Below are 57,671 nucleotides of genomic sequence, written 5' to 3' on the forward strand. Positions count from 1 at the left end.
CAGCTATGCTAATCAACTGAGGGTTAGTCGGGGGCTAAGGGTCTAGCGAAGGCGACAACCTAATGCACAACAGGTTAATATTCCTGTACTTACTTATTGGGCAAATAGATGACGGAGATTACAGGTTACCAGATACTGACGGAATAGTGTCTTTGAGAGGCGGCAGCAATGCCAAAACGAGTGTAGTGAGTAAACTTCCAAGAAAAGTCTAGGCGTGTATAACTAATAAGTAACCCGTACCGTAAACCGACACAGGTGGTCGAGAAGAATATTCTAAGGCGCTCGAGTGAATCACGGCTAAGGAACTCGGCAAATTAACCCTGTAACTTCGGGATAAAGGGAGCCACGAGCAATCGTGGCCGCAGAGAAATGGCCCAGGCGACTGTTTAACAAAAACACATGGCTTTGCTAAATCGAAAGATGACGTATAAGGCCTGACACCTGCCCGGTGCTGGAAGGTTAAGGGGGGATGTTAGTGGCAACACGAAGCATTGAACTGAAGCCCCAGTAAACGGCGGCCGTAACTATAACGGTCCTAAGGTAGCGAAATTCCTTGTCGGGTAAGTTCCGACCTGCACGAATGGTGTAACGATCTGGGCACTGTCTCAGCCGTGAGCTCGGTGAAATTGTAGTAACGGTGAAGATGCCGTTTACCCGCAACGGGACGGAAAGACCCCATGAACCTTTACTATAGCTTAGCATTGAGTTTTGGTACTGGATGTGTAGGATAGGTGGGAGGCTGTGAGCCGGTGTCGCTAGGCATCGGGGAGCCAACGTTGAAATACCACCCTTCTTGTACTGGAATTCTAATCCCCAAAGGGGAGACATTGCTTGGTGGGTAGTTTGACTGGGGTGGTCGCCTCCAAAAGAGTAACGGAGGCTTTCAAAGGTTCCCTCAGCACGCTTGGTAACCGTGCGTAGAGTGCAATAGCAAAAGGGAGCTTGACTGTGAGACCGACAAGTCGATCAGGTACGAAAGTAGGATATAGTGATCCGGTGGTTTAGTATGGAACAGCCATCGCTCAAAGGATAAAAGGTACTCTGGGGATAACAGGCTGATCTCCCCCAAGAGCTCACATCGACGGGGAGGTTTGGCACCTCGATGTCGGCTCGTCACATCCTGGGGCTGGAGAAGGTCCCAAGGGTTCGGCTGTTCGCCGATTAAAGTGGCACGCGAGCTGGGTTCAGAACGTCGTGAGACAGTTCGGTCCCTATCTGTTGTGGGCGTAGGAATATTGACAGGTTCTGACTTTAGTACGAGAGGACCGAGTTGGACTGACCGCTGGTATATCAGTTGTTCTGCCAAGGGCATAGCTGAGTAGCCACGTCGGGACCAGATAAGCGCTGAAAGCATCTAAGTGCGAAACTGACCTGAAGATGAGTATTCCATGAAGGGTCCGTGTAGACGACACGGTCGATAGGCTACAGATGTAAAGACAGTAATGTCAAAGTCGAGTAGTACTAATTACCCGAAAGCTTACCTTTTATTAATTTATACACTGCTGTTTATTTTATCTCACAATATGGCTAAAGGCTAAAACCTTGCAAAAAGTATGGAGCCGATAGGACGGGTGTTCACCTCTTCCCATCTCGAACAGAGAAGTTAAGCCCCGCACCGCTGATGATACTGGGATCAAACCCGGGAAAGTAAGTAAGCTCCAAGTTATTTAAAAAGACCTGCACCGAAAGTGTGGGTCTTTTTTTATGCCTAACAGTGGGCAGTAGACAGTAGTCAGTGGACACTAGTCAGGAAACAGAGTAGAGAGTATAGAGCAAAGAGTAGAGATACGGCATAAAAAAGAGGCTGCCGCCTCGTTTTTTATCCATTCATGTATGAAATATTTCCTTCGGACTACCTTCCTTCGGACTCCTGATGACTGCATTTACCATTCACCACTCACCACTCACCATCTCTTCTCTCTTCTCTATAATCTATACTCTTATTTCCTTTTGCGAATTGCTCGCTCTTGAGTATCTTTGCAACACTATTGCAAACACGCAAAAGAATAAACATTTAGTTAAATGTCTAATAAAAAGTATAAGCACTTATTGCCAGTTGAAAAAGTGGGAGTTTTTCTCTCGCTTCTTTGTGCTATACATTGCCTTGCTTTGCCACTTATTCTATTTGCAGCACCTTATTTAGCTAGTTCTATTGCTTTTAGTCCTATGGCTGAATGGGTTTTGGTTATTGGTAGTTTTGGAATGGCATTGCTTCTATTATGGCAAGATTTCCGTAAACATAGAAAACCGATGCCTTTGTATTTTTTGGGATTAGCGGTATTGATTAAATTAGTGGATACGTTGGTTGGGATGAAGTCGATTGAATGGATTTTTGGCCTATCATTAGGTGTCTTTATTACCTTAGCCTATTGGTTTAATTACAAGCATAAAACGGCTTGTACCTGCAAAATCAAGTAGTTGATATCTTTAAACGCGGGATTTTTGTATCTTTATATCCTATCCCGGTTATAAATACTATTCAGTGAGCATTTCCTATCAACCCGTTATTGGCCTTGAAATTCATGCACAGTTACAGACGAACTCGAAGATTTTCGCGAGTGACCCTGTGCTTTTTGGTCAAGAAGCAAACACCTTAATTTCCCCTATTTCGTTAGGTCATCCAGGGACACTCCCTTATTTGAACAAAAAGGTGGTGGAGTTTGCTATAAAGATGGGTTTAGCGATTGGTTCTAAAATTGCCCCCCAGCAGTATTTTGATCGTAAGAATTATTTTTATCCAGACCTTCCTAAGGGATATCAAATTACACAGGATAAAACGCCTATTTGCGTAGGTGGTTCGGTTTTGGTTCATCTGAAAGAAGGGGATAAGAGAATGGAGTTTCACCACATTCACCTAGAAGAGGATGCAGGTAAATCGGTTCATGAGGGAGATAACCCCTTTAGTTTTTTGGACTATAATAGAGCTGGAACGCCCTTAATAGAGATGGTGACAGAACCGACTATCCATTCCTCCGAAGAAGCTTTTGCCTTAGTCTCTGAGGTACGTAAATTAGTGCGCTACCTTGGGGTTTGTGATGGAAATATGGAAGAAGGCTCTTTGCGAGCGGATGTTAACGTTTCGATTCGCCCAGCAGGGACGACTACCTTAGGTACGAAAGTGGAGATTAAGAATATGAACTCTCTTCGCAATATTCAACGGGCGATTGAGCACGAAATCGTTCGTCAAACGAAGGTGTTAAACGAAGGTGGAACGTTAATTCAAGAAACGAGGACTTTTGATGCTCATACGGGAACCACGCATTCTATGCGGGTGAAAGAGACGATGAATGATTACCGGTATTTCCCTGAGCCTGATTTGGCACCTTTGGAGATATCAGAAACTTGGTTGCAAGAAATAAAAGCGGCTATGCCTTTATTGCCTTGGGAACAAGAGCAAAAGTTAGTGAAAGAATTTGGCTTACCTGCTTATGATGCACACTTCTTAGCGGATACGCGTGAAATGGCGATCTATTTTGAAGAGGCTGCGTCCTATTCTAAAGCGTATAAATCGATTTCGAACTGGCTAATGGGGCCTGTGAAGTCCCATTTGAACGAAAAAAATCAAACGATTACAGATTTTGAGTTAAGCCCGAAGACTTTGGCTGAATTAGTGGATTTAGTTGAGTCGGGGAAGTTGACACATAATTTGGCGGCGCATCAATTATTTCCTTTGGCCATTGAAAATCCTAGTAAATCGCCTTTACAGATTGTTGAGGAGCAGGGTTGGTTGAACGCACAATTGGGTGATGAATTAAATACTTGGGTGCAGGAAGCAATCGCGGCCTACCCAGATAAAGTGAAGGAATACCAAAAAGGAAAGAAAGGATTGATCGCCTTGTTCATCGGAGAAGTGATGAAGAAATCGAAGGGAACCGCCGATCCTAAGCGTGTGAATCAATTAATGTCAGAAGAACTAGCGAAAGCATAAATGAGATTAATCGGAATCATATTGTTATTTGCGACCGCCATTCAGGCTCAAAATTTTGAGTTACGCGTCGAAGCAAAGACGGTAGTTCCGGGTAAAAAAATCTATTTAGAATACATTAATGAGTTGGGCAAGATGGTTAAGATCGACTCAGCAAGTCCATCTGCTCAACGTAAAGTGATTTTTAAAGGGAAGGTAAAAGACCAAGGGGCTTTCTACTTGTTGAATTTTTTTGATACGCCTAAGCCACAAAAAGTATTGGTCATTTTAGAGGGAGGGGAAACGATTGATATCGTCGCAGATGGAATCAATGATGAGGAGGGCAAGAGTTCCTTTACGATGAAAGGGGATTACCCTAATGTAAAATTTATGCTTGAATTGATGGCTATTTCGAAGGAAATGGAGGTCAAAGTCCGCAAGTGGAACCAAGAGATTCAATTGGATCAAAAGCAAGAGAAACGTATTCAAGCGGAGTTTACTCAAGCTCAAACCGCTAGCACGAATAGGATCAAAGCGCTGATTCCGCAGATGGGGAGTCATTTAGTCGCGCTTTGGGCAACGAATTTTTTGCCTGCGGAGAAAGAGATGGCTTCGCTGATGGAAATTGCGGATAGGTTAGGGAAGGCTAGACCGAATCATCCACAGGTGCAGCAATTTGTTACGAATTTACAGCGATTACAGGGAGTGAATGAAGGGGCAATGGCTCCGGAGATTAATTTAGCGACGCCTGAAGGGCCTAATTTGGCCTTAAGCTCTCTACGTGGGAAATATGTGTTGATTGATTTTTGGGCAAGTTGGTGCGGTCCTTGCCGCCGGGAGAATCCGAATGTAGTGAAGACGTATGCTGCCTATAAAGATCGAGGGTTTGAGATTTTTGGGGTGAGTTTAGATCAAAACAGGGAGGCCTGGCTGAAGGCAATCGAAACAGATAAATTAGTCTGGAAACACGTATCTGATTTACAATATTGGAACTCTGCAGGTGCGCAAGCGTACCAGGTAAACTCCATTCCACAGACTTTCTTAGTCGATCCTGTAGGTCGAATTATAGCTAAAGGATTGAGAGGGGCGGCTTTGGACCAGTATTTAGCCAAACTATTTGAAACAAAGTAATATGAAAATAGCGATCATTGGTTGTGGAAATATGGGTATGGCATTCGCCAATTCCTTCATTCAATATAATTTGGTTTCCAAAGAGGAACTCATTCTGATCGAAAAGAATAAAGAGCGCGGCGATATTCTGCAAGAGCAAAAAGCGGGGATCGTAGTTGATACGATTTCGGAGAAAGTGGCCGTGGCTGATTTGATTATCTTATCGGTGAAGCCTCAAGATTATCCATCTGTCTCCGCAGAATTAGCTCGATTTATCCAGCCTAATCAGATCATATTGTCTATTATGGCGGGTATTCCGATTGCGAATATCCAGGCTAGTTTATCACATGATTTAGTGGTTAGGGCTATGCCGAATACGCCTGCACTGTTAGGCATGGGGATGACGGCTTTTGCGGCTGCTTCCGCTGTAGGGATGTCGGATATTCGGAAGGTGGAAAACCTAATCAATTCAACGGGTCGTGCGGTATTCCTAGAGGAAGAAGGCTTATTGGATGCAGTGACTGGTTTGAGCGGTAGTGGTCCAGCGTATTTCTTCTATTTGATTAAAGCAATGATTGATGCCGGTGTTCAGATGGGCTTTGAACCAGCGATGGCGTCTCTTTTAGTTAAGCAGACGATGCTAGGTTCCTATCATTTAATGCAAACCAGCGATAAGACTTTGGATGAATTAATTCAAGCGGTTGCCTCGAAAGGGGGAACGACTGAAGCTGCGTTGAAGACTTTCCAAGAAAATTTAGTGGCAGAAGGATTGCAAAAAGGAATTATTGCGGCAAAGGATCGTGCCAAAGAATTAGCCAATTAATTGACCGATTTCAGCCTCATTTAATTGACGGCTGATAATCTCGCCATTCGGAGAATAAGAGGGGTTTGTGCTCGCAAACAATTGCTCCACTAAGGCAGACATTTCTTCTGCTAACAGTTTCTTCGACTGATATCGAATCGCCGCACGGTTTGCCAGAATGCGTGCGATTTTTTCGGAGTGGTTTTGGCCTAAATCTGACGCCTCATTCTTCACTTGTTCTAAAATTCCCTCTAATAAATTCTGACCATCTTCCTCACCTATTCCGGCCGGCACCCCCTGAATCCAGTAATTTTCTTCTGCATCCTTTGTAAGCCCAAAACCTAAATCGGTAATATCGCCTAGGATTTCCTCCACTAAGACAGCATCTGTCGGATTAATCCGGAGAATCTGCGGGAATAATAATTGTTGAGAAACGCCATTCTTCTTCACCAAATTCTCGGAGAACTGATCAAACAAGATTCGCTGGTAGGCCTTCTTCTGGTCAATGAGCAACATTCCGCCAGACAGGGTCACCACCAAAAACTTATTCAATATCTGAATGACTTGGAAATTGGTGTGCGTAGAACTGTCCGAAGTCCACGTGTTGGCCTTGCTTTGAATTGTTGTGGCCGGCTCACTGAATAAATTCGTTGTCGGCTCAGCTACATCACCTCGTTCAAAAGCTTCAATATTGTCATTTAAGCCCTCGTAAAGCTTCTTCCAAGCATCTTGAACAGGACGAGGGGAATTCGAGCCTGAAAACGAAGGAATCGAGCCCGTAGGTGCCGGAGCCCCACCAGGATTACGGAAGTTTACGTTCGCATCGAAATCGAGCGATGGAATTAGATGATTTAAACTAAGTGTCTTCCGAATGGCTGCTTGCAAAATGGCATAGATCGATCGTTCATCATCAAACTTGATCTCCGTTTTTGTAGGGTGCACATTGATATCAATGTGCGCAGGATCTAGCGTTAAAAACAAGACATAGAAAGGGAAGGTGCCTTCGGGAACTAAACGTTCATATGCGCTCATCACTGCGTGGTGCAAATACGAACTCTTGATGAATCGATTGTTCACAAAGAAGAATTGCTCACCGCGTGTTTTCTTAGCGTATTCTGGACGGCCCACGTAGCCTTTGATGCTGACGTAGTTGGTGTTTTCCTCGCAAGCGGCTAATTGTTCTCGGTAGGTTTTGCCAAACAAGTCCACGATTCTCTTGCCCAGTTTTTCAACAGGAAGGGAATAGGTTTCTTGTTCGTTTTGGATTAAGGAGAATTTGATTTCTGGGTTGGCTAACGCGATACGTTGGAACTCGTCCAAAATATGGCGCATTTCCACGGGGTTAGATTTTAAGAAATTACGACGCGCTGGGATGTTGTAGAACAGGTTTTTGACAAGAATTGACGTGCCTTTAGGGGCGGCCACTTGTTCATTCGCCTTTAATACGGAGGCTTCCATGCGCAACAAACTGCCGAGCTCGTCTTCTTCCCGGCGTGTTTTCAATTCCACCTGGGCTACTGAGGCGATAGAGGCCAAAGCCTCCCCTCTGAATCCCATCGTGCGAATCGCAAACAGGTCTTCAGCCTTGCTAATCTTGGAAGTGGCATGTCGTTCAAAAGACATAATTGCATCTTGTGGCGACATTCCCTTGCCATCATCGATGACCTGAATACTGACTTTTCCCGCTTCCTTCACGATTAATTGCACGAAGCTTGCGCCTGCGTCAATCGAGTTTTCCATCAGTTCCTTTACCACAGAGGCTGGTCGCTGTACCACCTCACCTGCCGCAATTTGATTTGCGATAGCATCAGGAAGCATTTTGATCAGATTGTGCATAAATGAATAGGGAAACGAGTGGACAAAGATAAGGGATTAAACAAAAAAAAGGGAATGTTGCCATTCCCTTTTTTCGTAAGATAGGTTGGGTTGAATTACTTCAATTCAACTTCAGCACCAGCTTCTTCTAAAGATTTTTTCAAACCTTCAGCTTCGTCTTTAGATACACCTTCTTTAACAGCTTTCGGTGCAGCATCAACTACATCTTTCGCTTCTTTCAAACCTAAACCAGTTAAGTCTTTTACTAATTTTACGATCGCTAATTTGTTAGGACCAGCAGCTTTTAAGATTACATCAAAAGATGATTTCTCAGCAGCAGCATCACCACCTTCAGCGCCACCAGCTGCAGGACCTGCAACCATAACAGCACCAGCAGCAGCTGGTTCGATACCATACTCATCCTTAAGGATAGTAGCTAATTCGTTTACTTCTTTTACAGTTAAGTTCACTAATTGTTCAGCGAACGCTTTTAAATCTGCCATTTTTTGAAAATTTAATTGTTAAGAATTAATAATTTATTGGAGTTTTCACTCCGGTAAAACTTGGTAATAATTACTCAGGGCGCTCAGACAAAGTCTTCACGATACCAGCTAATTTCTTCTCACCGCTTAATAATGCTGAAACAACATTTTTAGCAGGCGATTGTAATAAGCCAATAACTTCGCCAATCATCTCGTTTTTCGACTTGATGTTCTCTAGTGCTGTCAATTGACCTTCGCCAATATAGATACCACCTTCGATAGACGCAGCCTTGAATGCAATTTTGTCTTTTCCAGCTTCTTTACGGAAGTCTTTGATCAATTTTGCAGGTACTTTAGCATTTTCAGTTGCGAAAATGATACCTGACATTCCTGTCAAAACTTCTGCATCTAAAGAGGAATAATCTGTTCCCGTTTTAGCTAATGCTTTAGAGATTAATGTGTTTTTGAATACTTTGTACTCAACACCTCTCTGAAAACAAAGGCTACGGAATTGATTAGCTTCGGCTACAGTTAAACCGGCTGTACTTGCAATGTAGAAGTACGGAGTCGCAGCGAACTTTTCGCTCAACTCATCAATAATCTGATTTTTTTCTTCTCTTGTCATGATTACAATCCAGCTACAGTTCCCTTATCGATGATAATGCCCGGAGACATTGTCGATGACAAGTTGATCGATTTAACATAAGTTCCCTTTGCAGAAGACGGCTTTAATTTAATCAACGTGTTGATTACTTCTAAAGCGTTATCTACAATTTTATCAGCTCCGAAGGACACCTTACCGATAGAGGTATGGATGATACCAGTTTTATCAACTTTAAAGTCGATTTTACCAGCTTTTACTTCGTTTACTGCTTTTCCTACTTCCAAAGTTACAGTACCTGACTTTGGATTAGGCATCAGACCGCGAGGTCCTAAAACACGTCCCAAACGGCCTAATTTTGCCATCACAGTCGGCATAGTAATGATTACGTCGATATCGGTCCAGCCGCTCTCGATTTTTGCAATGTAATCATCTAATCCTACGTGATCAGCACCGGCTGCTTTTGCCTCCTCTGCTTTATCGGGCGTACATAGTACAAGTACACGTACGTCTTTCCCGGTTCCGTGAGGTAGGGCAACCACGCCACGAACCATTTGGTCCGCTTTGCGGGGATCTACTCCTAAGCGGACATCAATATCCACTGAGGCATCGAATTTTGTATAAGAAATTTCTTTCAAAATCTCCGCTGCTTTCTCAAGCGAATACGCTTGCGTTGCATCGTATTTTGAAAGGGCTTCCTTTATTTTCTTCGTAAGTTTTGCCATTACCTTTTAATTAAAATGTTTATTTCTGATGGTTAAATCAGAACGGTTTATCACCAGAAACAGTAATTCCCATTGATCGAGCCGTTCCAGCAATCATACTCATTGCTGCTTCAACTGTAAAACAGTTTAAATCTGGCATCTTAGTTTCCGCGATAACGCGTACTTGATCCCAAGTTACAGAACCTACCTTTTTCAAGTTAGGTTGAGCTGAACCAGATTTAACCTTCGCTGCTTCCAATAACAAGATTGGTGCAGGAGGAGTTTTTACAACGAAATCAAACGATTTGTCTGCGTAATAAGTAATTAGGACCGGCAATACTACGCCGTTCTTATCTTGAGTTCTCGCATTGAATTGCTTACAGAACTCCATGATATTTAATCCTTTCGAACCTAAAGCAGGACCGATGGGTGGTGAAGGATTGGCTTGGCCACCTTTGCATTGAAGCTTTACGTAGCCAGCTATTTCTTTTGCCATGTTAAAACATCGTTTATTTAGTGAATTTAGAGGTTTATCTGCCAATAAGGGTGGAAGCTTCCTTATCTGATTCCCCTCCGGGTGACCTTTCCGCGTAACAATGACGTTCCGGCCCAATCCCCTCTTGAAATTTTCAAAACAGAGATTGCCGCTTTTTAAACGGACTGCAAAATTAGAGCTTTTATTCTATAATACAAATACTTAGGCAAAAAAAAGTCCTGAATTTTCGTTCAGGACTTTTCAAGCTTCTCTAAATGGAGAAATATTATTTTTCTACTTGAGCGTAGTTCAATTCAAGTGGTGTGTTACGTCCAAAGATCTTAACCATAACGGATAATTTCTTCGTGTTTTCGTGAATCTCTTCTACCGTTCCTTCGAAAGTGGCGAATGGACCGTCAATTACGCGAACCGTTTCACCTTTAATGAAGGTAACTGAAGCAAATTCTTCTACCGCAGCTGATTCATCGACTTTACCTAAGATGCGATTTACTTCAGCTTGGTTAATAGGTACAGGCTTCTTAACGATTACTTTCGTTTTCTTTACTTTTCCGCCTTCAACCTTAGTTACTTCTACTTCTTCATTATTTGCTTGCAAGAAACCAATAACGCCAGGTGTCGAAGTTAAGATATGGCTAACCTCTCCAGCTAAATCTGCTTCTACTAAGATATATCCAGGGAACAAGTTCTTCTCGCGAATCACTTTTTTTCCTTTACGGATTTCGTAAATCTTTTCTGTAGGAATAAGAATTTGAGGAACTGAATCTGACACGCCTTGACGTGCTAATTCGTTCTCCATATAGGTCTTTACCTTCTTCTCTTGTCCTGAGATTGCTCTCAACACATACCATTTAGTCTCTGCCATGGTTGTAACCTATTTATTAAAATGAAGTATAAAATAAATCCAAACCAGATTTGAAGACTAAATCAACCGCACCTACTAAAAGGGCGAAGATTAAAGAAGCCACCAAAACTAACACAGAACTCGACTGTAAGTCAGAGAATGCGGGCCAAGTAACGTTTTCTGTTACTTCTGTCCATGATTCTTTGATCAATGATGTTGATTTGCTCATAAGTTAACCGATACCGGTATTTAATTTACTTAGCACGGGCACAAGGATTCGAACCCTGACCAAAGGTTTTGGAGACCTGCATACTACCATTATACTATGCCCGTAGAAAGGATTGCAAATTTAGCCAAATTTTGACAATTTACAAATCCCCTTCACATTATTGTTTGATTACCACTGAGAATAGCTCGTAGGTTCTAAGAATTTTCGCACCGTTCTAGAATGGCTATTCGCGTATTTGGCATCAGCAGAAATACGTTTCCAATCTGGATTTGCTTGAAATTTTGCCCAATTGGCATCGCGTTCTGCCATATTTTCAAAGGAAACCATGTAGCTTAAGCAAGGGGTGTTTTCACCAGCAAGTACCTCTCCAAAGAATACATTATGTAAACCTACCGTGTCAAAGATCTTCAATTCTTCGTCATTAAACATCGCAATTTTACGCTTCAAAGCATCTTCGTTGTATGCCTCATAGGTTCTCCATTCGTAGATACGACCTGGATTAGTGATAGGCAATTTCAAGGAAGGGTGCCCTGCAAAGCCTTTGGCAAGATACGTCGAGATCTTCTCGAACATCGGTTTGTCTAGTCCTACATTCTCAAAATAAGCTTTCGCTGCCTCTTGATAGGTGGCATTTTTCTCTAGCGCATCTTTGTATCCCGCATAAGAGGCAAGAGAAGAGAAAGGGATAGCTACTACCACAATACCTGGTTCTGGCTTTCCATAATCTTTGAATACGCCCACCTTGGAAACCCCATAAGAGTTAAGTGCAGGAATTAAGGCTTTGGAAAGATAGGATTCTAAAAGAGCCGTATTTCCTTTGAACTTCATTTGATAGGTTCTGATTTCATAATATTCTTGTGCGGAAACGGCAAAGCTGCACAAAAGGAGTAAAAAGAGTAATTTTTTCATAGAATGGATTGTTTTATACTAGCAAGGTACAAAAAAAAAGAGCGGTCACTGACCGCTCTTTTCCGTATAGGCTAATAAAAATTAGTCTAAGATTTCAGTTACCTGACCTGCACCTACAGTACGGCCACCTTCACGAATCGCGAAACGTAAACCTTTGTCCATAGCTACTGCGTTCAATAACGTAACATCAATTGTTAAGTTATCACCAGGCATACACATTTCAACTCCTGCAGGTAAAGTGATTTCACCTGTTACGTCTGTCGTACGGAAGTAGAATTGTGGACGGTATTTGTTAAAGAATGGAGTGTGACGTCCACCTTCTTCTTTTGACAAGATATAAACCTCTGCTTTGAATTTAGTGTGAGGCTTCACTGAACCTGGCTTACAGATTACCATACCACGACGGATATCAGTTTTCTCAATACCACGTAACAATAAACCTACGTTATCACCAGCTTCACCGCGATCTAAGATCTTACGGAACATCTCAACACCAGTTACAACTGATTTCAAGTTTTCAGCTCCCATACCTAAGATATCAACTGCTTCACCTGAGTTAATAACACCAGTCTCAATTTTACCTGTTGCTACAGTACCACGACCTGTGATCGAGAATACGTCTTCAACTGGCATCAAGAATGCTTTATCAACATCACGCTTAGGAAGTGGAATCCAAGAATCTACTGCCTCCATTAACGCTTCGATTGTAGCTACCCACTTACCATCTCCGTTCAATCCACCTAAAGCAGATCCTTGGATTACTGGAATGTTATCGCCATCGAATTCGTAGAATGAAAGAAGCTCACGGATCTCCATTTCAACTAATTCTAATAATTCTGGATCGTCTACCATGTCCACTTTGTTCATGAAAACTACCAATTGAGGTACACCTACTTGGCGAGCCAAAAGGATGTGCTCACGAGTTTGTGGCATCGGACCATCTGTAGCAGCAACTACTAAGATAGCACCGTCCATTTGTGCAGCACCAGTTACCATGTTCTTCACGTAATCCGCGTGACCTGGGCAGTCAACGTGTGCGTAGTGACGGTTAGCAGTAGAGTATTCTACGTGCGCTGTGTTGATCGTGATACCACGTTCTTTTTCTTCTGGAGCAGAGTCAATGGAAGAGAAATCTTTTTTCTCAGCAAGACCTTTTTCAGAAAGAACTTTAGTGATAGCAGCTGTCAAGGTTGTTTTACCGTGGTCAACGTGGCCAATCGTACCAATGTTAACGTGGGGTTTACTTCGGTCAAAATTCTCTTTTGCCATGATTATTTAGTTCTTAATTTAGTTATAAAAAGTTTCAAATGTACTCGTTCAATGGGCCTTGCTTAATCGTAGAGCCTTTGAGCAGGATTGAACTGCCGACCTCTTCCTTACCAAGGAAGTGCTCTACCACTGAGCTACAAAGGCATAACCTTGCGGCCTCTTGTTAATCTCTTTCGACTAACCAAAACAAAAATATCGCTAAGAGGGATTTCTCCCTTAGCAACATTTTTTCGTTTCGAGCGGGAGACGGGGCTCGAACCCGCCACCTATAGCTTGGAAGGCTATCGCTCTACCAAATGAGCTACTCCCGCTTGCTGAATCCTCCTGTAAAAAGGATTCAAGGTAATAAAAAAATGGTGGGGACAGATGGATTCGAACCACCGTAGGCATTCACCAGCAGATTTACAGTCTGCCCCATTTGGCCGCTCTGGTATATCCCCTTCATTTGTGCTTTCAGTGTAACGTTCCACTGAAATAGTTCGCAAAAGTAGCTCATTTTTTCATTTCCGCAAACACATCCGTGAAAAATTTCTAATAAATTTTTACAATAATCGGATTCCAAAGGCTAATCCACGCATTTCTGGACCCTTACCTGGTTCAAAAAGAGGACTCAAATCATAACTAAAGAACAAATCAGGAAAATGACGAAGCGCAAATTCTGCTCGTACGCCATATCGGAAAGGATTAACATACAAATTGCTCGTCTCTTTACGCAAGTTTCCACTCTCCTCTTCGATCGCTTTGGTCCAGGTATCTAATCGATAGGACATATATCCACCGATGGCAATCATTTGAACCGCTGATTTCTTATCAAAAACGAAATGAGGCATAATAGGCAAGGTTAGGTACGAAACGCTCATCTTGTTCTTGCTCATAGCCACTTCTTTTCCGGTAGAGGAAGTAATGGTTGTGAATTGCACGCTATTAGGCCCTTTGGTAGCGATACGGTTATGATCAAAACGGAAGTTATACCAATCGATTTCCAGACCATAGCCTAAACGGAAGGCGGATTTCTTGCCCTCTGAAAGTGTCACGAAACGAGAAATTTCGATGCTTGCATACCGTGATCCCATGGGATCTAGCGTGAAGTTAGGAACGTAGGCAGGCGCTCCTGGATACGGAATAGCCAGTTCAGGCTCCACACCTGTTAAGGCATTTAAACCTAAATAGAAGTTTAAGCCCCTTCTGCTATATAGATTAGGGCGCTTGATTTTAGTCGAATCTTTCCCCCAAATCACCTTTGTTACCTCATTCCCTTCTCGGTGGTAAACCCCATCCCATGTCACGTGCGTCTCCTCATTACCGTCTTTTACGTGCACGCCGTCTAATCCCACCCGCACTTCTTCTTTTTTACCTGACCACTGACCACTGTTCACTGTCGACTGGCTACTGGCTACTGACTGCTGATTGCCCACTCCAGACTTAAATATCCCAATCTTCACTTGGCTATTCCCAATTCGGACAGAAAGGCTGCTGTCTCCATCCGAATCTGTTTTAATAGCTTTTCTAATATCTTGCCAAAGGCTATCACTTAATACCAACCCTTTTTTAGAGAAGGCGATTTCTAGTTCTTCTCTTAGCGTACGTTTTGAACTTCCCGCATCTAAGAGAGTTTGGTTGCGTTTGTCAATTTTTAACAGGAGCGAATCTTGTGCTTCTTTGGCATATAGACTTATAGTGCTCAATACTAGGCAGATGATGGCGATGATCTTTTTCATATTTATTGTAATTGTAAGGTGCGTTTAAAATTCTCTTCTGTTTTTACGTAGGTATTGGCTACGGTGTGTATGCTGTTTTCAAAGGCGGCGTTGCCCTCTTTTAGTTTTTGCCAATTCACCGGTTCTCCATCCAACGCTTGTCTGATTTCACCAACGATTTTCCCGAAAAGGGATTTTCTACGTTTTTGCTGTGTAAAAGCAGGCTTCACTTCTTCTTCTACGATGGGATTAATGTCAAGGCGCACGGTGACAATCTCTGGTGATTGCTCCTCCTTCTTCTCTATGGCTGGAACCATGGTGATGACATCTTCTTTCACAGATTCCTCGATTACCGACGTAATGGGCGCTGCTCCATCCGATGCTGGTTGTAAACTAGCTTTCTGAAAAGTAGGTTCTGTTGCCTTAATCGGAACTATCAAAGTCTCAGATTCAGATGTTGCGACTTTTTCCACTGGAATGTCTGTTTTTTCGATGACACGCGTCACCTCTGCGGAACCCTCTTCTGGTGCCGTCTTCCAATTCCAGCTCAGACCCAGCGCAATCAATAGCATGGCTGCTGCCGCCCAATAGATAGGGAATCGGCGAGTAGGCTTTTCTTCTAGCCTTTCTTCTATTCGCGACCACAATCCCTCGGGGATGTCTTCGGATTTGTTTTGGAGTTGTTCTCTCCATTTTTCCTCTACAGAATTCCAATTCTTCATAGCTGTAAGGTGATTAGTTGATTTTGTAATAAGGCTCGTGCACGGGATAACTGAGACTTAGAAGTTCCTTCTGAAATCGCTAATAAGTCCGCAATTTCCGCGTGGGAGTAGCCCTCTATGGCATATAAATTAAATATAGTCCGGTAACCGGTAGGTAAGGTGGCGATTAAGTTTTCAATTTCTTGCACTCCTAATTGCATTAGTGTCTCATCTGGATGAGCCAAGTCAAAGGCCACATCGATGTCCACCGGATAGCGATCTTTGTTTTTGCGAATCGACATTAAGGCCTCATTTACCATAATCTTGCGAATCCAGCCCTCAAAACTCCCGCCTCCTTGGTACTGGTCAAGTTTAGAGAATACCTTCACAAAACCTTCCATCAAGGTATCCTCTGCTTCTGAGGTGTTCGTGATATACCGTTTCACCACGGCGAGCATCTTTCCTGCCATTTTTTGAAACAAGAACTGTTGCGCTTGTCGATTGTTTTGTCGGCAGGCGGCGATGAGCTCGGTTTCAGAAGTAAAGGATGGTAAACGTGTACTCAAGTGTTCAATTTCTTATTCGACTGCAAAGATGGCATAAAGCGCTAAATGGTTGCGTCAGTTTGAAAAGAATTTCAAAATTCCGTTCTTTGTTGAAATTAGCATTATGCCAAACTCAGCGCCCATCGGGATTTTTGATAGTGGAATTGGAGGATTAACTCTGGCGCACGCCATTACCGAGTTGATGCCGCAGGAGAATATCATCTATTTTGGGGATACGGCGCACTTGCCTTATGGTGATAAATCGGCGACTGCGATTCAGGCGTATTCGGTGAAGATTTGTAATTTGTTGTTAGAAAAGAATTGCAAGCTGATTTTGATTGCGTGTAATTCAGCTTCGGCGGCGGCCTATGATTTAGTGAAGGCTTATGTAGGGACGAAGGCCAAAGTCGTGAACGTGATTGACCCGGTGATTGCGTATTTGGACCAAAACTGGGAAAACAGAACCCTCGGTTTAATTGGAACGAAACAAACCGTCAATTCGGGGATCTATGCGAACAAGGCAGAAGCGCTGGGAAAGCATATACAGGTGAAATCTTTGGCAACCCCTTTATTAGCCCCGATGATCGAAGAGGGTTTCTTCTCTAATTCAATCTCTGAACACATCATCAAAGAATACTTGGCACAACCTACCTTGCAAGGTATCGAAGGTTTAATCCTAGGATGTACTCATTATCCGCTGATTAAAGCGCAGATCGATGCCTATTACAAAGGAAGCATTTCGGTAATTGACACGTCCATCATTGTGGCGGAGGAAATCAAACGGATATTAACGTCTGAAGATATGTTGCACAATGGCAAAGAGTCGAGCCGCCAGTTCTATGTCTCGGATTATACAGATTCATTCGAAAAGTCTACCCAAATCTTCTTTGGGGAGGCTATCAAATTAACACAATACCCGATCTGGGATTAATTAAGCGTTGTTGCTGAAAAGTTGAGAAACTTTTTGACGAAGGCGGAGCTTTGCTAAGCGAGCTTGCTGTTCTTGCTTGCTTTGGCGAAACCATAAAAAAGCAATCGCTGCCACGATTAAATAGGGCGCGGCTAATAAATATAAAATACCCGTATTCAAGCCTGTCGCAATATTCGACCGACCATTCGAAATACTACTCTCGACAGTCGTCCGGCACATCGCACACTGCGCTACCGCATCGATTTGTGTTAACAGCAACAAAGCTACCAAGATGAATACTTTCTTATACATAATAAGGAGAAATCAATAAATACACGATAACGCCAGAAACCGAAACGTATAACCAAATAGGGTAGGCCCATTTCACAATGGCTTTATGTGCCACAATGTTATTCGTTAAGGCATAATAAATCGCTTTTAATACTAAGCGAACCACACCTATCGAAAGCACGATGTGCGAAATCAATAAGAAATAATACACGGGACGAATCCAACCTTCACCACCAAAAGGAGTCGATGGATTTGAAATATGGTACAGAATATACAGTACTAAGAAAAGAGAACCTTGTATAAAGGCTGCTCCCATCGCCTTACGGTGTAAGCCAATGTTTCCGCTTTTTACGCCAATTAAACCAATGACTAAACTTAAGGCTGTCGTCGAATTCAATAGGCCTATGACGTGCGGCAATACTTTAGTCCATTGACCTAAATTGATTTTTGTTTGAATCCCAATCAAAATTGCCACCGCCACCGGGATTGCTACCGATAACACATTAATTAACTGGTCGTTTTTTTTATTTGCTTCCATCGTGTTTACTCGTTGGTATAGATACTTTTCAATACTTTGATTTCAACTAATAGGCGATCCACCTCTTTTTTATCGGTTCCGTCATAAAATCCACGGATGACACCTGCTTTGTCTACTAATACTAACCGCTCAGAGTGGATAAATGTTTCATCCGGATTCTTGATAGCTGCATCATATTCGGAAGCATCCGCTAGAGGAACGTGAAATCCTTTTAAGACTAATGGATAAATAACCTTCTTTTCGCCGGTCAAAAAATACCATTGTCCCTTATTTGCATCAAAGCGTTTTGCATAGGCTGCTAGCTTTTCCGGCTGATCAAATTTAGGGTCAACAGAAATCGATAGCAATTGCACTTCAGGATCTTGGTGAAAAGTATCTTGAACACGGCTTACTTGCGAAGTTATTTTAGGGCAAATGGTAGTGCAACGAGTAAAGAAGAAACTAGCAACGTAGATTTTGCCCTTCAGGCTGTTCGAGTTAAATGTCTTACCCGTTTCGTCTGTGAGTGAGAAGGGAGGAATGGTTTGGAAGACCGTATCCATCTCCGCCTCGTTCCAGCGTGGATTCAGGCGTTTCGCCATTTTGATTTCTCCCGTCGTCGAATCGATGGCCGGAATGTAGCGCGGAAGGCTAAAATGATTCGTGCCAAAAGTCTTCAGTCCTAAATAAACAAAGACAGGCAATATTAATACGAGAAATAATATGCCTGTCTTTTTATTCATTACCTGAAAAGGAAATTAAAATCAATATCAATATAAGTGACCACCTTCGTAGATCAAGGCCACTAAAAGCCATACTACGAAAACAGTAGGAATTAAAACCGCCCAAATCAAGGATTTTACTTCATGCTTTAAGTGCATAAACTCACCTACGATATAGAACGCTTTCACAATGGTCATTCCACAGAAGATCGCTACACGTAAAGTGCTAGCTGCCATCGTGAAGGCAATAACGAATTCGATTGCTGTTAAAATCAAAAGAATCCAAAATGTTTTCCAAATCGCGCCTGTATTAGGAGCTGGAATTTCTTTTTCTGAGGTTCCGTGTACTACGTGCGAAGCCATATATAAATCGATTATAAGATTAAACTAAATAGAAGAAGGTAAATACGAATACCCAAACTAGATCGACAAAGTGCCAGTAAAGACCTACTTTCTCCACCATTTCATAATGACCTCTACGCTCATACACTCCTGTAGCTGCGTTGAAGAAAATTAAGATGTTTAAGATCACACCTGAAAATACGTGTGTTCCGTGGAAACCAGTAATGAAGAAGAATAAGTCAGCAAAGGCTGGAGGTCCATATGGATTACGAACTAAGTTCGCTCCTTCGATCGGAGTGCTAACCCCATCAATGATTTGCTTTGCAGCTAAAGTTAAATCTTCTGGACCGTGGATAAAGTGCGTCCACTCCCAAGCTTGAGAACCTAAGAAAGTAAAACCACCTACAATCGTCCAAAGCATCCATTTCTCCACATCTTTGCGGTCACCACGGTGTCCAGCTTCTACCGCCAGTACCATCGTTACTGATGAAGCGATCAAGATAAACGTCATGATACCTACGAATACTAAAGGCAATGACATTCCGTGTAAGAACGGAACGGCTTCAAAAACTTTTTCAGGAATAGGCCAGTGAGTCGTAGAGAAGTAAAAATCCGCAGGTGCGCCTTCCCATGCTGGTTGGCTAAAACGAATCATTCCGTACGTGATCAAAAGGGCAGAGAATGTGAAGGTATCCGATAAAAGGAAGAACCACATCATCAATTTTCCATAACTAGACTTTAGGGGTTCAGAACCACCTTGCCAAGTTAAATTTTCTGGAACCGCTGGGGCAGCGTGTGCTACTGACATAGGTATAAGCTTAATTGTTAATCAATAAAAATACAAATAAATAAAGCCACAATGCATCTAAAAAATGCCAATAAGTGGCGCAAATCTTAATTTGAGTCAATTGCTTTGCATTTATCTTCAATCTAAAGGCAGCCACTAAGGCGAAAATTAGAACGATTAGGCCAGAAACAAGGTGTAAGCCGTGTAAGCCAGATAAAACGTATACAAAAGAACCAGACGGATTACCAACAAAATAAACGTTCATCTCCACTAATTGGATCCAACCGTAAAATTGCATTATTAAAAAGAGCAATCCGAGCACAAAAGTAATAGAAATACTCATTCGAAGTGCATTAAATTGGTCTTTTTTTGCAGCTAAAAGTGAGTAATGCATCGAAATACTACTCAAGATTAAGACGCCTGTGCTGTAAGTAAATAAACTAGGCATCTCAAATTCTACCCAGTTCCCTTCTGCTTTTCTTACTAGGTAGGCTGATGTGAAAGCCGCAAAAAGCATGATGATGGAAACGATAAATAACCACATTGTAAAAATTTTCGGGTTGACCGAACGGGTTTCAGCCGGTTCGATCGCATTTTGTTGTGCGTTCATGATTTAAACTTTATCAAATAATAAGGCAATTTGTATGATGATTAAATAGAAAAACGAACCAAACATCATCCACTTGGCGGCCTTATCTGTGGGGCGCATCATGAGGTAAAAGGTTTGGCATAAAAATAGAATCCCCGCTACCACCGTGATGATCGCAGATTGAATTCCAGTGATGTGCAGCAAATACGGCACAAATCCCAAAGGCACTAAAAAGAGCGTATAAATCATGATGGTGAAAGCCGTTTTAATGTCTTTCTTTCCATCGTTTGGCAACATCTTAAATCCTGCCTTGCGGTAATCCGCATCCGCCACCCAAGCGATTGCCCAGAAGTGCGGGAATTGCCAGAAAAATTGGATTGCAAATAAAATGCCAGGCTCCCAGCCAAAATGACCCGTAGCAGCCACCCATCCGATCATAGGAGGGAAGGCTCCAGGAAAGGCTCCCACAAATACAGAGATAGGTCCAACACGCTTTAGTGGCGTATACACATAGCCGTAAAGCACATAGGAAAGTAATCCAATTAAGGCTGCTTTCCAGGTGAAAAAACTTAATAGGCCTAAAGCGATAACAGCCAGCACATAACCAAAATTACGGGCTTGTTCTGGTGTAAGGGTCTCGGTAGGCAAAGGACGTTTCGCCGTCCGTTTCATCAATTTGTCAAGTTCGATCTCCTTCAATTGATTCACGATGTTCGCTGCTCCGGTTAAGACAAAACCCGCTAATGAAATTAAGAAGATTCCGAGGGGCTTGTGGTCAATGGGTGCTAATAAATACCCGAACGTCCCAGAGAAGGCTACCGTCATGGATAGTCTCGATTTTAATAGGGCAATATAGGGTTTTATAGACGACATTTAGGCGTTTTTTGTTTGTATCCAAGAGCTGATATGCCAGCCCATTAATACTAATGAGATTAAAAGATGTACTGCTTGACTACCTAAAGGTAAAGCGAAGTAGGCCATCAATATTCCGGTTCCCAGTGAAATGCCGATCAATAGTAACACTCCTTTTCGGTAGGTCTGTAGCGGACTTTCATCTAATTTTTTCCAAAGGATCAAATGGCAAATCAAAATCACCCAGGAGAATGTTCTGTGGATGATGTAGCCGAAGTCTAGGTTCGCGATCCATTGGTCTTTAGCCCCTTCTCCTACCGCTTTGATCACGTGATCCATGTTCTCCCGTACTTGTGTACCTAAGATGATTTGGACTAATACGATTAACAAACTGATCCCAATCCACTGGCGATTCACCATAGGTATAACCTCGGAGGAAGATTGATTGTTTAAGGCTTTCACTAAAAAATAGATGACCCCGATGGACAATAACATATGTGCGGTTACTACCCCTGGCAATAGAAAAGAGTCGACCACATATTTGCCTAATACTGCGTTAGCGAGGATTAAAACTAAGCTTGCCAAAGTAGGCAAGAATACCTTTCTCCCTTCTCTATAAGCTAATGCAGTGGTGATTAATACGATAAATCCCGTCAAAGCACCTAATAGGCGATTAATATATTCAATCCAAGTTTTCGTAGCATTGAATTCCACCTCGCCGTGTAGCTTGTCTTGGTAAATGACTTCGTAATGAAGGGGCAATTCTTCTACTTTAGTAGGAGGTATAAATCGTCCAAAACACTTTGGCCAATCCGGACATCCCATTCCTGATCCTGTGCTGCGTACGATTCCGCCGGCAAGGATAAGCAAATAAATGCTCAGGAGTGAAAGGGTTGCGAATTTTCTAAAGTCCATTTTTGGGGTAAAAAAAAGATGCATCTAAATGAGATTCATTCGGATGCATCTTTGATTTTAGGGGTTAATTAACGGTTATAACTTTCGTTTTGCGCGCCTAATAAACCTTCGATATCTTTTTCTCTTGCAATTTCAGCTTCTTCCTCTGGAAGGTTAGAGCTCTTTGTAGCAGAGAATGGTACGTTTTGTGGAATGAAATCTACGTCAGAACCTGGCTTAGAATAATCATATGGCCAACGGTATACGGCTGGAATTTCTCCCTCCCAGTTTCCGTGTCCTGGCTCGATAGGAGTTGTCCACTCTAGCGTAGTTGAGTTCCAAGGATTTTGTGGAGCTCTCTTTCCTTTGAAGATGGAATAGAAGAAGTTCCAAGCAAAGATCGCTTGTGCAGAGAAGGTAATAATCGCTGCAATCGAGATAAATGCGTTCATATTCGTAAAGGCAGCTGCTCCATCATTTCCTACTGCTGTAAATGAGTAGTAACGACGAGGGAAACCTGCGATACCGATGTAGTGCATTGGGAAGAATACCATGTATACACCCACAAAAGTGAACCAGAAGTGGATATAACCTAAAGTCTTGTTCATCATACGACCGAACATCTTAGGGAACCAGTGGTAAACACCAGCCATTAAACCAAAGAATGAGGCTGCACCCATTACAAGGTGGAAGTGAGCAACTACGAAATAAGTATCGTGTAAGTTGATATCTAATGCAGAGTTACCTAAAATGATACCTGTTACACCACCCGAAATGAATAATGATACAAGACCGATAGAGAATAACATCGCAGGAGTAAAGATCAAGTTACCTTTCCAAAGCGTAGTAATGTAGTTAAACGCTTTCACCGCAGATGGCACTGCAATGATCAAGGTCAAGAACATAAATACAGAACCTAAGAATGGATTCATACCGGTTACGAACATATGGTGAGCCCATACAATGAATGCAAGCACGGTGATACCCATCATAGAACCAATCATCGCACGGTATCCGAAGATAGGCTTACGAGAGTTAGTTGCGATGATCTCAGATGTCATACCTAATGCAGGAAGCAATACGATATAAACCTCTGGGTGACCTAGGAACCAGAATAAGTGTTGGTACAAGATAGGAGAACCACCCATGTTAGGTAGCGCTTGACCTTGGATATAGATCTCAGATAAGTAGAATGATGTTCCGAATGAACGGTCAAAGATCAATAATAAAGCCGCAGATAATAATACAGGGAATGATAACAAACCTAATACTGCAGTGAAGAAGAATGACCAAATAGTTAATGGCATCTTCGTGAAAGTCATACCACGTGTACGCAAGTTAATGACCGTACAAATGTAGTTGATACCTCCCATTAAAGAAGAAACAATAAAGAAGGTCATCGCTGTTAACCACATAGTCATACCTAAACCAGAACCCGGCATTGCTTGTGGCAAGGCAGATAATGGAGGGTAAATTACCCAACCACCTGATGCAGGACCCGTTTCTAAGAATAGAGACGCGAACATGATCATCGATGATAAGAAGAAGAACCAATAGGATAACATATTAATGAATCCTGAGGCCATATCTCTCGCTCCAATTTGTAATGGAATCAAGAAGTTAGAGAACGTTCCCGAAAGACCTGCTGTCAATACAAAGAATACCATGATGGTACCGTGCATCGTAACGAGGGCTAAATAAAATTCTTTATCTAGTTTACCACCCTCATCGATCCATTCACCTAAGATAGGACGTAACCAATCTAATTGCATTTCAGGGAAACCTAATTGCAAACGGAAGATGATAGAAAGAGATCCTCCAATGAACGCCCAGATAATACCTGAGATTAAGTATTGCTTAGCGATCGTTTTGTGATCTGTTGAGAAGATATACTTTGTCCAAAAATTTAGTTCGTGGTGCTCATGCTCGTGATCGTGTGCATGTGTGTGAACTTCTTCAGCGTGTGATGTTGCAGTTGACATATGAATTTATTTTCTTCTGTTCTTTGTTAAATTAGTTTACACTTACAGCTTCTTCCGCCGGAGCAGCAGCGCTATCTACAGCGACTGGTTCAGCAGGAATATACTTGCTAGCTTTTGCTTTTAAATTCTCAGGAACCTTAGCTAAATACGTAGGGTTGGTTGCTAAGAATGGTTTTTGCTCCGCACACCATTTGGCATAATCCTCTGGTTCGTCTACAAAAACAGTGATAGCCATACCGAAGTGACCACGGCCACAAATCTCAGTACAGTTTAACTTAAAGTTGAAATCTTTCTTACCAAGTTTCGCACGCATTTCGTCAGTTGACATATTAGGTGTGAACCAGAACTTAGTAGGCATACCCGGTACCGCATCCATCTTCACACGGTGGAAAGGCAAGTATACCGAGTGTAAAACGTCCTGAGCGTGAATCTTTAATAGTACCGGCTTTCCTTTAGGAAGGTGAAGTTCCGTTGCAGTAAAGTCATCAAAAGAGTGCTTATCTGTAAAATCGATACCGATATTGTTCGTTTCATCGATCAACTTATAATTGTAATTTCCTAATTGGTTATCATCATTACCGCCATAACGCACGTACCAACCAAACTGGTGACCAGTGATTTCAATGACTACAGCGTCACTTGGAGCTTGAGAAGTAATATCTCTCCAAGTTCTCCAACCTGTGAATACCAAGATAGCCATAACGATTGCTGGAATCACTGTCCAAATTAATTCTAATTTGTGGTTCACAGGATAGAAAGTCGCCTTTCTGTTTTTATTGTAACGGTATTTAAATGCAAAGAATAACAATAAGGTGTTAGTTGCAAAGAAGGCAAATGTTACTACTGCCATCGATACCCAGAACATGCTATCTGTTCTTAATCCATGCTCTGATGCAGCTACTGGCAAGAAATCCGGTTGTGCTACTAAGAATGACCAAACACCCGCAATAGTACCTAATGCCCAGAAAATGATCATTCCGTACGCATTGGCATTGTTGTTTGAATCTAAAGCTGAGTCTGTATTTTCGTCAGCAACTAACGCTTTATTCAACTTAATACTTTTGCTGATAACGGAAATCGCAAGAGCAAAGAAGATAACTGATAAAAGACCTATTAGGTAAAACATATTCTTTATTTTAAGACAAGTTCAAAAATTAAATATCGTGGTGTAATGCTTCTGGCAAGAATGGGTGGTTTTTCGCCACTAAACTTGCTTTTGTTAATTCTCCAGAGATTACATAGATAAACGCTGAAGCAAAAACAGTAACCATTCCAAATTCTACTAAACCATAACCACCGTGTTTACCTACAACACCTGGCATAATCATTTGATAGAAGTCAATATAGTGACCAGCGATAATTAAGAAAGCTGCGATCTTCAAGAAGATACGTGTTCTCTTCGCATCACGTGTCATTAGAACTAAGAAAGGCAACAAGAAGTTTAGGATTACCATTAAAATTTCTGAGCTTTTGTAAAGTTTATCATAACCTTCCCAACGCTCTAAGAAATAAATGGTCTCTTCTGGTAAGTTAGCATAGTAGATTAACAAGAATTGCTCAAACCATACATAGGTCCAGAAGATAGAGAACGCAAACATAAACTTACCTAAATCGTGTAAGTGATTCTCATTTACATAAGCCATCAAACCTTTGTCTTTCAAATACAATACCGTTAAAACGATTACGGCATAAGTAGTTACGTGCCAGGAAGCAAACATATACCATCCGAACATCGTAGAGAACCAGTGTGTGTCAATTGACATCACCCAGTCCCAAGCGAAAATCGAGCTAGATGCACCGAAAATCACGATGAACGCAGTACCAATTTTGACTAATTGAGTAAAGTATTCTGTTCCACCATTCAAATCCTCTTCTAACGATTTTTTACGTAACATATTCCAAAGTAGGATCCACAACGCACCAAATCCTACTAAACGAATTAAGAAGAAATTTTTATTCAAGTATCCAGACTTACCTGCAATGATTTTATCATAGTTCGCACTTCCTACTTCTGTTACTCCATGGTGCATCCAGTGGAATATCACATCTCCTTTGAAGAAGAAAGTTAAAATTAAGATAGGTAGGGAGATATATAAGAACTTAGGGAAAGCTTCTGGCACACGCTTCATTACCGCTGACCAACCTGATTTAGTTAAGTATTGTAATGAAACGAAGAACATGCCCACTACAGCAATACCTGTAAAGAATACAGCATTCAACCAAACGTTCGCCCAAACGCGATTCATCCAATTGTAGTGCTCTTCCGCGTCTGGTTGGTGAGAAACAGCTCCGCCTGAAAGGTGTTCTGCCGCCGCTTCGTGTCCCGCTTTTGCTGCCTCATGTCCTGCTGCCGCTACTTCGTGACCACCTGCTTCTCCTTTAGATAAAAGATAAATACCAATAACTAAAGCAACAACGCCTGCAATAAAAGCATATATGATTCGCTTTTTGCCTTCTGATGTGAAGTCAAAATGCTCTTCTACGTTTGCTGGGGAAAAATGTGAATGTCCCGCCATCTTGTTCTCTATTTTAATTTAAATGAATTTGATCTTATTGTTTTTGTAATTCGTGTACATAAAGTACGATTTTCCAACGGTTCTCTGAGGAGATCTGTGAAGCGTGAGGCCACATACGTCCTTTACCGTGGGTAATTACGTGGTAGATATGTCCATCGTTCACATCTTTTAAGGCATCACTTGAATACACTGGTACACCTTTGTATTGTTTAGCAACTAAACCGTCTCCTTTTCCTCCTTCACCATGGCAGTGTTGGCAGAAACGCTCGTATTGTAATTTACCTGCTTCGATATTCTCTGGAGTTGCAGCTAATGGGTTTTTTAACAAGGCGGCAGAGTAGGATAAACTGTCGTTAGGGACTGTTTTTGCCAATAATTCTTGCGCTAAGAACGCTTTTTTCAAGCTATCTGCACCCGTATATTTTTTTCGAGAAACCGTACCTGCTACTGGTAAACGCATATTCATCCCGTAAGGGTTGATTTTATTCGTATCACCTTGCAGTTGGGTCATTGGTTCGTAACCTACTGAATTGTACATATTAGGCGCAAACTCTGTACCTGTATCATTATGGTCATCTCCACAAGATAAAAGTCCTGCCGTAAGGCCGACTAATAAAGTGAATTTATGAATTGAATTGAACATATCTTCTTGAGAATTATTCGTTTAATTATTTAACATTAACTTCGATCGCACCGGACTCTTTCAAGGCTTTCTTGATATCAGCTGCACTTACTTTGTTTTTATCCACGTTAATAGCCATCACAAATTTGTCATCTGTTGTACGGATATCTAATGGAAGTGTAGGATTGCCAGGCCACAAGTCATTTGAGATACAGAATGTTGTTACAAGGCCAAAAGCCGTGAACAATACTGTTCCCTCGAATGTGACTGGAATCCAGTTAGGAAGTGCAAAGAAGTCTTTACCACCAATGATCATAGGCCAATCGAATACCATCGTGTAGCTAATCAATGATAAGGCACTAATCATACCTAATGCACCGAACATAAAAGCAGCGATGGGTAAGCGAGTACGCTCATGACCTACGGCTACGTCTAATCCGTGAATAGGGAATGGAGTAAATACGTCTTCGATTTTGATTCCTTTAGCCTTTACTTCGCCTACAGCGTGTAAAACCTCGTCCTCATCGTCATAAACTCCCAAAATGTAGTTAGTTGTCGAACTCATATTGTTTTAATTTCGAATGGGTAAATAAAAATTATTCTTCTGTTTTCTTTGCAGCCTTTGCTTTCTTCGCTGGGAAGTTAGACGAAACGCCTTTCATTACGGATTTCACTTCCGCCATATTTACCACAGGTAAGAATTTAGCGAATAAGAAGAATAACGTAAAGAATAAACCAAATGAGAAGATGTAATCACCGATATCATACATCGTAGGAGAGAACATCGCCCAAGATGATGGTAAGTAGTCACGGTGTAAAGATGTTACGATAATAACGAAACGCTCGAACCACATACCTACGTTTACTACGATGGATAAGAAGAACGAAACCATCAAGTTTGTACGGATCGCTTTAGACCAGAACAACTGTGGAGAGATTACGTTACATGTCATCATCATCCAATAAGCCCACCAGTAAGGACCCGTTGCACGGTTAATGAAGGCATAACTTTCATATTCCACACCTGAGTACCAAGCGATGAAGAATTCAGTTAAATAAGCGATACCTACGACTGAACCCGTTACTGTGATAACGATGTTCATCATTTCGATATGCTCGATTGTGATGTAGTCCTCTAATTTGAAAACCACACGTGTGATTAACAATAAGGTTTGCACCATGGCAAAACCAGAGAAAATCGCACCCGCCACGAAATACGGAGGGAAGATTGTTGTGTGCCATCCTGGGATAACAGACGTTGCAAAGTCCATCGATACAATCGTGTGTACAGAAAGTACAAGAGGAGTAGAGATACCTGCTAAGATTAAAGACATGTATTCATAACGTGCCCAAGTCTTAGAAGAACCTGTCCAGCCTAAGCTGAAGAAACCATACCAAAACTTACGACCTGCAGTTGTTGCACGGTCACGAATCGTTGCCAAATCCGGCACAAGACCCATATACCAGAACAATAAAGAAACTGATAAATACGTAGAGATCGCAAAAACGTCCCAAACTAACGGAGAGTTAAAGTTAACCCATAAAGAACCGAAAGCGTTAGGAAGTGGTAAAGCCCAGTGAGCTAACCAAGGACGGCCCATGTGCGCTAAGATGAACGATGCAGCACAAAGTACGGCAAAGATCGTCATCGCTTCCGCTGAGCGGTTGATGGATGTTCTCCATTTTTGACGGAATAATAATAATACGGCAGAAATCAACGTACCCGCGTGACCGATACCAACCCACCAAACGAAGTTAGTGATATCCCAAGCCCAACCTACGGTTTTATTTAATCCCCAAACGCCAATACCTTGCCACCAAGTGTAGAAAAGGCAATAAGCACCATAAATGAATACAAGACAAGAGATCCCGAATGCAATTTTCCATTCTTTTGTAGGTTCTCCCTCTACTTGCTTGCAAATATCGTGGGTAACATCGGAATAAGATTTTCCACCAGTAACTAGTTTCTCTCTTATGGGTGATACAACGTGCGACATATTTTTATTTACTGTTTTACGATTAAAAAATTATGCTTCTTTCTTAGCATCCTTGTTACGAACTTTCTTCAAGTAAGAAATATTAGGCTTCACGTTAATCTCTTCGATTACGTGGTAAGCACGTCCTTCTTTCTCTACTAATAACAATTTAGAGATCTCAGATGCAGGATCGTTCATATCTCCAAAAGTAATCGCGTTTGTAGGGCAAGATTGAGCACAAGCTACTTGAATTTCTCCATCTACTGGACGGCGCTTCTCTTTCTTCGCTTCTAATTTACCAGCTTGAATACGTTGAACGCACATCGAGCATTTCTCCATAACTCCACGTGAACGAACGGTTACATCTGGGTTAATCACCATACGTCCTAAGTCGTTATTGAAGTTGAAATCAAAGTCATCTGTTTGGAAGTAACGGAACCAGTTGAAACGACGCACTTTGTATGGACAGTTATTTGCGCAATAACGTGTACCAATACAACGGTTATACGTCATTTGGTTTAGACCCTCTGTCGAGTGAGTTGTTGCTAATACTGGACAAACAGTCTCGCAAGGAGCGTTGTTACAGTGTTGACATAACATCGGTTGGAAAACTACCTCTGGATTATCAGATGCAATTTCTAAACCTTTCAAATCTTCTACCTCCGCATCAGAAGAGTAGTAACGGTCGATACGCATCCAGTGCATCTCACGACGGTTAATAACCTCTTGACGACCTACGACAGGAACGTTGTTTTCTGCGTTACATGAAACCACACAAGCAGAACATCCTGTACAGGTATTTAAGTCGATCACCATACCCCACGCGTGGTTATTGTATTCGTGACCGTTCCAAAGTGTTAAATCAGTCGCATCTTTTTCTCCTTCAGACGTTTTCACACGAGGAGTGAAGCTTCCTGCTTTTGCATCTTTCGCAAAGTCAGCTAACACCGTTTCTTGAACGACTGCTTGACGTGCCATCACCGTTTGGTGTGTTTGCGTTTGAGCGATATCTTTTGTTTCGCCAGTTGCTGTGATAGAAACACCTTGTGTGCATGTTCCTACACAGGCTCCATTGATTTCAGAAATGAATGGATAAGCGTTTACACCCACACCGTCAGCAGACTTACCTGCCTTTGAGCGACCGTAACCGATGGCAATAGCGATCGTATCTTGAGCTTGGCCTGGTTGAACTAAAACCGGAAGAGATACTTTGTATCCTTTCGCGCTTACTTCCACTACATCACCTTGCTTTAGTTTTAATTTAGTTGCAGTTGGTTGCGAAATAGCTGCATAATTGTCCCAACATGCTTTAGAAACTGGCTCAGGGAATTCTTGCAACCAAGGGTTGTTTGCTTGAGAACCTGTACCTAAACCTACTTTTTCGTAAACTGCAATCTCTAAACCAGTAGAAGAAGCAGAATAAGCTTTGCTAATCGCAGCAGCTGATGCATTCACATCAACAGATGGGCTAGCAGAAGAAACAGTAGCGGTTGTTGGTTCGAATACACCATCGTGTAATGCATTGTTCCAAGCTACTTTGCCTCCTTTTAAGATGTTTTTCTCCCAGTTGCTCTCTAAGTAGGCAGCAAAATCAGACGGTAAGCCTGCCCAAGTTAAGAAACTTGATTGCGCTTGACGTGTTTTGAAGATCGTAGAGATCGTAGGTTGTGTTAATGAGTAGAAACCAGCTTTAGGCTCTGCATCATTCCAAGATTCTAAGAAGTGAGAATCTGGTGCGATGAATTGACATAATGAAGCAGTCTCATCAGCGCGATCGTTTGTGGCTAAGCTTAGACCTACCTTAGGAAGAGCAGCTGCAAGAGCGGCACCCATTGGGTGGTTGTACACTGGGTTTGCATTGTAGAAGATAACAGCTGCGATAGAACCAGCGCCTGCTTCTTTAATGAAGTTAGCCATCGCCATATCGTTACCTTGACGGTAGTTAACAGCTAAGCCAGAATTGATTGTTGTGCCATAAGCGCCTACTAGAGCATTTGTAGCAGCAATAATTTTTTGCACTTCGGGGTCATTCGAACCAGCTACGATGATAGAAGCTCCTTTAGAAGCTACTAAATCTTTCGCTGCTTTCTCTAAGTGATCTACTTTAACTGATGCACCTGCGATAGTCGCTGCTCCAGTTAATTTAGCCACCGCATTATACAAAGCAACCGCTACTAAACCCTCTTGAGATGGTTTGTAAGCGGCACGGTAATCTGCATTAGCACCTGTGTTAGAAAGGATGGTCTCAAATTGGTAGTGACGAGACATGTCTTTTTTGCCACCTTTTTCTGAGCTCACACGGCGAGTGATCGCCCATTGTGCAGCAAATTCAGTAGGAGCAATCCAAGAACCTAAGAAATCAGCACCTACTGAAACGATTGTTTTTGCTTTACTGAAATCAATGTTAGGTAAAACGCCACCATGTGCTTGTGTTAAACCATAAGCTGGGTTTGCGTCATAGGTAATGTGTTGTGTTGTTGGGTATTTCGCTGCGAAGTCTGCAATCACTTTCTTCGTAGTAGGAGAAAGGATAGTATTAGAAACGATGCGGATTTGACCACCTTTGGCAGCCACCTCTGCTAATTTCGCAGTGAAATCCTTATCTAAAGTAGACCAATCAGTCGCTTTACCAGCAGATTGAGGACCTTTTAATTTTTCGTTATCATATAGACTCAAAACAGAAGCATGCGCACGACCTGAAAGTACACCTTTCGAGATAGACGATGATTTGTTTCCTTCGATTTTGATCGGACGACCTTCACGCGTCTTTACTAAGATCGAAGCATAGTCGCCTCCGTCTGTGTAAGTAGACGCGTACCAGTTAGCAATCGTAGGCTCTACATCTTCCGGTTTGTTCAAGTAAGGAATCGTGTTCTTTACTGGAGACTCGCAAGCTGCTAAAGAAACAGCCGCAACCCCAAAACCTAACATCTTTAGAAAATCACGACGATGAGTTCCTGCTCCATCAACTAAAGAATCTCCTTTAGCATCCGTTTCAGATGGCATATTGCCAAACTCATTGTGGATATTTTTGACAAACGATGGCTCATTGGTTAACTCCTCAATCCCTTTCCAATACCTCTTGTTCGAATTTTCCATATAATCTTTCTTATTCAGACTAAAATTGAATCTATTTAATTTCTATTAATAGTGACACTTAGAGCACTCTAAGCCACCGATGTTTTGCACTTTCAAAGGAGTTTTGCTGTCCTTGTTGTGAACCTCTACTAATTTGTCGTAGTAAGCGTTACCTTTTGCATTCACGTCTGTTTGACGGTGGCAATCGATACACCAGCCCATTGTTAAAGAAGAACGTTGCTCTACCACTTCCATCTTTTCGATTTCTCCGTGGCAGTTTTTACACTCTAACCCACCTACGTTTGTATGTTGTGAGTGGTTGAAGTAGGCTAAATCAGGTAAGTTGTGTACACGCACCCATTGAATAGGTTCGTCTTTTTCTAATGCTTTATAGATTTTTTGAATCTCTGGAGATTCACGCTTGATTGCGTTATGGCAGTTCATACAAATGTTTGCCGATGGAACGTTAGCTCCTTTACCCTCGTAAACACCTGTGTGGCAATAGTTACAGTTGATTTGGTATTGACCTGCGTGCAATTTGTGAGAAAATTTGATTGGTTGCTCTGGAGCATATCCTTGGTGAATACCTACACCGTACGCGGCATCGATGGTTGCTTTACCTCCTAATAACAATACTAACACAATTACTCCCGTTTTAACGGCTGAGTTAGCGGCTAAAGACTTAGCGTTTTCCGAAACTCTCTCAAAGAATGACTTGCTTGGGTCAGCTTCTGCTGCTTTCGACAATTTGCTTAATGAGTTAACGATAGAAAGCAATGCGATTAATACAATCACCATGATGATTAATAATCCTACTAAAAGCACTTCCATCATTCCTCCTGAAGATTGAGCCGTCGGAGCTGCTGCACCTGCTGCTGGAGCTGCGCCTGCTGCTGGAGCCGCTGGAGCTGCATTAGAAGCATCGATGTAAGCAATAATTCCTTTGATTTGCGCTTCTGAGAAGTTTGGATAAGGAGTCATAGCTGCCTTATTAAACTTGTTGTACAAGTCATTTGCATACTTATCGCCTGATGCGATAACTGCTTGTGGATTGTGTACCCATTTAACGATCCATTCGATCGGACGACGCTCGCTAACACCCTTTAAACCAGGTCCTACCAATACTTCATCAGTGGATGCGTGACATGCCGCACAATTGTTTTTAAATAGTGTTTCACCTTCTGCTGCATCTTGTGCATACATTGCTGTCGTTGTAGCAATTAAGAATAAGAAGGAAAATAGAAACTTAACGAGAGTTAATTTTTTGCAACACATAAATATAGATTTTCTCATTTTAATTCAGTCCGCAAAACTACAATTCGATTTTTTAGGAAACAATTAAATCAGCATTCAATTTTTGTATTTTTTTAATCGGAATTATTATTTAGAATTTTTCAAAATAAGCCCATTGCAAACAAATTGAACTATTTTTAGAAAATTTTGTATAATGAAGGAGGGCATAAAAAAACCTTCCAGATTGGAAGGTTTTAGGGAGGTTTCGAGCGGATTCGAACCGCTGTAGAAGGTTTTGCAGACCTCTGCCTAGCCACTCGGCCACGAAACCAATTAATTGGGATGCAAATTTAGCTTTTTTTAATAAAGGAGCAAAGTTCTGATTGAAATTTATGTCATTTTAAGTTTATCGGAACTCAATTTGTGCTGTGCAATAAATTCTAGTTCCGATAAACCTAAAATCTAACACAAAATTTCAAACAGGCTCTTTGCTCTTTACTCTACAAACACTACTCTATCAAGTCGTCAGTCCGAAGTGGAACATTTACCATTCACCACTTACCACTTACCATTTACCACCTCTACTCTCTACTCTATTATCTCTAATCTGAAAAGAGTTAAGAGAGTGTAAATACTGATATCTCCGGCGGCATCCCCACTCTTCCCGGATATCCTAAATAGCCATAACCGCGATTCACGTAGATTTGTTGTTCGCCCTCTTGGTACAAGCCAGCCCATTGTTTGTAGACATATTGAGCTGGAGACCAGCGCATATCGGCGATTTTAACGCCAAACTGTGTACCATGTGTATGGCCCGCAAAAGCCACATCAATGTCGTGGTATTTTTTCGTGACCTCCGCATTCCAGTGGTTAGGATCGTGGGATAAAAGCAGTTTCGCCGAAGCCTCTTCTGTCCCTCTGTGCGCTTTCTCTAAGTTGCCGTACCAAGGGAAACGGCCTAAGCCGATGTTTTGGACTCCAATAATGGCTAATTTTTCGCCAGATTCTTCTAGGAAACGATGTTCATCCATCAATAAGTCCCAGCCCATTAATTCGTGAGCTTTCATCAAGTCTTTCAGGTTTTGTTTTTTAGCTGCAGGGCTGCTCCAACGCACATAATCGCCATAATCGTGGTTCCCTAGAGTACTGAAAACCCCCAAAGGAGCTTTGACCTTATTAAATACATCGAAGTAGTTCTGCACCTCTTTGGACTCGTTATTAACCAAGTCTCCCGTAAAGAAAACGACATCCGCTTTTTCGCGCATTAACATCTCCACACCCCCTTTAACGGCGGTCTTATTGAAGAATGAACCGGTATGGATATCGGAAATTTGAGCGATTTTTAGACCCTTGAAAGCAGAAGGTAAGCCTTTGATTTTTAACGGAATGTGTTCCACCGTATAATCGTGAGCTCCTGAAATAATGCCAAAGGCAAAGGTCGCCGCCGGAACTGCTCCCACCGCCAAAGCCGCTTGGGACAAGAACTCATGACGACTTATCGCGCTAGGGTCTTTCTTTAATACTTTTTTGGTCCCCCAACGGAAGAAACGGGTGATATCTTCTATCAATAAGAAGATAATAATAAACAGTTTAGTGATAACGGAAATCATCACAATCGCCATAAAGGTGATTCTGATTTCATTTTTCCAGGCATGTAAGGGAAGCGCATTATATGAAATAATACCTAGCAAAATGAAGATCGTAAATCCCCAAAAGGTATATTTTGCGGTGTTTTGTATGCTTTGTCGAGCGTTTCGAAAAGCGGTTTTGACCGCCATCCAAACATAATAGTCCAACGCGATTAACACAATACTGATAAAAGGCACAAAAAACATTTTATTCATAGCACTTAAACTATCTTTGCGATTCAATTGTTCCAAAGGTGCAAAATTACATGAAAAAGACGATAAGTATTTACGGGGGCGGTTGGGTAGGCGCACCATTGGCATTTAAACTGGCTTTAGCGGACTTCGATGTACGCGTTTCAGCTTCCAGTGTTCACCAACAAGCCGCTCATCCGAAAATCAAGGTGTTGGATTTCAGAGCAGAGCCCGATATGCCTGCAGAGAATTGGTCAGTAATTAATGATTCCGAAGTCCAAATTTGGGCCATTCCTCCACGCCGGAAGAAAAATGCAGAAGAAACTTATTTAGCTATTTTACAAGATTGGGTGGATAACATACCTGCAGGTTCAGCTAAAAAGCTCATTTTCCTTTCATCAACTTCGGTATATGCGAATGTGTCTGATACAGTAGATGAAAATTCAGGCATTAATGAGGATTCTTTAATGGCCAAAGCCGAAGCCATCGTTTCCTCCGCTAAAGTCCCATCCCTTATATTACGTTTAGCAGGCCTTATGGGTGGCGATCGCTACGTAGCCAAGTATTTTTCTGGCAAACGTAATGACGGTGCGAATTGCCCGATCAACTATGTGCACAAAGATGACGTGGTTGCATTAATTGCATTAGCCGCTGAGAAAATCGAATCAGGTATCTATAATATTGTGGCTCCTATTCACCCTACTAAAGGTGAAGTAGGCGAAAACGACATCGAACGTCGCGGAATGCCAGTGGGCTACTGGGATTATTCTCAAACGTGTTTGGGAGGAAAAATCGTTTCAGGCGATAAAATCTGCGAAGAGCTGAATTATGAATTCAGATGGCCGGATCCCCTTCAATTTCCTTTATAGTGAAAGTAAATTTAATGGTGAATGGTAAGCGGTAAATGGTGAATGATTTTTAGGAATAATTCATTTTCGCTGAATCGCTTTTGAGATAAGAGAGTATAGAGAAGAGAAAAGAAGTGGAATTCGTTTAAGTTTTTTGTGGATACCTAATCAGAAAATATTTGCGCAGCGACCTTTTCCATTAGGTATCCACAAAAAGCTTAAAGAGAAGCTTCCAATTCTTTCACTGCTAACCACGCCATTAACCCCGGCCCAATACCCAAGGCTTTTTCATCAATATCAAACGTCGGCGTATGCACCCCGCTCGTAATTCCGCGTTCGTCATTGCGTACCCCTAAACGGTAGAAACACGCATCCACGTGGTGGGTGTAGAAAGCGAAGTCTTCGCCTGCCATCCATAGATCAAGATCAACGACATTTTCTGCGCCCATGTATTCGATTGCTGCAGCCTTAGAACGGCGGGTTAGTTCAGGGTTATTTTGCAAGAAAGGATAACCTTTTAAAACCTCGAATTCAGCACGTCCGCCCATCGCATCTGCGATGCCTTCGGCGAGTTTTTTCATCTTTTCTAATCCTTCTGCGCGCCAAGTTTCATCCATTGCACGGAAAGTGCCTGCGATGTTGACTTCGTCTGGAATGACGTTTGTCGCTCCTAGACCCTCGATTTTCCCAAAAGTCAATACCGATGGAAGTTTTGGATTTTTGTTTCTCGAAATGATTTGTTGCATTGCCACGATAATATGGGAGGCAATGACGATGGGATCTATGCAAGCGTCTGGCATAGCGCCGTGGCCACCTTTACCGATCACTTTAATGTATAATTCATCCGTGCTGGCCATGTACATTCCCTCGCGGAAACCGATTTTGCCTACGGGGACATTAGTTGCGACGTGTTGGCCAAAAATGCTCGCCGGTGTTGGGTTTTGCAAGGCGCCTTCTTTTATCATGATGCTTGCTCCTCCGGGGGCTTTTTCCTCGGCAGGCTGGAATAGCAATTTGATGGTTCCTTCAAACTCGTCACGGACTTTTTGGAGGATTTGAGCAGTTCCTAAAAGGGAGGCGGTGTGCACATCGTGTCCGCAGGCGTGCATAACGCCTGGATTTTTGGATTTATAGGGAACGTCGTTCGTCTCTTGGATGGGTAATGCATCCATGTCGGCACGGAGTGCTACGACTTTTTTGTCTGGATTCTTTCCTTTGATTTCGGCGATGAGGCCGGTGTTGGCAATTTTTTTGGCCTGAATACCCATCCGCTCTAGTTGTTCTAAAACGTAAGCCTGCGTTTGAAATTCCTGATAGGAAAGTTCTGGATTCGCGTGAATATGGTGGCGATTAACCAGGGTTTCAGGGGTGATTTCAGCGGAAAGCTGCTTGATTTTTTCCAATAAAGAGGACATGGGCATTGGGTTCATTTATGCAAATCTACAAAATAGGACCTTAATCCGGGAATTCTTAACAAAAAAGCAATGCTAAGTGCTTCCTATTCAAGCGATTATTTTTTAAATTGATGAGCAAATTAAATCGGTTTGTCTATGGCTCAGAAAGTGTTAGTCTTAAATCAGGATTACAGTGCGCTTACGATTTGTTCGATGCCTAAGGCCTTTCTTTTGGTCTATCTAAACAAGGCAGAATTAGTAGCTGAATCCACCACTGCAAAATTGCACTCTGTTTCTAAAACGTTTCCCTATCCTTCGGTCATTCGTTTGCAGCGTTATGTCTATTTTCCGTTCAAAGGGGTGATGTTAAATCGCCAAAACATCTTGAAGCGAGATAATCATACTTGTCAATATTGTGGTTCGAAAGATTTCTTAACGATGGACCATGTGTTGCCCAAATCACGTCAGGGGCGCACTTCCTGGGATAATTTAGTCACTGCGTGTAAGTATTGTAATTCGAAGAAGGGGTATATGACGCCAGAAGAAGCGGAGATGGTTTTAGCACGCCAGCCATTTAGACCATCTTTTGTTATGTTTTTGCGAAATTTTTCTGGAATTTTGGATCAACAATGGGCCCCGTTTGTGGGTGCTAAACTGGAGACCACCACATGAGTTTTAAAATATCGTTTATCGGTGCAGGAAACGTTACCTGGCACATCGCAAAGGCCTTAGAAAATGCCGGAAATTCTGTTCAGGAAGTCTTCAGTCGAGAGCCCTCGAAGGCAAAAGACCTCGTTTCCTATTTGTACAATGCGAAAGTGCACGAAGATTTAGATTTTTCGGAATCCGCAGCCACCGTCTTTTTCCTTTGTGTTCCAGAATCAGCTTACCCAGAGGTTTTAAAAGAATTATTATTGCCCAAATACGCGACACTGATTCTCGTTAGTGGCACATTTTCTTTAGCGGAGGCTAATTTATTGTATGATCCAGCACGGGAAAGCACGAATCAGATGGGCGTTTTTTTCCCTGTTCAGCATCTAGAGGCAGGTCGCCGAATCAAATTAGATCAAATGCCGATCTGCTTGGAAGTATTAGTAGAAGAGACGCAAAACACCTTAGTAGCATTGGCAAAAGATATCACAGATGCGATGTATTTAGTCAATGGGGAAGAACGAAAGAAGATTCACAAGGCAATGCTATTAGCCGGTGTTTTAACTCAAAATCTGTGGTCTCACGCTCAAGAATTGTTGCAATCGATTGAATTAGAACCAAGCCTTTTACACGGTCTGGTACAACAACATGTCCAAGCATTCTTTACGGGAAATCCACTTTCGAAGGAAATTTCGGACCCCCATTTACGCGAAGTGAATTTTCAAATCAACCAAATTCTGGAACGCAACCTTATTTAATTAGGGGGCGGTCCATATTTTGAATTACGATGTTTTTCGCGAATCCAAGTACGGTTATTTCACCCGTTTCTGAAGGATAGAAATAGTATAGACTATCGCCAGCCGTATTTTTTTGGATCGACGGAGGGATGTCTTGCTTTTGGCCTAATGAATAATCCAAGGCATCCATAATCTCGACCATCTTTGCATCTTTAAATGACGCTTTCAGGGAGGCTGGAGCACCCACACGAACCGAAATCTGAAGTGCTTTGGTCGCACTATCTAATTTCATTGCACCCTTTGACTGTATTTCTTGCCCCCACGTATCTACTTGATTGACGATATCTTGTGGTAAAACTCGCTTCACCTGTCTCGCTTTCATCTCCTTGACTGCCGCAGCGGTATCGATGCGTTTAGAAAAATCACAAGCTTGAAAGGCGATTAAAGCGAAAAGGAGTAGGGCGTGTTTCATCGTTTGGAGAATTTATGCAAAGGTATTCTAAACGAGGGCAAAGGGCAATGGATTTAATTACTATCTTTGCAACGTTTTTTAAAACCAAAATGTTATGCTGGAGCAGCTAGAGGCCATCCGAGAAAGATTTTTAGAAGTAGAACAACAAATTGCGATGCCAGAGGTGGTATCGGACTTGAAGAAATTCAAGACCTTGAGTAAAGAATACAAGGATTTGCAAAAGATCGTAGACCAATATATGGCCTACCAAAACTTGTTAGGCTCCATCGATGAGGCGAAACAAGTGATCGCTACGGAAAAAGACGAGGATTTTCGCGATATGGCCAAAGCGGAATTAGAAGAATTAGTTCCAGCAGAAAAAGAAATGCAGGAGGTTTTAAAGGAGATGCTAATCCCCCGCGACCCGAACGATTCGAAGGACTGTATCCTTGAGGTTCGTGCCGGAGCAGGTGGCGACGAGGCGTCTATTTTTGCCGGAGACATCTTCCGTATGTACCAACGTTATGCAGAGAAAATGGGTTGGACTTTCCAAATCATGGACTTCACAGACGGTACCGCAGGTGGCTATAAAGAGATTATCGCGTCCGTTCAGGGCGAAGATGTATATGCCAAATTAAAGTTTGAATCTGGCGTTCACCGCGTTCAACGCGTTCCAGCAACAGAATCTGCCGGACGTATCCATACTTCGGCAGCATCCGTTGCCGTTTTGCCAGAGGCAGATGAGGTGGACGTCCAAATCAACATGAACGATATCCGCAAGGATACTTTCTGTTCATCTGGGGCAGGTGGTCAGTCCGTAAATACGACGTATTCTGCGGTTCGTGTGACCCACATTCCATCTGGTTTAGTGGTTCAGTGTCAGGATGAACGTTCTCAGATCAAGAATTTTGACAAAGCGATGACGGTTTTACGTTCTCGTTTATATGAAATTGAATTAGCGAAACGCAACGCAGAAATCGCCGGAAATCGCAAGTCGATGGTAGGCTCTGGAGACCGTTCAGATAAAATTAGAACTTATAATTACCCTCAGGGCCGTGTAACAGATCACCGTATCGGCTTAACCGTTTATAATCTTCCTGTCGTAATGGATGGAGAAATCGCTGACTTTATTGAGCAGTTGAGGATTGCGGAGAATGCGGAGAGGTTGACTGAAGGGGCGGTTTAAAAGGACTTTTTGCAAAATTGGCCTACGTCATAATTTTCGCAAAAAGTCCTTTTAAACCTCTGGAAAAAAATGGTAGCTAAAAATGGCCTACGCCATATTTTTCCGAATTTGTTTTACTAAACCTCTGGAAAAAATGGTAATCGGTGAGTGGTAAATGTTGAATGAAAATTTATTTACCATTTACCATTCATCATTCACCATTTAAACTTTATTTCTGAATTCATACAAAAAGGGACGCGCTGCGTCCCTTTTTGTATTCCTCCTTTGTTCTTTTTGCTTTGTTCTTTGTGCTTTGTTAGAACGAGCTATATAAAAGGCCTTTGCCTTTTATATAGCTCGTTCTAACTTAAAGCTAAAACTCGTCCCCTTATCCACCTTCGAAAGCACCGTTATTTTACTGCCATGGGCTTGAACGATATGCTTTACGATGGACAGGCCAAGGCCGGTTCCGCCGCTGAGTTTGGTGCGGCTTTTATCGATTCTATAAAAGCGTTCGAAAATGCGGGGTAAGTGTTTTTCAGGGATGCCTGGCCCATTGTCTTTTACGGTGATTTGGTAGGCTTTTTTGCGATCTTCAATACTGACAGTTACTTTACCGTCTTGATTCCCGTATTTGACTCCATTATCGATAAGATTAACGAGCACTTGTTGTATACGTTGTGCATCCGCTTTTACATCGATTGCGGTGTCTGCGCAAATTAGTTGTAAACTAACACCTCGTTTCTTGGCCTTACTTTCTAATTGATCAAAGATGTCTTCGATTAGGGGTCTAAGGTTAATGCGTTTCTTTTCAATTTTAATGGCACCGGTTTCAATCTTAGAAACGGTTAATAGATCTTGCACTAAAACATCCAGGCCGTCCAAACTTTTGGCGGCTTTTTCGAGGAATTTTTGACGAATTTCCGGGCTTTCATCTGGATTGTCTAATAGGGTGTGGACAAAGCCTTGCGCTGCGAAAATGGGCGTTTTAAGTTCGTGGGATACGTCTGCGAGGAATTCTTGGCGGTAAACCGCGGCTTTTTTCAACTCCTTTACTTCGTCTTCCGTGGTGGAAACGTAGGCGGTTAGTTCTTTCTTCAAGAGTTCGATGGGGTTCTCTTTTTGGACTAATTGCTTGCGAGAAATTAAGGGGAAGTTCTTCTTTTTGATCTGTTTGATTTGGTCATATAAATCGTTGACTTCTTTGAAAACGAGGTTGTCCAAGGCAAAAAAGATCAGGATGGATCCAAAAATCAAAACACTGATAAAACTAACAAACAAGGTGGCAGAATCAGAGTGTGGAAGAAACGAAATGAACGCGGTTGCCACCCCAGCGATGACAAAGGCTAATAAGACAGAAAGGTAGCGAGGACTTAGCATGCTTGAAATTACGGATAATTTTTAAATTGTTGTACCTTTGTGCTTTGATAAGATCGCATGGAATTAAATTTATTGACTGCCATTTCTCCGGTTGATGGTCGTTACCGCAAACAAACCGCCGCACTTGCTCCTTATTTTTCTGAATTTGGATTGATCCAATACCGAGTGCGTGTTGAAATTGAATACTTTATTGCCTTGTGCGAGATTCCTTTGGCTCCCTTAAAAGGATTCCCTAAGGAACATTATGCGGCATTGCGCTCCATGTATACGAATTTCACGGAGGCGGATGCGACGTGGATCAAGGATACCGAAAAGGTGACAAACCATGACGTAAAGGCGGTAGAATATTTTATCAAAGACCGAATGCTTGCACTTCCTGGCGATATGAGCCCCTTTGTGGAGTTCATTCACTTTGGTTTAACGTCTCAAGATATTAACAATACAGCGATTCCATTATCGATCGCTGAAGCTCATCGCGAGGTAATTTTGCCAGCCTACCAAGCAGTAGTAGCTACTTTAGATGCCTACGCGACGGAGTGGAAAGAAATTCCGTTATTAGCTCACACCCACGGACAACCCGCTTCTCCTACGCGTTTAGGAAAAGAAATTAAGGTTTTCGTAGAACGATTGAATCGTCAATTAGACCTGTTAGCGCAAGTTCCTTTTACGGGAAAATTTGGTGGAGCGACCGGTAATTTCAATGCGCACCAGGTGTCATTCCCAGAGATTAATTGGCCACAATTTGCAGCGAAATTGCATGCCGATTTAGGTATCAAGCGTAGTCAATACACGACTCAAATCGAGCATTACGATAATTTAGCAGCCTATTTCGATGGCTTAAAGCGTTTAGATACGATTTTGATTGACTTGTCGAGAGATATTTGGCAATACATCTCGATGGGGTATTTCAAGCAAAAAATTAAAGCAGGAGAGATTGGTTCATCCGCGATGCCTCACAAGGTAAATCCGATTGACTTTGAAAACGCAGAGGGTAATTTAGCCATGGCAAATGCCTTCTTTGAATTCTTGTCTGCGAAGCTTCCGATCTCGCGTTTACAACGTGATTTGACGGATTCGACGGTGTTGCGTAACGTGGGAACGCCTTTGGCGCACGTCGTGATTTCGTTGAATTCCTTGCAACGTGGTTTGGGTAAGTTAGAATTGAATAATAGCAAAATCCAACAGGATTTAGAAGATAACTGGGTGGTTATCGCAGAAGCGATCCAAACCGTATTGCGCCGCGAAGCTTTCCCTAAGCCTTATGAGGCCTTGAAAGATTTGACACGCCACCATGGAAAGATTGATCAAGCTGTTTTCCACGCATTCATTGATGGCTTAGCCGTTTCGGATGCGATCAAGGCAGAATTGAAATTAATCTCACCATTTAACTTTGTAGGCCGCGACGAAAATTAAGCCGCAACCCCTGATTACTGAATACTGATAAGATTATAGATAATAGAGTAGAGAGTAGAGAGTAGAGATGGTGAATGGTAAGTGGTGAATGTTTCCCTCCAGACTACTGGATACTGTTTACCGACTACTGATTACCGACTACTGATTACTGACTACTGAAATGAACCGTTTAATGCACATCGCCCTCGTGGTAGCCGATTATGACGAAGCCATCGCTTGGTACACTCAGAAATTAGGTTTCACTCTAATCGAGGACACCGTTTTGAGTGATGTGAAGCGTTGGGTACTAGTTCAACCATCTGGCGAAGGTTCTTGTCAATTATTGCTGGCAAAAGCAGCGACAGACGAGCAAAAATCAAGAGTAGGCAATCAAACGGGTGGACGCGTATTTCTGTTCTTGCATACGGATGATTTTGAAAGGGATCATGCGAATTTGATCGCTCAGGGCATTACGATTGTACGCGGTCCGAGCGAGGAAGAATATGGTAAAGTGCTCGTATTCGCCGATTTATATGGAAATTTATGGGATTTGATCGGTTAAAATTTTGATTTTACTGATTTCCCTCTACATTTGTATCAAATAACAACACAATGACAAAAGCAACATACAACAAAAACTGGTGGCAAGGATAACAATCCCTGAACAGTTTCGCTGTGTGTACATGATATGTTTACTAAAGGCTTGCTGTTCAACAGTAAGCCTTTTTTTATTAATTTTGCCCTTTGAAACATGTCTAGCATAAATATACGAACTTCACGGAAAACACTTTTGGCAGATACGCTGACGCCAATTGGAATCTTTTTGAAGATTCGCAAAAACTATAAGAACTCTGTCATTTTAGAATCGGCAGATTACCACGGCAAGGAGCATGGCTTTTCGCACATTGCTTTTGATCCCGTGGCGCGCTTCGAATTGACGGATTCGAAAGTCACCCAAACTTTTCCAGACGGAACGCAAGAGAATTTCACTTTAGCGAATCGCCACGATGCGGTAGCGGCGTTGAAGAGCTTTGCGGATCGATTTGATTTTAAGAAAGAAAAGGTAGATTCTCCCATGGCGAACGGGCTTTTTGGCCATATCTCCTATGATGCGGTAACCTATTTCGAAGATATCGATATTCAGGCTAAAAATCCGGAATCAGCAATCCCGTCTATTCGTTATTATGTGTACCGTTACGTAGTGGCGGTGAATCATTTTAACAACCAAATGAGCCTCTACGCTCATAGCTACGATGGTTCTGAGCCTAGCTTTGATACCATTACGTACCTGTTAGACATGCCGCATTATGCGACTGCGTCTTTCGCTCGTCAAGGGGAGGAGATCAGTAATTTAACGGAAGACCAAACACGCGAAATTGTCAATACCTGTATCAAACACTGTTTGCGTGGGGACGTTTTCCAAATCGTACCTTCCAGACGTTTTGCCCAAAAATTCCAAGGCGATGATTTTCAAGTCTACCGTGCCCTTCGCTCGGTGAACCCGTCGCCCTATTTGTTCTATTTTGATTACGAAGAATACCGGATTTTTGGAGCTTCTCCTGAGAAGCAAATTAAGATTGATGGTTCCGTTGCGGAGATTCATCCGATTGCAGGAACATTTAGACGTTCAGGCGATGATGCGCGCGATGCGGAATTAGCCCAGGCCTTGATCGCGGATCCGAAAGAATCGGCGGAGCACGTGATGTTAGTGGATTTAGCTCGGAACGATTTAAGTCGTTCTGCCGATAATGTGAAAGTGGAGACGTTCAAGGAGGTTCAATTCTTCTCGCACGTGATTCACTTAGTTTCTAAAGTGACAGGGCACTTGCAAAAGGGCGTGAATCCCTTGCAAATGGTAGCGGATACATTCCCGGCAGGCACTTTAAGTGGTGCGCCTAAACACAATGCGATGACGATTATTAACCGCTTGGAGCCCACAAATCGGGCTATTTATGGCGGGGCGATCGGATTTATGGATTTCGAGGGTAATTTCAATCACGCCATCGCGATTCGTACGTTTTTGAGTAAAGGAGACACCTTGTTTTTCCAAGCCGGAATGGGCGTAGTCGCGAAGTCCGTGGTGGAAAGTGAGATGCAGGAAATTCACAATAAACTAGCCGCCTTGCGCAGAGCATTAGAGGTAGCAGAAAATTTAGCCTAAGGATATGAAAGTTTTAGTGATAGATAATTACGATTCCTTTGTGTACAATTTGGTCTACCTGTTGAAGGAATTAGGCACAGAGGTGGACGTGTTTCGCAATGATAAAATTTCCCTAGAGGAAGTGGGTAAATACGATCAAATCTTGTTGTCGCCGGGTCCAGGGATTCCGTCGGAAGCAGGAATTATGATGGATTTATTGAAGGAATATAAGTCGACCAAAAAAATTCTAGGCGTCTGCCTAGGACACCAAGCAATTGCGGAGGCTTTTGGCTCCCAACTAAGTAATATGGGCGAGGTGTTACATGGGGTGACGACCGAATGCGTGGTGACGGATCCTACGGAACGTTTGTTCTTAGATATTCCCTCTCGCTTCGATGTGTGCCGCTACCACTCGTGGACGGTCGTTCCATCGACGATGCCAAGTGACTTAAAGATTAAAGCGCAAGATGACAAAGGTTTTGTGTTAGCGGAGGCGCATTCAAAATACGATGTGCGCGGGGTGCAATTCCACCCGGAGGCGTTTTTGACGCAGCATGGATTGCAAATGATTAAAAATTGGATGAAATAAGAATGAAAGATATATTAAATAGACGGGCAGCGGGAGAAGCGTTATCAGAAAACGATGCAAGAGAGATATTGCTGCGTATTGGGCAAGGAGAAATAAATCCAAGTCAAATCGCCGCATTTTTATCCTCTTATTGGTTCAATCCGATTCAAGTCGATGAGCTGAAAGGGTTTGTTTCAGCGATGATGGAACTAGCTATCACGGTGGATCTTTCGGAATTTGATGCGATGGATGTGTGTGGAACGGGTGGAGATGGGAAAGATACCTTTAACATTTCGACGACGTCCTCTTTCATCATTGTGGGTGCCGGCCAAAAAATCGCCAAACACGGCAATCATGGCGTTTCCTCTTCGGTAGGGTCGTCGACGGTGTTGGAGTTTTTGGGGTTGAAATTCAATAATGATCCGAAGATCTTGAAACGCAAGATGGAAACAGCGGGGATGTGCTTCTTGCACGCGCCACTTTTTCACCCAGCGATGCGCTTCGTGGGCCCTATCCGCAAGGAATTGGGGATGAAGACTTTCTTCAATTTGTTAGGACCTTTATTGAATCCTGCCAAAGTCAACAAGCAAATCTCCGGCGTCTATTCGCCAGAAGCGTTTGCCTTGTATGAAGGATTTTTTGCCGGTTCAGGCAAACAATACGGCATCGTTTATGCGGAAGATGGTTACGACGAAATCTCGCTAACCTCTGCGTTCCGTTTAACCACTGCTGATGGAGCTTCGATTTACAATCCTGGAGATATTGGCTGCGAAGTGGTGGCACAATCCGAATTGTTTGGTGGTTCTACGGCGGAGGCATCTGCGAATATGTTGTACAGAATATTGCAGCGCGAAGGCACGCCAGCACAAACGCAAGCGGTTTTAGCGAATGCGGGAGCTGGTTTGTTTGTCGCAGGCAAGGCAGGAAGCCTAGTGGAAGGATATGCTTTAGCGAAGGAATCCTTAGAAAGTGGTCGTGCTTTCCAAGCTTTCAAGAAATTTATAATGGATTAAGATGAGCATATTAGACCAAATCATAGCCACCAAAAGACAGGAAGTTGCCGCTTGCAAAGCGCGCACCACGACTGCTCAGCTCGAAAAACAAGGTTTTTTCGCGCGCGCTTGTCATTCTTTATCGATGTCTTTAGTTCAGCCGGCTTCCACGGGAGTCATTGCTGAATTCAAGCGTAAATCTCCCTCGAAAGGCATCATCAATGACCGTATGGGTGTGGATGTGGTGACAAAAGGCTATGTGGAAGCGGGTGCGGCCTGTTTATCGGTGTTGACGGATGAATCCTATTTTGGAGGAACCTATGCTGATTTCGACTTAGCTAGACGCACGAACCCGAATACGCCTATTTTGCGCAAAGACTTTATGATCGATGAATACCAAATCATCGAAGCGAAGTCCATGGGTGCGGACGTGGTGCTCTTGATTGCGGCGGCTTTAAGTCCTGCCGAAATCAAAACATTAGGAACCCTAGCGCGTTCATTAGGTATGGAAACCTTGCTCGAGGTGCACGATCAAGAAGAATTGGATCGTTCGCTGGGAGACTATATTTCCGTGGTAGGAGTGAATAACCGGAATTTGAAGAATTTCTCGGAACAAAATGTGGAGGCCTCTAAAGTTTTGGCATCCAAAATACCGTCCCAATTCGTCAAGGTTTCGGAAAGTTGCATTTCCGGGCCGGAGATCATTGCGGAATTAAAGACCTACGGTTACCGAGGTTTCTTGATAGGCGAAAGCTTTATGAAGACCGATAACCCAGGAAAAGCCTTAAGCGACTTTATCAACTAGGTATGAAGTGGAAAGTATGTGGCATGCGGGAACCCGAAAATATCCAAGAAGTGGCCGCTTTAGGGCCAAACTTTATGGGCTTTATTTGGGCACCTAAATCGCCACGCTACGTAGGACAAGACTTTATCATTCCGGCTTTGCCTGAAAAAACGAAGGCGGTAGGCGTGTTTGTCAACGAAACGACTGACAACATTATCGCTTTGTCTAAAAATGCTGGCTTCTCGGTCGTGCAATTGCACGGAGAAGAGGGCCAAACAGAAATAGAAGCCTTACAAGCCGCCGGATTACAGGTCATCAAGGCGATTAGCGTGGGCTCAGCGAAAGATCTCGATCTAACAGACCAGCCTGATTTTTATTTGTTTGATACGAAAAAAGGGGCTCAGGTAGGTGGAACGGGTGAACATTTTGATTGGTCACTATTAACGCATTATAAATTGGATATCCCCTATATTTTAGCAGGCGGATTGCAGGCTAGGGATGTGGAAAAGGTGAAGGATTTTCCGGGCTTATATGCTTTGGACTTTAATAGTAAACTCGAAATACGTCCTGCATTTAAGGATGTCGAGCAAGTGAAAGAACTAGTAAAACAGCTATAAATATGTCATTTAATGTAGATGAGCGTGGGTATTACGGGAATTTTGGCGGGGCCTTTATTCCAGAAATGTTATACCCGAATGTCGAGGAATTACGTTCCCGCTATTTAGACATTATCGCGGAACCCTCTTTTCAGGAAGAATTCCACGCCTTATTAAAGGATTACGTGGGTCGTCCTACGCCGCTTTTCAAGGCGGAGCGTTTGTCTGGGAAATACAACACGAATATCTATTTAAAGCGCGAAGATTTGTGTCACACCGGTGCACACAAGATTAATAATACGATTGGCCAAATCCTCGTTGCGAAACGCCTTGGGAAATCAAAAATCGTCGCAGAAACAGGTGCTGGACAACACGGCGTGGCCACAGCCACGGTTTGTGCCTTGATGGGTATGGAATGTATCGTCTACATGGGTGCCATCGACATCGAAAGACAAGCCCCTAACGTGGCGCGTATGCGGATGTTAGGTGCTCACGTAGTGCCGGCAACATCCGGTTCAAAAACCTTGAAAGACGCCACCAATGAGGCGATGCGCCACTGGATTAATCATCCGGTAGATACCCATTACATCATCGGTTCGGTGGTGGGACCCCATCCTTACCCGGACATGGTCGCTCGTTTTCAAGCGGTTATTTCGGAGGAGATCCGTTTCCAATTACAAGAGAAAGAAGGCCGCGATTACCCCGACTACGTGATTGCGTGTGTGGGTGGTGGATCTAATGCGGCTGGTGCGTTTTACCATTTCTTAGACGAGCCACGCACGGCATTGATCGCAGCGGAGGCTGCAGGTTTAGGTGTAAATTCTGGCCATTCAGCTGCGACGACTTTCTTAGGAAAGCCGGGCGTGCTACATGGTAGCAAGAGTTTATCGATGCAAACCGAAGATGGCCAGGTGATCGAACCTTATTCGATCTCTGCCGGCTTAGATTATCCTGGAATTGGGCCTATGCACGCGCATTTGTTCGAATCAGGACGCGCCACTTTTTATGGGGTAACTGATGAGGAGGCCTTAGTGGCTGCTGTGGAATGCTCCCAATTAGAGGGAATTATTCCGGCTTTAGAGACGGCACATGCTTTGGCCGTATTCGAAAGATTGCAAGCTAAGCCGAATGAAATTGTAGTCGTTAATGTTTCCGGAAGAGGGGACAAAGATTTAGCGACTTACCAAAACCGTTTAAAATTGAATGACTAAGATGAACAGAATTTCAGCTCTATTCTCCAAGGCGACTGAGCCTATTTTAAATGTATATACCACGGCTGGTTTTCCTCGTTTGGAGGATACGATGACCGTTTTGAACGCGCTGCAAGCAGGAGGCGTCGATATTATTGAGGTAGGAATGCCTTATTCTGATCCAGTGGCCGATGGGGAAACGATCCAGCTATCGAATCAAGCCGCTTTAGAACAAGGAATGAGTGTGGCACATCTTTTCGAGCAATTGAAAGACATGCGTCAAACAATCACGGTACCCGTTCTTTTGATGGGTTATATTAATCCCGTTTTACAATACGGCGTGGAGGCTTTTTGTGCGAAATGCGCGGAAGTAGGCGTGGATGGATTGATTTTACCAGACCTGCCTATGGTAGAATACGAGGCATCCTACAAAGCCATCTTTGAGAAATACGGCTTATACAATATCTTATTGATCACCCCGCAAACCAACGATGAGCGTATTCGCCACATTGATTCAGTTTCAAAAGGATTCATTTACATGGTCTCTTCTGCAAGTACGACAGGGGCAAAAACAGGTATTTCTGCTGATCAGGAAGTTTATTTCTCCCGGATTGCATCTATGAATTTACAAAACCCTCGTTTGATTGGTTTTGGAATCTCAGACCACGAGAGCTTTTTGAAAGCATCTAAAAATGCGTCTGGAGCCATCATTGGTAGTGCTTTTGTGAAGATGATCGCGCAGGCGAAAGACCTTAGCGCTGAGATCGTTGCCTTTGTGCAGTCGATTAAAGGTAAAAACTAAGCAAATGTTTTTGGAAAGAAATATTTTTCCTATCTTTGCAACCCCAATCAGACGATCTTATGCACAAGTGGGCCGCTAAGCGCTGATTATCATCAAATAAAAATTAGTTCAGATGAGCGATTTAATTAAATTCGTAGAGCAAGAAAACGCAGCACGTAGAGGAGAACACCCTGAATTCGCTGCAGGAGACACAGTTAACGTACACGTGAAAATTCGTGAAGGTAACAAAGAGCGTATCCAGGTTTTCCAAGGTTTAGTTATCCAACGTAAAAATTCTGGTGCTGGTGAGTCTTTCACAGTTCGTAAGATCTCTAACGGTATCGGTGTTGAGCGTATTTTCCCAATCTTGTCACCAAACATCGACAAAATTGAAGTATTACGTCGTGGTAAAGTACGTCGTGCACGTTTATATTACATGCGTGGTAAGCAAGGAAAAGCGGCTCGTGTTAAAGAGAAGAAAAAATAGGTTTGAAATTTTTTATATAGAAGAGAGCTGTTCAGAAATGAGCAGCTTTTTTTATGGCCATATGTCAGTAATCTCAGCTAGAATTTTACTTTTGTAGGTAAATAAACCTATTGAAATGAAAACCAATGCTTCGAATCGCCGCGAATTCTTGCACAATGCAAGTATGTTAGGCGGTATGGCCTTTTTGCCTAGTTCTTTAAAAGACGCCACCAAGACTTTTGCACCTGCAACACCTGAACGCATCATTGCGCCGCGTTTAAAATTTGGGGTGGTGGGAATCAATCATGGACATATCTATTCCATGGCGAACTCCATCATTCGGGGTGGTGGGGAGTTTGTCTCTTATTATGCGAAGGAACCGGATTTAATTAAAGATTTTGCCAAACGTTATCCACAAGCCAAACTGGTGAAAAGCGAGGCCGAGGTCTTAGAAGATCCTTCCATCAAATTAGTCCTTAGCTCCATTACGCCTAACGAACGCGCTCCTTTAGGAATACGTGTGATGCAGCATGGGAAAGATTATATGGTGGATAAGCCAGGAATCATTAGTTTGGAACAATTAGCAGAGGTTCGTAAGGTTCAACAAGAAACGAAGCGAATCTATTCGATTTCATTCAGTGAGCGTTTTGAAAACAAAGCAACCGAGCTTGCGAGTCAGTTAGTGGCCTCAGGAAAAATAGGTAAAGTGATGCAAACCTTAGGAACAGGACCTCACAGAATGAGTGTGAATTCTCGTCCTGATTGGTTTTTTGACACGAAATATTACGGAGGAATTATCACGGATATTGCTTCCCACCAGGTAGATCAATTCTTACATTTTACGGGTTCGACGCAAGGAGAAGTAGTTGCTTCCCAAATCGCCAATCACCATCATCCACAATACCCTAAATTCCAAGATTTTGGAGATTTGATGCTTCGAAGCAATAAAGGCTCTGGCTATATTCGGGTAGACTGGTTTACGCCTGACGGCTTAAATACCTGGGGCGACGGTAGACTGACCATCTTAGGAACAGATGGTTATATGGAAGTACGAAAAAATACGGATATCGCCTCTCCACATGGAACAGGAAGCCATTTATACGTGGTGACGAATAAAGAAACGGTATATATCGATTGCAAGGATGTCAACCTGCCACATGGTGAATTACTCGTGAATGATGTACTGAATAGGACGGAGACGGCGATGACTCAAGCGCATTGTTTCTTGTCTACGGAATTAGCCTTAATTGCGCAGAAAAATGCAACTAACATATCGATCAAAGCATGAAACGGAGAAAATTTATCAATAACCTAGCACTAGGTGCTGTGGGCACATTCGGTTTCCCTACCATCGTTCCAGCAAATGTGTTAGGCGGAAAGGATGCCCCTAGCAACAAAATCAACATCGCCCAAATCGGCTGTGGACGCATCGCGCGCACCCACGATTTGCCCGGCACCTGGAAGCACGACAAGGCGCGTATCATGGCGGTTTGTGATTTAGATCGCCACCGTACCGAGGAGACGAAGCAATTAGTCGAAGAATACTACACGAAGAAAACAGGTCAATCGAATTACATCGATGTGAAGATGTACGATGATTACCGCGAGATGCTTTTAAATAAGGACATTGATGCGGTGATGATTAGTACGCCGGATTTCTGGCATGCACAACCAGCGATGGAAGCGGCCCTAGCAGGGAAAGATATTTACTTGCAAAAACCTACCTCTCTGACCATTCACGAAGGTCGTCAATTGGCTAATGTGATTAAGAAAACGGGTCGCATTCTGCAAGTAGGAACGCAACAGCGCTCTACTTCTCAATTTAGAATTGCTGCCGAATTAGTGCGCAACGGACGTATCGGAAAATTACATACGGTGAAAATCGGTTTGCCAGGCGATCCTTCGGGACCTCCTGCCCCAGCGATGCCGGTGCCGAAAGGATTCAATTTCGACATGTGGTTAGGCTCTACCCCAGAAATGGCTTACACGGAAATTGCGGTGCATCCACAAAAAGGCTACGATCGCCCGGGTTGGTTGCGTATGGAGCAATTTGGAGCGGGAATGATTACCGGTTGGGGTCAGCACCACTATGATTCCGCTGCTTGGGGAATGGATACCGAATTAACAGGTCCTATTTCAGTAGAAGCGGTGGCGGAGTTCCCGAAGTCAGGCCTTTGGAATGTACACGGAGACTTTATGTCGAAAGCGGAATATGCTAACGGAATCACGATGTACACTTCAGGAGGTTACCAAAACGGTATTCGCTACGAAGGGTCAGAAGGATGGATTTTTGTTTCGCGCGGCGATTATGCAGCAACACCTAGTGATCCAACGGCGAAAGTGCGTTCTAAAGCCTTAGATGCGTCTGATCCGAAGATTTTGCAATCCGTAATCGGCGAGAAAGAAACACACTTGTATCATTCGGAAGATCAACACGGTAACTGGTTAGATTGTATCGAGTCACGTAAGGAGCCGATTTCTCCGATTGAGATAGGGCACCGCGCTTGTACGGTTTGTTTGATCACGCACGTAGCGATGAAAATACCACGCAAATTGCAATGGGATCCTACGAAGGAACACTTTGTAAATGATGCGGAAGCGAATACTTGGTTACGTAGAGCACAGCGTGCTCCATACGGAACGGATCGGATTAAGTTTTAGATTTTTTCAACCTTTCTAACGTTCTTGTTGATGGTGTCAGATTCAACGACTCCATCGCGCAAACGAATGATACGGTGGGCATATTGGGCAATATCGTCTTCGTGGGTAACCATGACGATGGTATTGCCTTTTTTGTGCAATTGATCGAAGAGATCCATGATCTCATACGAGGTTTTGGTATCTAAGTTACCAGTAGGTTCATCGGCTAATAAGATCGAAGGGTCATTCACTAAAGCACGAGCTACGGCTACACGCTGTCTTTGTCCCCCTGAAAGCTCGTTCGGCTTGTGTAAGGCGCGGTTGTCTAGTCCTACTCCTTTTAACGCGTTCATCGCGATTTCTGTGCGTTCTTTCTTGGTGTATCCTGCATAGATTAGAGGCAAGGCTACGTTTTCAAGTGCTGATTGGCGGGGTAGTAGGTTAAAGGTTTGGAAAACAAAACCGATTTCCTTGTTTCTTACCGCCGCTAATTCATTTTCTGACATCTCAGATACATCTTGTCCATTCAAGATATATTTGCCTGTAGAAGGCGTATCTAAGCAGCCTACAATGTTCATTAAAGTGGATTTGCCAGAACCAGATGGACCCATAAAAGCCACGTATTCTCCTTTGTTTACCGAAATATTGATGTCCTTTAGGGCGTCAATGATTTCTTCGCCCATCACGTAACGTTTTGAAATAGATTGGGTCTCGATAATTTTAGTCATAGCAATCAAATTAATGAACTCAAAAATACATCCATTCTAGGAAACAATTCTCCTTTTTAGACAAAAGATAGCGGGGGAGGATGAATTGAGCGTGGGAAGGATGAGAGGTTTTGGCATAAAAAAAGCCCGAACAAATCGCTCGGGCTTTTCTCTATCTTCAAAGAATCTTACAATCCTTTTGCTTTCTTAACTACTTCGTCAGCGATGTTTTGCGGAACGAATTCGTAGTGAGAGAACGTTAACGATGCTGTTGCACGTCCTGAAGACATCGTACGTAAATCTGTTACGTAACCGAATAATTCAGAAAGAGGCACATCAGCCTTCAAGATAACGGCTCCTTGACGAGAATCCATACCTTTCATGATACCACGACGACGGTTTAAGTCACCTGTGATAGGTCCAGTATATTCGTCTGGAGTAACAACGTCAACGGCCATGATAGGCTCCATTAACTTAGCACCAGCTTGTTTTGCTGATTCTTTGTAACCCATACGAGCAGCTAATTCAAATGATAATGAATCTGAATCGACATCGTGGAAAGATCCGTGGAATAAACGAACTTTCATTGAATCCATTGGGTATCCAGCCAAAGCACCATTTTTCATTGCTTCTTCGAAACCTTTTTGGATAGCTGGAATGAATTCACGAGGAATCACACCACCCACGATATTGTTAACGAACTCTAAACCTGGTTTGTCATCTTCTCTTGGTCCGATTTCAAATACGATATCAGCAAACTTACCACGACCACCTGATTGTTTCTTGTAAACCTCACGGTGTTCGGTTGTCTTAGTTAAAGACTCTTTGTAAGCTACTTGAGGAGCACCTTGGTTTACTTCTACCTTGAACTCACGACGCATACGGTCGATAATGATCTCTAAGTGAAGCTCACCCATACCCTTGATGATCGTTTGACCAGTCTCTTCGTTAGATTCAACTTGTAGAGTTGGATCTTCTTCGATCAATTTAGTGATCGCTTTAGAGAAGTTGTCTGCATCAGCCGTTTTCTTAGGCTCGATAGCGTACCCGATAACTGGCTCTGGGAAGTCCATTGCTTCTAATACGATAGGGTGTTTCTCATCAGAAAGAGTATCACCCGTTTTGATGTCTTTGAAACCTACTACCGCACCAATATCACCAGCACCTAAACGCTCGATAGAGTTTTGCTTGTTCGCGTGCATTTGGAAGATACGAGAGATACGTTCCTTATTTCCTGAACGGTTGTTCAATACATAAGAACCTGAATCTAATCCACCTGAATAAGCACGGATGAAACATAAACGACCTACGTAAGGGTCAGTTGCAATTTTAAAGGCCAAAGCCGCGAATGGCTCAGTCTCACTTGGCTTACGTAAAATCTCTTCGCCCGTATCTGGGTGAGTTCCACGAACACCTTCTTTATCCATTGGTGATGGCAAGATAGCCATTACATAATCCAACATTGTTTGAACACCTTTGTTTTTGAAAGATGAACCACAAAGCATTGGAACGATTTTCATAGAGATCGTAGCTGCACGTAAAGCGGCTAAGATTTCATCTTCTGAGATAGACGCTGGATCTTCGAAGTATTTCTCCATCAAAGACTCATCAAACTCAGCTACTGCTTCTAATAATTTCTCACGGTATTCAGTCGCCTCTTCTAACATATCATCTGGGATAGGCACCTCAGTGAATGTCATTCCTTTATCTGCCTCGTTCCATTTGATACCACGGAAGTTAACTAAGTCAACTACCCCTTCGAATCCTTCTTCAGCTCCGATAGGCAATTGCAAAGGCACTGCGTAGCTACCTAACATTTCTTTCACTTGCTTACACACGTTTAAGAAATCAGCACCTGAACGGTCCATTTTGTTAACGAAACCGATACGTGCTACGTTGTAGTTATTCGCTAAACGCCAGTTAGTCTCTGATTGAGGCTCAACACCATCTACTGCAGAGAATAAAAATACTAGACCATCTAATACACGTAATGAACGGTTTACCTCTACTGTAAAGTCAACGTGACCTGGAGTATCGATAATGTTGATGTGGTAATCTTGATCGCGGTATTTCCAACCTACTGTCGTTGCAGCCGAAGTGATCGTGATACCACGCTCTTGCTCTTGCTCCATCCAGTCCATTGTTGCCGCACCATCGTGTACCTCACCAATTTTGTGGGAAACCCCTGCATAATACAGGATACGTTCCGTAGTGGTAGTTTTACCCGCATCAATGTGCGCAGCAATACCGATGTTTCTAGTGAATTTTAAATCGCGTGCCATTTTAAAAGGTTAATTATGAAATGATTTTTTTAATCCGTTTGTGAATCGTTTGTTAATTATCAAGTACTTGGACTACATTCTCGTTCGAGTACTTGTTTAGGGGTGCAAAATTACTGAAACTTAGTTAAATACAAAAGTTTTTTCAAAATGATTAACGCCTTTTTACAATTACTTTATCCCAAATGTTGTTTTGCTTGCAATCAGGTGCTTATTCGATCTGAAAATTGGATCTGTACCCGCTGTCGATTCGAACTACCTAGCCCCGGATTATTCCTAGAACAGCCTAATTGGATCTCTCACAAGCTTGACGGGTTGATTGAGTATGATCGCGTGCACGCCTATTATGTGTTTTCGGAGGGAGGAAAAGTACAACATTTGTTGCACCAGATTAAGTATATAGGGCAGGAAAGATTAGGCGAATATTTGGGGAGTTGTGTAGGGCGGTCCTTTTCGGTTAAAGAATATGATTTGCTCATCCCAATGCCACTACATCCTTCTCGGCTGAAAGAACGAGGTTATAATCAAGCCGCATGTGTGGCAAAGGGGATCGCGCGCGCATCCGGCATTCCCATTTCTGAAACGCATTTATTAAGAACGAAACAAGTTTCGTCGTTGATCGGGTTGAATCGAGCAGAGCGTTATAAAACTTTAGAGGAGGTATTTGAAGTCATGCGACCAGGCGAACTGGACGGCTTGCGAATTTTGCTAGTGGACGATACGTTGACGACGGGCGCGACATTTTTAGCGGCAGGGGCTAAAATAAAAGCAGCCAGCACGGGGAAATTGTCTTTCCTAGCGCTGGCTGCTTTAAAATGAGTATACTTCTATCGCTTTGTTGGTTTTCCTGGAGCGAACATCGCGCAGCGGAAACCGATGGTAGAAGAAGATTCGTTTTTGTCTAAATAACGACGGGTACCTGGAGATAACCAATAAGGGCCATCAGCCCAAGAGCCGCCTTTGTAGACTTTGGCATTATCGTTAATTAAGGAATTACCTTTATCGTATAATTTTGCTGGATCTTGTGCCTCACTGCGACGGGCTGGATTTAAATCGTTTGCGTCGTCTAGAGTCAAGGGACGATACGTATCCATTGTCCATTCGTTCACGTTTCCAGCCATATTGTATAGACCAAAATCATTCGCAGGATACGAGTAAACCTCGGCTGTAATCATAGCACCGTCATTTGAACGACCCGCTAGACCCGAATAATCTCCACGTCCACGCTTGTAATTCGCTAACATCTGACCACGCGTTCTACCAAAAGGCTGGCG

General features: G+C 42.8%; 57 protein-coding genes, 5 tRNA genes and 2 rRNA genes (2 of these 64 only partly in view). 24 read left to right on the top strand and 40 right to left on the bottom strand.

The annotated features are described in order from the left end of the window. The 6 genes from G9X62_RS00990 to proC all read left to right on the top strand — a co-directional run. Nucleotides 1-1,485 (top strand): 23S ribosomal RNA (locus tag G9X62_RS00990); it begins 1,348 nt to the left of the window's first position. A 67-nt stretch (nt 1,486-1,552) separates the two neighbouring features. Beyond that, nucleotides 1,553-1,664, top strand: a 5S ribosomal RNA gene (gene rrf / locus G9X62_RS00995). Between the two features lie 358 nt (nt 1,665-2,022). After that, complete coding sequence (locus tag G9X62_RS01000; protein WP_223130973.1) at nt 2,023-2,418, top strand: MerC domain-containing protein; 396 nt, start codon at nt 2,023-2,025, stop codon at nt 2,416-2,418. Nucleotides 2,419-2,482: 64 nt separating this feature from the next. Next, on the top strand, nt 2,483-3,928 hold the full coding sequence (gatB, locus tag G9X62_RS01005; RefSeq protein ID WP_315857622.1) for an Asp-tRNA(Asn)/Glu-tRNA(Gln) amidotransferase subunit GatB: 1,446 nt from the start codon (nt 2,483-2,485) through the stop codon (nt 3,926-3,928). Further along, nucleotides 3,929-5,035, top strand: coding sequence for a TlpA family protein disulfide reductase (locus tag G9X62_RS01010; RefSeq protein WP_223130974.1), 1,107 nt, complete (start codon nt 3,929-3,931; stop codon nt 5,033-5,035). A gap of 1 nt (nt 5,036) precedes the next feature. Further along, a complete protein-coding gene (proC, locus tag G9X62_RS01015; protein ID WP_223130975.1) occupies nt 5,037-5,837 on the top strand; it encodes a pyrroline-5-carboxylate reductase in 801 nt (266 codons plus the stop codon). Here proC and mutL read toward each other — a convergent pair. The 16 genes from mutL to G9X62_RS01095 form a co-directional block, all read right to left on the bottom strand. After that, nucleotides 5,826-7,652: a DNA mismatch repair endonuclease MutL gene (mutL, locus tag G9X62_RS01020; protein ID WP_223130976.1), complete on the bottom strand. Its 1,827-nt coding sequence runs from the start codon at nt 7,650-7,652 to the stop codon at nt 5,826-5,828. The genes proC and mutL overlap by 12 nt on opposite strands. 95 nt (nt 7,653-7,747) lie before the next feature. After that, complete coding sequence (gene rplL / locus G9X62_RS01025) at nt 7,748-8,134, bottom strand: 50S ribosomal protein L7/L12 (RefSeq protein ID WP_223130977.1); 387 nt, start codon at nt 8,132-8,134, stop codon at nt 7,748-7,750. Nucleotides 8,135-8,204: 70 nt separating this feature from the next. Then, nucleotides 8,205-8,738, bottom strand: a complete 534-nt coding sequence (rplJ, locus tag G9X62_RS01030) for a 50S ribosomal protein L10 (RefSeq protein ID WP_223130978.1) — start codon at nt 8,736-8,738, stop codon at nt 8,205-8,207. Between the two features lie 2 nt (nt 8,739-8,740). Beyond that, on the bottom strand, nt 8,741-9,439 hold the full coding sequence (gene rplA / locus G9X62_RS01035; protein WP_130894753.1) for a 50S ribosomal protein L1: 699 nt from the start codon (nt 9,437-9,439) through the stop codon (nt 8,741-8,743). 37 nt (nt 9,440-9,476) lie between these two features. After that, nucleotides 9,477-9,914 (bottom strand): 50S ribosomal protein L11, encoded by a 438-nt coding sequence (rplK, locus tag G9X62_RS01040; protein WP_130894754.1) that lies wholly within the window; start codon nt 9,912-9,914, stop codon nt 9,477-9,479. A gap of 265 nt (nt 9,915-10,179) precedes the next feature. Continuing rightward, nucleotides 10,180-10,776, bottom strand: a complete 597-nt coding sequence (gene nusG, locus G9X62_RS01045; RefSeq protein WP_223130979.1) for a transcription termination/antitermination protein NusG — start codon at nt 10,774-10,776, stop codon at nt 10,180-10,182. 16 nt (nt 10,777-10,792) lie between these two features. Then, on the bottom strand, nt 10,793-10,984 hold the full coding sequence (gene secE / locus G9X62_RS01050) for a preprotein translocase subunit SecE (RefSeq protein WP_130894756.1): 192 nt from the start codon (nt 10,982-10,984) through the stop codon (nt 10,793-10,795). A 33-nt stretch (nt 10,985-11,017) separates the two neighbouring features. Continuing rightward, nucleotides 11,018-11,088: transfer RNA gene (locus tag G9X62_RS01055), tRNA-Trp, on the bottom strand. Nucleotides 11,089-11,152: 64 nt separating this feature from the next. Further along, nucleotides 11,153-11,893: an NIPSNAP family protein gene (locus tag G9X62_RS01060; RefSeq protein WP_223130980.1), complete on the bottom strand. Its 741-nt coding sequence runs from the start codon at nt 11,891-11,893 to the stop codon at nt 11,153-11,155. A gap of 81 nt (nt 11,894-11,974) precedes the next feature. Further along, nucleotides 11,975-13,162 (bottom strand): elongation factor Tu, encoded by a 1,188-nt coding sequence (gene tuf / locus G9X62_RS01065; protein WP_223130981.1) that lies wholly within the window; start codon nt 13,160-13,162, stop codon nt 11,975-11,977. 72 nt (nt 13,163-13,234) lie between these two features. Further along, nucleotides 13,235-13,306: transfer RNA gene (locus G9X62_RS01070), tRNA-Thr, on the bottom strand. A 94-nt stretch (nt 13,307-13,400) separates the two neighbouring features. Beyond that, nucleotides 13,401-13,473: transfer RNA gene (locus G9X62_RS01075), tRNA-Gly, on the bottom strand. 43 nt (nt 13,474-13,516) lie between these two features. Continuing rightward, a tRNA-Tyr gene (locus tag G9X62_RS01080) sits at nt 13,517-13,602 on the bottom strand. 102 nt (nt 13,603-13,704) lie between these two features. Further along, nucleotides 13,705-14,880, bottom strand: coding sequence for an outer membrane beta-barrel protein (locus tag G9X62_RS01085; RefSeq protein ID WP_223130982.1), 1,176 nt, complete (start codon nt 14,878-14,880; stop codon nt 13,705-13,707). A gap of 2 nt (nt 14,881-14,882) precedes the next feature. After that, on the bottom strand, nt 14,883-15,581 hold the full coding sequence (locus G9X62_RS01090; RefSeq protein WP_223130983.1) for a hypothetical protein: 699 nt from the start codon (nt 15,579-15,581) through the stop codon (nt 14,883-14,885). Beyond that, nucleotides 15,578-16,126, bottom strand: coding sequence for an RNA polymerase sigma factor (locus tag G9X62_RS01095; protein ID WP_223130984.1), 549 nt, complete (start codon nt 16,124-16,126; stop codon nt 15,578-15,580). The genes G9X62_RS01090 and G9X62_RS01095 overlap by 4 nt, the downstream gene beginning before the upstream one ends. A 103-nt stretch (nt 16,127-16,229) precedes the next feature. On the opposite strand from G9X62_RS01095, the gene murI reads away from it, so the two are divergent. Continuing rightward, entirely contained in the window at nt 16,230-17,036 is an 807-nt protein-coding gene (gene murI / locus G9X62_RS01100) for a glutamate racemase (protein ID WP_223130985.1), read from the top strand. Here the strand turns inward: murI and G9X62_RS01105 are convergent, their stop codons facing one another. The 18 genes from G9X62_RS01105 to G9X62_RS01190 form a co-directional block, all read right to left on the bottom strand. Further along, nucleotides 17,037-17,327, bottom strand: coding sequence for a hypothetical protein (locus G9X62_RS01105; protein WP_223130986.1), 291 nt, complete (start codon nt 17,325-17,327; stop codon nt 17,037-17,039). Continuing rightward, entirely contained in the window at nt 17,320-17,844 is a 525-nt protein-coding gene (locus tag G9X62_RS01110) for a DUF420 domain-containing protein (protein WP_223130987.1), read from the bottom strand. Before G9X62_RS01110 ends, G9X62_RS01105 begins: the two co-directional genes overlap by 8 nt. A gap of 5 nt (nt 17,845-17,849) precedes the next feature. Then, nucleotides 17,850-18,566, bottom strand: coding sequence for an SCO family protein (locus tag G9X62_RS01115; RefSeq protein ID WP_223130988.1), 717 nt, complete (start codon nt 18,564-18,566; stop codon nt 17,850-17,852). Nucleotides 18,567-18,593: 27 nt separating this feature from the next. Beyond that, entirely contained in the window at nt 18,594-18,908 is a 315-nt protein-coding gene (locus G9X62_RS01120) for a cytochrome C oxidase subunit IV family protein (protein WP_223130989.1), read from the bottom strand. Between the two features lie 19 nt (nt 18,909-18,927). Further along, the gene (locus tag G9X62_RS01125) at nt 18,928-19,695 is read right to left on the bottom strand and encodes a cytochrome c oxidase subunit 3 (RefSeq protein WP_223130990.1); all 768 of its coding nucleotides are present in this window, start codon (nt 19,693-19,695) and stop codon (nt 18,928-18,930) included. Nucleotides 19,696-19,705: 10 nt separating this feature from the next. Then, entirely contained in the window at nt 19,706-20,284 is a 579-nt protein-coding gene (locus G9X62_RS01130; protein ID WP_223130991.1) for a cytochrome c oxidase subunit 3, read from the bottom strand. A gap of 3 nt (nt 20,285-20,287) precedes the next feature. Then, the gene (cyoE, locus tag G9X62_RS01135; protein WP_223130992.1) at nt 20,288-21,136 is read right to left on the bottom strand and encodes a heme o synthase; all 849 of its coding nucleotides are present in this window, start codon (nt 21,134-21,136) and stop codon (nt 20,288-20,290) included. After that, nucleotides 21,137-22,030, bottom strand: coding sequence for a COX15/CtaA family protein (locus G9X62_RS01140; protein ID WP_223130993.1), 894 nt, complete (start codon nt 22,028-22,030; stop codon nt 21,137-21,139). Nucleotides 22,031-22,098: 68 nt separating this feature from the next. Continuing rightward, nucleotides 22,099-23,991: a cytochrome c oxidase subunit I gene (locus G9X62_RS01145; protein WP_223130994.1), complete on the bottom strand. Its 1,893-nt coding sequence runs from the start codon at nt 23,989-23,991 to the stop codon at nt 22,099-22,101. 31 nt (nt 23,992-24,022) lie between these two features. Continuing rightward, the gene (locus G9X62_RS01150) at nt 24,023-25,117 is read right to left on the bottom strand and encodes a cytochrome c oxidase subunit II (RefSeq protein ID WP_223130995.1); all 1,095 of its coding nucleotides are present in this window, start codon (nt 25,115-25,117) and stop codon (nt 24,023-24,025) included. Between the two features lie 28 nt (nt 25,118-25,145). Next, entirely contained in the window at nt 25,146-26,507 is a 1,362-nt protein-coding gene (locus tag G9X62_RS01155; protein ID WP_223130996.1) for a quinol:cytochrome C oxidoreductase, read from the bottom strand. A 34-nt stretch (nt 26,508-26,541) separates the two neighbouring features. Continuing rightward, on the bottom strand, nt 26,542-27,150 hold the full coding sequence (locus G9X62_RS01160; protein ID WP_223130997.1) for a c-type cytochrome: 609 nt from the start codon (nt 27,148-27,150) through the stop codon (nt 26,542-26,544). Nucleotides 27,151-27,175: 25 nt separating this feature from the next. Further along, complete coding sequence (locus G9X62_RS01165) at nt 27,176-27,694, bottom strand: DUF3341 domain-containing protein (protein WP_223130998.1); 519 nt, start codon at nt 27,692-27,694, stop codon at nt 27,176-27,178. A gap of 31 nt (nt 27,695-27,725) precedes the next feature. After that, the gene (gene nrfD / locus G9X62_RS01170; RefSeq protein ID WP_223130999.1) at nt 27,726-29,126 is read right to left on the bottom strand and encodes an NrfD/PsrC family molybdoenzyme membrane anchor subunit; all 1,401 of its coding nucleotides are present in this window, start codon (nt 29,124-29,126) and stop codon (nt 27,726-27,728) included. 30 nt (nt 29,127-29,156) lie between these two features. After that, on the bottom strand, nt 29,157-32,204 hold the full coding sequence (locus tag G9X62_RS01175; RefSeq protein ID WP_223131000.1) for a TAT-variant-translocated molybdopterin oxidoreductase: 3,048 nt from the start codon (nt 32,202-32,204) through the stop codon (nt 29,157-29,159). A gap of 45 nt (nt 32,205-32,249) precedes the next feature. Next, complete coding sequence (locus tag G9X62_RS01180; protein ID WP_261345526.1) at nt 32,250-33,458, bottom strand: cytochrome c3 family protein; 1,209 nt, start codon at nt 33,456-33,458, stop codon at nt 32,250-32,252. A gap of 218 nt (nt 33,459-33,676) precedes the next feature. Further along, nucleotides 33,677-33,747, bottom strand: a tRNA-Cys gene (locus tag G9X62_RS01185). Between the two features lie 286 nt (nt 33,748-34,033). Beyond that, complete coding sequence (locus tag G9X62_RS01190; protein ID WP_223131002.1) at nt 34,034-35,260, bottom strand: metallophosphoesterase; 1,227 nt, start codon at nt 35,258-35,260, stop codon at nt 34,034-34,036. A 50-nt stretch (nt 35,261-35,310) separates the two neighbouring features. Here G9X62_RS01190 and G9X62_RS01195 point away from each other — a divergent pair, with 50 nt between their 5' ends. Then, complete coding sequence (locus tag G9X62_RS01195; protein WP_223131003.1) at nt 35,311-36,105, top strand: Rossmann-fold NAD(P)-binding domain-containing protein; 795 nt, start codon at nt 35,311-35,313, stop codon at nt 36,103-36,105. A gap of 197 nt (nt 36,106-36,302) precedes the next feature. On the opposite strand, the gene G9X62_RS01200 is transcribed toward G9X62_RS01195, so the two are convergent. Beyond that, on the bottom strand, nt 36,303-37,514 hold the full coding sequence (locus tag G9X62_RS01200) for a M20 metallopeptidase family protein (protein ID WP_261345527.1): 1,212 nt from the start codon (nt 37,512-37,514) through the stop codon (nt 36,303-36,305). 120 nt (nt 37,515-37,634) lie between these two features. Between G9X62_RS01200 and G9X62_RS01205 the strand changes: the two genes are divergently transcribed. Both G9X62_RS01205 and G9X62_RS01210 read left to right on the top strand, forming a co-directional pair. Further along, complete coding sequence (locus G9X62_RS01205) at nt 37,635-38,150, top strand: HNH endonuclease (protein WP_223131004.1); 516 nt, start codon at nt 37,635-37,637, stop codon at nt 38,148-38,150. Beyond that, entirely contained in the window at nt 38,147-38,887 is a 741-nt protein-coding gene (locus tag G9X62_RS01210) for a DUF2520 domain-containing protein (protein WP_223131005.1), read from the top strand. The genes G9X62_RS01205 and G9X62_RS01210 overlap by 4 nt, the downstream gene beginning before the upstream one ends. Here the strand turns inward: G9X62_RS01210 and G9X62_RS01215 are convergent. Next, nucleotides 38,880-39,338 (bottom strand): hypothetical protein, encoded by a 459-nt coding sequence (locus tag G9X62_RS01215; RefSeq protein WP_223131006.1) that lies wholly within the window; start codon nt 39,336-39,338, stop codon nt 38,880-38,882. The genes G9X62_RS01210 and G9X62_RS01215 overlap by 8 nt on opposite strands. Before the next feature lie 94 nt (nt 39,339-39,432). Between G9X62_RS01215 and prfA the strand changes: the two genes are divergently transcribed. Further along, on the top strand, nt 39,433-40,503 hold the full coding sequence (gene prfA / locus G9X62_RS01220) for a peptide chain release factor 1 (protein WP_223131007.1): 1,071 nt from the start codon (nt 39,433-39,435) through the stop codon (nt 40,501-40,503). 327 nt (nt 40,504-40,830) lie between these two features. Here the strand turns inward: prfA and G9X62_RS01225 are convergent, their stop codons facing one another. After that, nucleotides 40,831-41,862 carry a sensor histidine kinase gene (locus tag G9X62_RS01225; RefSeq protein WP_223131008.1) on the bottom strand — a complete coding sequence of 344 codons (1,032 nt, stop codon included), beginning with the start codon at nt 41,860-41,862 and terminating at the stop codon, nt 40,831-40,833. A 57-nt stretch (nt 41,863-41,919) separates the two neighbouring features. Here G9X62_RS01225 and purB point away from each other — a divergent pair, with 57 nt between their 5' ends. The 12 genes from purB to G9X62_RS01285 all read left to right on the top strand — a co-directional run bounded on the left by purB (nt 41,920) and on the right by G9X62_RS01285 (nt 53,432). Continuing rightward, entirely contained in the window at nt 41,920-43,275 is a 1,356-nt protein-coding gene (gene purB / locus G9X62_RS01230; RefSeq protein WP_130894786.1) for an adenylosuccinate lyase, read from the top strand. Between the two features lie 160 nt (nt 43,276-43,435). Next, nucleotides 43,436-43,816 carry a VOC family protein gene (locus G9X62_RS01235; protein ID WP_223131009.1) on the top strand — a complete coding sequence of 127 codons (381 nt, stop codon included), beginning with the start codon at nt 43,436-43,438 and terminating at the stop codon, nt 43,814-43,816. A 189-nt stretch (nt 43,817-44,005) separates the two neighbouring features. Beyond that, nucleotides 44,006-45,415 carry an anthranilate synthase component I family protein gene (locus G9X62_RS01240; protein ID WP_223131010.1) on the top strand — a complete coding sequence of 470 codons (1,410 nt, stop codon included), beginning with the start codon at nt 44,006-44,008 and terminating at the stop codon, nt 45,413-45,415. A gap of 4 nt (nt 45,416-45,419) precedes the next feature. Next, complete coding sequence (locus G9X62_RS01245; RefSeq protein WP_223131011.1) at nt 45,420-45,983, top strand: anthranilate synthase component II; 564 nt, start codon at nt 45,420-45,422, stop codon at nt 45,981-45,983. A 2-nt stretch (nt 45,984-45,985) separates the two neighbouring features. Further along, nucleotides 45,986-46,975 (top strand): anthranilate phosphoribosyltransferase, encoded by a 990-nt coding sequence (trpD, locus tag G9X62_RS01250; protein WP_223131012.1) that lies wholly within the window; start codon nt 45,986-45,988, stop codon nt 46,973-46,975. A 1-nt stretch (nt 46,976) separates the two neighbouring features. Then, nucleotides 46,977-47,759: an indole-3-glycerol phosphate synthase TrpC gene (gene trpC, locus G9X62_RS01255; RefSeq protein ID WP_223131013.1), complete on the top strand. Its 783-nt coding sequence runs from the start codon at nt 46,977-46,979 to the stop codon at nt 47,757-47,759. Between the two features lie 2 nt (nt 47,760-47,761). Further along, nucleotides 47,762-48,355 (top strand): phosphoribosylanthranilate isomerase, encoded by a 594-nt coding sequence (locus tag G9X62_RS01260; protein WP_223131014.1) that lies wholly within the window; start codon nt 47,762-47,764, stop codon nt 48,353-48,355. A 2-nt stretch (nt 48,356-48,357) separates the two neighbouring features. Further along, nucleotides 48,358-49,545 (top strand): tryptophan synthase subunit beta, encoded by a 1,188-nt coding sequence (gene trpB, locus G9X62_RS01265; protein WP_223131015.1) that lies wholly within the window; start codon nt 48,358-48,360, stop codon nt 49,543-49,545. Between the two features lies 1 nt (nt 49,546). Next, nucleotides 49,547-50,326 carry a tryptophan synthase subunit alpha gene (trpA, locus tag G9X62_RS01270; RefSeq protein WP_223131016.1) on the top strand — a complete coding sequence of 260 codons (780 nt, stop codon included), beginning with the start codon at nt 49,547-49,549 and terminating at the stop codon, nt 50,324-50,326. Nucleotides 50,327-50,438: 112 nt separating this feature from the next. Continuing rightward, nucleotides 50,439-50,792 carry a 50S ribosomal protein L19 gene (gene rplS, locus G9X62_RS01275; RefSeq protein ID WP_130894795.1) on the top strand — a complete coding sequence of 118 codons (354 nt, stop codon included), beginning with the start codon at nt 50,439-50,441 and terminating at the stop codon, nt 50,790-50,792. Nucleotides 50,793-50,907: 115 nt separating this feature from the next. Next, nucleotides 50,908-52,059, top strand: coding sequence for a Gfo/Idh/MocA family protein (locus G9X62_RS01280; protein ID WP_223131017.1), 1,152 nt, complete (start codon nt 50,908-50,910; stop codon nt 52,057-52,059). Continuing rightward, a complete protein-coding gene (locus G9X62_RS01285; protein ID WP_223131018.1) occupies nt 52,056-53,432 on the top strand; it encodes a Gfo/Idh/MocA family protein in 1,377 nt (458 codons plus the stop codon). The genes G9X62_RS01280 and G9X62_RS01285 overlap by 4 nt, the downstream gene beginning before the upstream one ends. On the opposite strand, the gene G9X62_RS01290 is transcribed toward G9X62_RS01285, so the two are convergent. Together G9X62_RS01290 and fusA are read right to left on the bottom strand one after the other, a co-directional pair. Continuing rightward, nucleotides 53,429-54,139 (bottom strand): ABC transporter ATP-binding protein, encoded by a 711-nt coding sequence (locus G9X62_RS01290; RefSeq protein WP_315857623.1) that lies wholly within the window; start codon nt 54,137-54,139, stop codon nt 53,429-53,431. The genes G9X62_RS01285 and G9X62_RS01290 overlap by 4 nt on opposite strands. Before the next feature lie 167 nt (nt 54,140-54,306). Then, nucleotides 54,307-56,400 carry an elongation factor G gene (gene fusA / locus G9X62_RS01295; RefSeq protein WP_223131019.1) on the bottom strand — a complete coding sequence of 698 codons (2,094 nt, stop codon included), beginning with the start codon at nt 56,398-56,400 and terminating at the stop codon, nt 54,307-54,309. Between the two features lie 147 nt (nt 56,401-56,547). On the opposite strand from fusA, the gene G9X62_RS01300 reads away from it, so the two are divergent. Next, nucleotides 56,548-57,216, top strand: coding sequence for a ComF family protein (locus G9X62_RS01300; protein WP_223131020.1), 669 nt, complete (start codon nt 56,548-56,550; stop codon nt 57,214-57,216). 8 nt (nt 57,217-57,224) lie between these two features. Here the strand turns inward: G9X62_RS01300 and gldJ are convergent, their stop codons facing one another. Further along, nucleotides 57,225-57,671: the final stretch of a gliding motility lipoprotein GldJ gene (gene gldJ, locus G9X62_RS01305; RefSeq protein ID WP_223131021.1), read on the bottom strand. 753 nt of this gene lie beyond the right edge of the window; 447 of the gene's 1,200 nt are visible here — the last part of the coding sequence; the start codon falls outside the window, past its right edge; its stop codon occupies nt 57,225-57,227.

It is taken from the genome of Aquirufa lenticrescens, assembly GCF_019916085.1.
GTDB classification, from domain to species: domain Bacteria; phylum Bacteroidota; class Bacteroidia; order Cytophagales; family Spirosomataceae; genus Aquirufa; species Aquirufa lenticrescens.

Bases quoted from the DNA above. Each gene is read 5' to 3' on its own strand.
- G9X62_RS01000 (WP_223130973.1), top strand. From the start codon at position 2,023: ATGTCTAATAAAAAGTATAAGCACTTATTGCCAGTTGAAAAAGTGGGA.
- G9X62_RS01010 (WP_223130974.1), top strand. From the start codon at position 3,929: ATGAGATTAATCGGAATCATATTGTTATTTGCGACCGCCATTCAGGCT.
- proC (WP_223130975.1), top strand. From the start codon at position 5,037: ATGAAAATAGCGATCATTGGTTGTGGAAATATGGGTATGGCATTCGCC.
- mutL (WP_223130976.1), bottom strand. From the start codon at position 7,652: ATGCACAATCTGATCAAAATGCTTCCTGATGCTATCGCAAATCAAATT.
- rplL (WP_223130977.1), bottom strand. From the start codon at position 8,134: ATGGCAGATTTAAAAGCGTTCGCTGAACAATTAGTGAACTTAACTGTA.
- rplJ (WP_223130978.1), bottom strand. From the start codon at position 8,738: ATGACAAGAGAAGAAAAAAATCAGATTATTGATGAGTTGAGCGAAAAG.
- rplA (WP_130894753.1), bottom strand. From the start codon at position 9,439: ATGGCAAAACTTACGAAGAAAATAAAGGAAGCCCTTTCAAAATACGAT.
- rplK (WP_130894754.1), bottom strand. From the start codon at position 9,914: ATGGCAAAAGAAATAGCTGGCTACGTAAAGCTTCAATGCAAAGGTGGC.
- nusG (WP_223130979.1), bottom strand. From the start codon at position 10,776: ATGGCAGAGACTAAATGGTATGTGTTGAGAGCAATCTCAGGACAAGAG.
- secE (WP_130894756.1), bottom strand. From the start codon at position 10,984: ATGAGCAAATCAACATCATTGATCAAAGAATCATGGACAGAAGTAACA.
- G9X62_RS01060 (WP_223130980.1), bottom strand. From the start codon at position 11,893: ATGAAAAAATTACTCTTTTTACTCCTTTTGTGCAGCTTTGCCGTTTCC.
- tuf (WP_223130981.1), bottom strand. From the start codon at position 13,162: ATGGCAAAAGAGAATTTTGACCGAAGTAAACCCCACGTTAACATTGGT.
- G9X62_RS01085 (WP_223130982.1), bottom strand. From the start codon at position 14,880: ATGAAAAAGATCATCGCCATCATCTGCCTAGTATTGAGCACTATAAGT.
- G9X62_RS01090 (WP_223130983.1), bottom strand. From the start codon at position 15,581: ATGAAGAATTGGAATTCTGTAGAGGAAAAATGGAGAGAACAACTCCAA.
- murI (WP_223130985.1), top strand. From the start codon at position 16,230: ATGCCAAACTCAGCGCCCATCGGGATTTTTGATAGTGGAATTGGAGGA.
- G9X62_RS01105 (WP_223130986.1), bottom strand. From the start codon at position 17,327: ATGTATAAGAAAGTATTCATCTTGGTAGCTTTGTTGCTGTTAACACAA.
- G9X62_RS01110 (WP_223130987.1), bottom strand. From the start codon at position 17,844: ATGGAAGCAAATAAAAAAAACGACCAGTTAATTAATGTGTTATCGGTA.
- G9X62_RS01115 (WP_223130988.1), bottom strand. From the start codon at position 18,566: ATGAATAAAAAGACAGGCATATTATTTCTCGTATTAATATTGCCTGTC.
- G9X62_RS01120 (WP_223130989.1), bottom strand. From the start codon at position 18,908: ATGGCTTCGCACGTAGTACACGGAACCTCAGAAAAAGAAATTCCAGCT.
- G9X62_RS01125 (WP_223130990.1), bottom strand. From the start codon at position 19,695: ATGTCAGTAGCACACGCTGCCCCAGCGGTTCCAGAAAATTTAACTTGG.
- G9X62_RS01130 (WP_223130991.1), bottom strand. From the start codon at position 20,284: ATGAACGCACAACAAAATGCGATCGAACCGGCTGAAACCCGTTCGGTC.
- cyoE (WP_223130992.1), bottom strand. From the start codon at position 21,136: ATGTCGTCTATAAAACCCTATATTGCCCTATTAAAATCGAGACTATCC.
- G9X62_RS01140 (WP_223130993.1), bottom strand. From the start codon at position 22,030: ATGGACTTTAGAAAATTCGCAACCCTTTCACTCCTGAGCATTTATTTG.
- G9X62_RS01145 (WP_223130994.1), bottom strand. From the start codon at position 23,991: ATGTCAACTGCAACATCACACGCTGAAGAAGTTCACACACATGCACAC.
- G9X62_RS01150 (WP_223130995.1), bottom strand. From the start codon at position 25,117: ATGTTTTACCTAATAGGTCTTTTATCAGTTATCTTCTTTGCTCTTGCG.
- G9X62_RS01155 (WP_223130996.1), bottom strand. From the start codon at position 26,507: ATGGCGGGACATTCACATTTTTCCCCAGCAAACGTAGAAGAGCATTTT.
- G9X62_RS01160 (WP_223130997.1), bottom strand. From the start codon at position 27,150: ATGTTCAATTCAATTCATAAATTCACTTTATTAGTCGGCCTTACGGCA.
- G9X62_RS01165 (WP_223130998.1), bottom strand. From the start codon at position 27,694: ATGAGTTCGACAACTAACTACATTTTGGGAGTTTATGACGATGAGGAC.
- nrfD (WP_223130999.1), bottom strand. From the start codon at position 29,126: ATGTCGCACGTTGTATCACCCATAAGAGAGAAACTAGTTACTGGTGGA.
- G9X62_RS01175 (WP_223131000.1), bottom strand. From the start codon at position 32,204: ATGGAAAATTCGAACAAGAGGTATTGGAAAGGGATTGAGGAGTTAACC.
- G9X62_RS01180 (WP_261345526.1), bottom strand. From the start codon at position 33,458: ATGTGTTGCAAAAAATTAACTCTCGTTAAGTTTCTATTTTCCTTCTTA.
- G9X62_RS01190 (WP_223131002.1), bottom strand. From the start codon at position 35,260: ATGAATAAAATGTTTTTTGTGCCTTTTATCAGTATTGTGTTAATCGCG.
- G9X62_RS01195 (WP_223131003.1), top strand. From the start codon at position 35,311: ATGAAAAAGACGATAAGTATTTACGGGGGCGGTTGGGTAGGCGCACCA.
- G9X62_RS01200 (WP_261345527.1), bottom strand. From the start codon at position 37,514: ATGAACCCAATGCCCATGTCCTCTTTATTGGAAAAAATCAAGCAGCTT.
- G9X62_RS01205 (WP_223131004.1), top strand. From the start codon at position 37,635: ATGGCTCAGAAAGTGTTAGTCTTAAATCAGGATTACAGTGCGCTTACG.
- G9X62_RS01210 (WP_223131005.1), top strand. From the start codon at position 38,147: ATGAGTTTTAAAATATCGTTTATCGGTGCAGGAAACGTTACCTGGCAC.
- G9X62_RS01215 (WP_223131006.1), bottom strand. From the start codon at position 39,338: ATGAAACACGCCCTACTCCTTTTCGCTTTAATCGCCTTTCAAGCTTGT.
- prfA (WP_223131007.1), top strand. From the start codon at position 39,433: ATGCTGGAGCAGCTAGAGGCCATCCGAGAAAGATTTTTAGAAGTAGAA.
- G9X62_RS01225 (WP_223131008.1), bottom strand. From the start codon at position 41,862: ATGCTAAGTCCTCGCTACCTTTCTGTCTTATTAGCCTTTGTCATCGCT.
- purB (WP_130894786.1), top strand. From the start codon at position 41,920: ATGGAATTAAATTTATTGACTGCCATTTCTCCGGTTGATGGTCGTTAC.
- G9X62_RS01235 (WP_223131009.1), top strand. From the start codon at position 43,436: ATGAACCGTTTAATGCACATCGCCCTCGTGGTAGCCGATTATGACGAA.
- G9X62_RS01240 (WP_223131010.1), top strand. From the start codon at position 44,006: ATGTCTAGCATAAATATACGAACTTCACGGAAAACACTTTTGGCAGAT.
- G9X62_RS01245 (WP_223131011.1), top strand. From the start codon at position 45,420: ATGAAAGTTTTAGTGATAGATAATTACGATTCCTTTGTGTACAATTTG.
- trpD (WP_223131012.1), top strand. From the start codon at position 45,986: ATGAAAGATATATTAAATAGACGGGCAGCGGGAGAAGCGTTATCAGAA.
- trpC (WP_223131013.1), top strand. From the start codon at position 46,977: ATGAGCATATTAGACCAAATCATAGCCACCAAAAGACAGGAAGTTGCC.
- G9X62_RS01260 (WP_223131014.1), top strand. From the start codon at position 47,762: ATGAAGTGGAAAGTATGTGGCATGCGGGAACCCGAAAATATCCAAGAA.
- trpB (WP_223131015.1), top strand. From the start codon at position 48,358: ATGTCATTTAATGTAGATGAGCGTGGGTATTACGGGAATTTTGGCGGG.
- trpA (WP_223131016.1), top strand. From the start codon at position 49,547: ATGAACAGAATTTCAGCTCTATTCTCCAAGGCGACTGAGCCTATTTTA.
- rplS (WP_130894795.1), top strand. From the start codon at position 50,439: ATGAGCGATTTAATTAAATTCGTAGAGCAAGAAAACGCAGCACGTAGA.
- G9X62_RS01280 (WP_223131017.1), top strand. From the start codon at position 50,908: ATGAAAACCAATGCTTCGAATCGCCGCGAATTCTTGCACAATGCAAGT.
- G9X62_RS01285 (WP_223131018.1), top strand. From the start codon at position 52,056: ATGAAACGGAGAAAATTTATCAATAACCTAGCACTAGGTGCTGTGGGC.
- G9X62_RS01290 (WP_315857623.1), bottom strand. From the start codon at position 54,139: ATGACTAAAATTATCGAGACCCAATCTATTTCAAAACGTTACGTGATG.
- fusA (WP_223131019.1), bottom strand. From the start codon at position 56,400: ATGGCACGCGATTTAAAATTCACTAGAAACATCGGTATTGCTGCGCAC.
- G9X62_RS01300 (WP_223131020.1), top strand. From the start codon at position 56,548: ATGATTAACGCCTTTTTACAATTACTTTATCCCAAATGTTGTTTTGCT.